This window comes from Pseudomonas edaphica (genome assembly GCF_965277385.1).
Taxonomy (GTDB): domain Bacteria; phylum Pseudomonadota; class Gammaproteobacteria; order Pseudomonadales; family Pseudomonadaceae; genus Aquipseudomonas; species Aquipseudomonas edaphica.
The window spans coordinates 169,223-225,838 of record NZ_OZ255725.1 but is presented as its reverse complement, the minus strand read 5'-3'; the positions used below and the strand labels follow the sequence as shown (position 1 = coordinate 225,838).

At 61.1% G+C, this 56,616-nt stretch carries 53 protein-coding genes and 1 pseudogene (2 of these 54 only partly in view); 12 read left to right on the top strand and 42 right to left on the bottom strand.

Annotated elements, in window-relative coordinates; genetic code table 11:
• On the bottom strand, positions 1–400 hold the 5' portion of the coding sequence (locus ACQY47_RS01095; RefSeq protein WP_428554816.1) for an MFS transporter. It extends 788 nt beyond the left edge of the window; 400 of the gene's 1,188 nt are visible here — the first part of the coding sequence; it begins with the start codon at positions 398–400; its stop codon lies beyond the left edge, outside the window.
• Positions 400–1,422 carry an alpha/beta hydrolase gene (locus ACQY47_RS01090; RefSeq protein WP_099549642.1) on the bottom strand — a complete coding sequence of 341 codons (1,023 nt, stop codon included), beginning with the start codon at positions 1,420–1,422 and terminating at the stop codon, positions 400–402. The genes ACQY47_RS01095 and ACQY47_RS01090 overlap by 1 nt, the downstream gene beginning before the upstream one ends.
• Positions 1,423–1,588: 166 nt before the next feature.
• On the opposite strand from ACQY47_RS01090, the gene ACQY47_RS01085 reads away from it, so the two are divergent.
• Positions 1,589–2,506 (top strand): AraC family transcriptional regulator, encoded by a 918-nt coding sequence (locus ACQY47_RS01085; protein WP_428554813.1) that lies wholly within the window; start codon positions 1,589–1,591, stop codon positions 2,504–2,506.
• Here the strand turns inward: ACQY47_RS01085 and ACQY47_RS01080 are convergent.
• Both ACQY47_RS01080 and proP read right to left on the bottom strand, forming a co-directional pair.
• Entirely contained in the window at positions 2,481–2,987 is a 507-nt protein-coding gene (locus tag ACQY47_RS01080) for a GAF domain-containing protein (RefSeq protein ID WP_017138954.1), read from the bottom strand. The two genes, ACQY47_RS01085 and ACQY47_RS01080, sit on opposite strands and share 26 nt — an antisense overlap.
• A 52-nt stretch (positions 2,988–3,039) precedes the next feature.
• The gene (gene proP, locus ACQY47_RS01075) at positions 3,040–4,542 is read right to left on the bottom strand and encodes a glycine betaine/L-proline transporter ProP (protein WP_017138953.1); all 1,503 of its coding nucleotides are present in this window, start codon (positions 4,540–4,542) and stop codon (positions 3,040–3,042) included.
• 153 nt (positions 4,543–4,695) lie between these two features.
• On the opposite strand from proP, the gene ACQY47_RS01070 reads away from it, so the two are divergent.
• Entirely contained in the window at positions 4,696–5,226 is a 531-nt protein-coding gene (locus ACQY47_RS01070) for a GNAT family N-acetyltransferase (RefSeq protein WP_017138952.1), read from the top strand.
• Between the two features lie 143 nt (positions 5,227–5,369).
• A complete protein-coding gene (locus tag ACQY47_RS01065) occupies positions 5,370–6,773 on the top strand; it encodes an MFS transporter (RefSeq protein WP_099549644.1) in 1,404 nt (467 codons plus the stop codon).
• A 137-nt stretch (positions 6,774–6,910) separates the two neighbouring features.
• Here the strand turns inward: ACQY47_RS01065 and ACQY47_RS01060 are convergent, their stop codons facing one another.
• The 3 genes from ACQY47_RS01060 to ACQY47_RS01050 form a co-directional block, all read right to left on the bottom strand.
• On the bottom strand, positions 6,911–8,203 hold the full coding sequence (locus tag ACQY47_RS01060; protein ID WP_428554806.1) for a PQQ-dependent sugar dehydrogenase: 1,293 nt from the start codon (positions 8,201–8,203) through the stop codon (positions 6,911–6,913).
• Positions 8,200–8,625, bottom strand: coding sequence for a DUF2231 domain-containing protein (locus ACQY47_RS01055; protein ID WP_138451243.1), 426 nt, complete (start codon positions 8,623–8,625; stop codon positions 8,200–8,202). The genes ACQY47_RS01060 and ACQY47_RS01055 overlap by 4 nt, the downstream gene beginning before the upstream one ends.
• Before the next feature lie 126 nt (positions 8,626–8,751).
• Positions 8,752–9,264 (bottom strand): N-acetyltransferase family protein, encoded by a 513-nt coding sequence (locus ACQY47_RS01050; RefSeq protein ID WP_428557405.1) that lies wholly within the window; start codon positions 9,262–9,264, stop codon positions 8,752–8,754.
• Between the two features lie 123 nt (positions 9,265–9,387).
• Between ACQY47_RS01050 and ACQY47_RS01045 the strand changes: the two genes are divergently transcribed.
• Both ACQY47_RS01045 and ACQY47_RS01040 read left to right on the top strand, forming a co-directional pair.
• Complete coding sequence (locus ACQY47_RS01045) at positions 9,388–9,867, top strand: AAA family ATPase (protein WP_428554803.1); 480 nt, start codon at positions 9,388–9,390, stop codon at positions 9,865–9,867.
• Positions 9,864–10,625 (top strand): nucleotidyltransferase domain-containing protein, encoded by a 762-nt coding sequence (locus tag ACQY47_RS01040; RefSeq protein ID WP_428554800.1) that lies wholly within the window; start codon positions 9,864–9,866, stop codon positions 10,623–10,625. The genes ACQY47_RS01045 and ACQY47_RS01040 overlap by 4 nt, the downstream gene beginning before the upstream one ends.
• 58 nt (positions 10,626–10,683) lie before the next feature.
• Here ACQY47_RS01040 and ACQY47_RS01035 read toward each other — a convergent pair whose 3' ends face one another.
• From ACQY47_RS01035 to ACQY47_RS01025, 3 genes and pseudogenes are all read right to left on the bottom strand, one after another.
• Positions 10,684–11,451 (bottom strand): methyl-accepting chemotaxis protein, encoded by a 768-nt coding sequence (locus tag ACQY47_RS01035; RefSeq protein WP_371919082.1) that lies wholly within the window; start codon positions 11,449–11,451, stop codon positions 10,684–10,686.
• 87 nt (positions 11,452–11,538) lie between these two features.
• Positions 11,539–12,543: pseudogene (locus ACQY47_RS01030) on the bottom strand (cache domain-containing protein); the annotation flags it as partial.
• A 221-nt stretch (positions 12,544–12,764) separates the two neighbouring features.
• Positions 12,765–13,409 carry an aspartate/glutamate racemase family protein gene (locus tag ACQY47_RS01025; protein ID WP_428554797.1) on the bottom strand — a complete coding sequence of 215 codons (645 nt, stop codon included), beginning with the start codon at positions 13,407–13,409 and terminating at the stop codon, positions 12,765–12,767.
• Positions 13,410–13,494: 85 nt separating this feature from the next.
• Here ACQY47_RS01025 and ACQY47_RS01020 point away from each other — a divergent pair, with 85 nt between their 5' ends.
• Genes ACQY47_RS01020 through ACQY47_RS01010 form a run of 3 tightly spaced genes read left to right on the top strand, consistent with a single transcriptional unit; the run spans position 13,495 to position 14,811 of the window.
• Entirely contained in the window at positions 13,495–13,941 is a 447-nt protein-coding gene (locus ACQY47_RS01020; RefSeq protein WP_138451237.1) for an HIT family protein, read from the top strand.
• Positions 13,938–14,369: a bleomycin resistance protein gene (locus tag ACQY47_RS01015; protein ID WP_236461523.1), complete on the top strand. Its 432-nt coding sequence runs from the start codon at positions 13,938–13,940 to the stop codon at positions 14,367–14,369. The genes ACQY47_RS01020 and ACQY47_RS01015 overlap by 4 nt, the downstream gene beginning before the upstream one ends.
• The gene (locus ACQY47_RS01010; RefSeq protein ID WP_428554792.1) at positions 14,362–14,811 is read left to right on the top strand and encodes an NUDIX hydrolase; all 450 of its coding nucleotides are present in this window, start codon (positions 14,362–14,364) and stop codon (positions 14,809–14,811) included. Before ACQY47_RS01015 ends, ACQY47_RS01010 begins: the two co-directional genes overlap by 8 nt.
• Here ACQY47_RS01010 and ACQY47_RS01005 read toward each other — a convergent pair.
• Entirely contained in the window at positions 14,808–15,368 is a 561-nt protein-coding gene (locus ACQY47_RS01005; protein ID WP_428554790.1) for a cysteine hydrolase family protein, read from the bottom strand. The genes ACQY47_RS01010 and ACQY47_RS01005 overlap by 4 nt on opposite strands.
• Before the next feature lie 266 nt (positions 15,369–15,634).
• Positions 15,635–16,267, bottom strand: a complete 633-nt coding sequence (locus tag ACQY47_RS01000) for a TetR family transcriptional regulator (protein WP_428554787.1) — start codon at positions 16,265–16,267, stop codon at positions 15,635–15,637.
• A gap of 111 nt (positions 16,268–16,378) precedes the next feature.
• Here ACQY47_RS01000 and ACQY47_RS00995 point away from each other — a divergent pair, with 111 nt between their 5' ends.
• Positions 16,379–17,035: an O-methyltransferase gene (locus tag ACQY47_RS00995; RefSeq protein ID WP_428554784.1), complete on the top strand. Its 657-nt coding sequence runs from the start codon at positions 16,379–16,381 to the stop codon at positions 17,033–17,035.
• Between the two features lie 3 nt (positions 17,036–17,038).
• Here ACQY47_RS00995 and ACQY47_RS00990 read toward each other — a convergent pair whose 3' ends face one another.
• Positions 17,039–17,659, bottom strand: coding sequence for a LysE family translocator (locus ACQY47_RS00990; RefSeq protein WP_017138939.1), 621 nt, complete (start codon positions 17,657–17,659; stop codon positions 17,039–17,041).
• Positions 17,660–17,793: 134 nt separating this feature from the next.
• Between ACQY47_RS00990 and ACQY47_RS00985 the strand changes: the two genes are divergently transcribed.
• The gene (locus tag ACQY47_RS00985; RefSeq protein WP_099549648.1) at positions 17,794–19,992 is read left to right on the top strand and encodes an OsmC domain/YcaO domain-containing protein; all 2,199 of its coding nucleotides are present in this window, start codon (positions 17,794–17,796) and stop codon (positions 19,990–19,992) included.
• Positions 19,993–20,112: 120 nt separating this feature from the next.
• Here ACQY47_RS00985 and ACQY47_RS00980 read toward each other — a convergent pair whose 3' ends face one another.
• The 7 genes from ACQY47_RS00980 to ACQY47_RS00950 all read right to left on the bottom strand — a co-directional run bounded on the left by ACQY47_RS00980 (position 20,113) and on the right by ACQY47_RS00950 (position 26,654).
• Entirely contained in the window at positions 20,113–21,279 is a 1,167-nt protein-coding gene (locus ACQY47_RS00980; RefSeq protein ID WP_099549649.1) for a cystathionine gamma-synthase, read from the bottom strand.
• On the bottom strand, positions 21,276–22,652 hold the full coding sequence (locus ACQY47_RS00975; RefSeq protein WP_017138937.1) for a pyridoxal-phosphate dependent enzyme: 1,377 nt from the start codon (positions 22,650–22,652) through the stop codon (positions 21,276–21,278). Before ACQY47_RS00975 ends, ACQY47_RS00980 begins: the two co-directional genes overlap by 4 nt.
• Positions 22,653–22,791: 139 nt before the next feature.
• A complete protein-coding gene (dapA, locus tag ACQY47_RS00970) occupies positions 22,792–23,643 on the bottom strand; it encodes a 4-hydroxy-tetrahydrodipicolinate synthase (RefSeq protein WP_428554779.1) in 852 nt (283 codons plus the stop codon).
• 284 nt (positions 23,644–23,927) lie between these two features.
• On the bottom strand, positions 23,928–24,902 hold the full coding sequence (locus ACQY47_RS00965; RefSeq protein ID WP_428554776.1) for an alpha/beta hydrolase: 975 nt from the start codon (positions 24,900–24,902) through the stop codon (positions 23,928–23,930).
• A 163-nt stretch (positions 24,903–25,065) separates the two neighbouring features.
• A complete protein-coding gene (locus tag ACQY47_RS00960; protein ID WP_428554773.1) occupies positions 25,066–25,545 on the bottom strand; it encodes a VOC family protein in 480 nt (159 codons plus the stop codon).
• Positions 25,546–25,592: 47 nt separating this feature from the next.
• Positions 25,593–25,994, bottom strand: coding sequence for an ester cyclase (locus ACQY47_RS00955; RefSeq protein WP_428554770.1), 402 nt, complete (start codon positions 25,992–25,994; stop codon positions 25,593–25,595).
• Between the two features lie 39 nt (positions 25,995–26,033).
• Positions 26,034–26,654 (bottom strand): LysE family translocator, encoded by a 621-nt coding sequence (locus ACQY47_RS00950; RefSeq protein ID WP_395599765.1) that lies wholly within the window; start codon positions 26,652–26,654, stop codon positions 26,034–26,036.
• A 250-nt stretch (positions 26,655–26,904) separates the two neighbouring features.
• Here ACQY47_RS00950 and ACQY47_RS00945 point away from each other — a divergent pair, with 250 nt between their 5' ends.
• The gene (locus ACQY47_RS00945) at positions 26,905–27,393 is read left to right on the top strand and encodes a DUF2867 domain-containing protein (RefSeq protein WP_428554766.1); all 489 of its coding nucleotides are present in this window, start codon (positions 26,905–26,907) and stop codon (positions 27,391–27,393) included.
• Between the two features lie 245 nt (positions 27,394–27,638).
• Positions 27,639–28,619 (top strand): ketopantoate reductase family protein, encoded by a 981-nt coding sequence (locus tag ACQY47_RS00940; protein ID WP_428554763.1) that lies wholly within the window; start codon positions 27,639–27,641, stop codon positions 28,617–28,619.
• A gap of 24 nt (positions 28,620–28,643) precedes the next feature.
• Here the strand turns inward: ACQY47_RS00940 and ACQY47_RS00935 are convergent, their stop codons facing one another.
• From ACQY47_RS00935 to ACQY47_RS00830, 22 genes are all read right to left on the bottom strand, one after another.
• Positions 28,644–29,348, bottom strand: coding sequence for a methyl-accepting chemotaxis protein (locus ACQY47_RS00935; RefSeq protein WP_428557404.1), 705 nt, complete (start codon positions 29,346–29,348; stop codon positions 28,644–28,646).
• Between the two features lie 937 nt (positions 29,349–30,285).
• On the bottom strand, positions 30,286–31,305 hold the full coding sequence (locus ACQY47_RS00930) for an alpha/beta fold hydrolase (protein ID WP_428554760.1): 1,020 nt from the start codon (positions 31,303–31,305) through the stop codon (positions 30,286–30,288).
• 139 nt (positions 31,306–31,444) lie between these two features.
• Entirely contained in the window at positions 31,445–33,994 is a 2,550-nt protein-coding gene (locus ACQY47_RS00925; protein WP_428554757.1) for an autotransporter outer membrane beta-barrel domain-containing protein, read from the bottom strand.
• Between the two features lie 244 nt (positions 33,995–34,238).
• Entirely contained in the window at positions 34,239–35,000 is a 762-nt protein-coding gene (locus ACQY47_RS00920) for a PIG-L deacetylase family protein (RefSeq protein WP_428554754.1), read from the bottom strand.
• 177 nt (positions 35,001–35,177) lie between these two features.
• Complete coding sequence (locus ACQY47_RS00915) at positions 35,178–35,837, bottom strand: glycosyltransferase (protein WP_099549661.1); 660 nt, start codon at positions 35,835–35,837, stop codon at positions 35,178–35,180.
• Entirely contained in the window at positions 35,834–36,433 is a 600-nt protein-coding gene (locus ACQY47_RS00910) for an SAM-dependent methyltransferase (RefSeq protein ID WP_177033199.1), read from the bottom strand. Before ACQY47_RS00910 ends, ACQY47_RS00915 begins: the two co-directional genes overlap by 4 nt.
• Entirely contained in the window at positions 36,430–37,188 is a 759-nt protein-coding gene (locus ACQY47_RS00905; RefSeq protein WP_428554749.1) for a PIG-L deacetylase family protein, read from the bottom strand. Before ACQY47_RS00905 ends, ACQY47_RS00910 begins: the two co-directional genes overlap by 4 nt.
• Positions 37,185–38,183, bottom strand: coding sequence for an acyl-CoA dehydrogenase family protein (locus tag ACQY47_RS00900; protein WP_428554746.1), 999 nt, complete (start codon positions 38,181–38,183; stop codon positions 37,185–37,187). Before ACQY47_RS00900 ends, ACQY47_RS00905 begins: the two co-directional genes overlap by 4 nt.
• Before the next feature lies 1 nt (position 38,184).
• Positions 38,185–40,344, bottom strand: coding sequence for a glycogen debranching protein GlgX (gene glgX, locus ACQY47_RS00895; RefSeq protein ID WP_428554743.1), 2,160 nt, complete (start codon positions 40,342–40,344; stop codon positions 38,185–38,187).
• 123 nt (positions 40,345–40,467) lie between these two features.
• The gene (locus ACQY47_RS00890) at positions 40,468–40,737 is read right to left on the bottom strand and encodes a DUF2934 domain-containing protein (RefSeq protein WP_017138916.1); all 270 of its coding nucleotides are present in this window, start codon (positions 40,735–40,737) and stop codon (positions 40,468–40,470) included.
• Positions 40,738–40,761: 24 nt separating this feature from the next.
• Positions 40,762–43,518 carry a malto-oligosyltrehalose synthase gene (locus ACQY47_RS00885; RefSeq protein ID WP_428554739.1) on the bottom strand — a complete coding sequence of 919 codons (2,757 nt, stop codon included), beginning with the start codon at positions 43,516–43,518 and terminating at the stop codon, positions 40,762–40,764.
• Positions 43,515–45,599 (bottom strand): 4-alpha-glucanotransferase, encoded by a 2,085-nt coding sequence (malQ, locus tag ACQY47_RS00880; protein ID WP_099549667.1) that lies wholly within the window; start codon positions 45,597–45,599, stop codon positions 43,515–43,517. Before malQ ends, ACQY47_RS00885 begins: the two co-directional genes overlap by 4 nt.
• On the bottom strand, positions 45,596–47,341 hold the full coding sequence (treZ, locus tag ACQY47_RS00875; protein ID WP_428554735.1) for a malto-oligosyltrehalose trehalohydrolase: 1,746 nt from the start codon (positions 47,339–47,341) through the stop codon (positions 45,596–45,598). The genes malQ and treZ overlap by 4 nt, the downstream gene beginning before the upstream one ends.
• Before the next feature lie 39 nt (positions 47,342–47,380).
• Complete coding sequence (glgA, locus tag ACQY47_RS00870) at positions 47,381–48,937, bottom strand: glycogen synthase GlgA (protein ID WP_169986213.1); 1,557 nt, start codon at positions 48,935–48,937, stop codon at positions 47,381–47,383.
• Between the two features lie 657 nt (positions 48,938–49,594).
• A complete protein-coding gene (locus ACQY47_RS00865; protein ID WP_428554731.1) occupies positions 49,595–50,545 on the bottom strand; it encodes a D-2-hydroxyacid dehydrogenase family protein in 951 nt (316 codons plus the stop codon).
• A gap of 26 nt (positions 50,546–50,571) precedes the next feature.
• Positions 50,572–51,588 (bottom strand): alpha/beta fold hydrolase, encoded by a 1,017-nt coding sequence (locus ACQY47_RS00860; protein WP_428554728.1) that lies wholly within the window; start codon positions 51,586–51,588, stop codon positions 50,572–50,574.
• A gap of 44 nt (positions 51,589–51,632) precedes the next feature.
• Positions 51,633–52,076: a YqaA family protein gene (locus ACQY47_RS00855; RefSeq protein ID WP_428554725.1), complete on the bottom strand. Its 444-nt coding sequence runs from the start codon at positions 52,074–52,076 to the stop codon at positions 51,633–51,635.
• A gap of 3 nt (positions 52,077–52,079) precedes the next feature.
• Positions 52,080–52,526: a DUF411 domain-containing protein gene (locus ACQY47_RS00850; protein ID WP_428554722.1), complete on the bottom strand. Its 447-nt coding sequence runs from the start codon at positions 52,524–52,526 to the stop codon at positions 52,080–52,082.
• A 112-nt stretch (positions 52,527–52,638) separates the two neighbouring features.
• Positions 52,639–53,097, bottom strand: coding sequence for an SRPBCC family protein (locus ACQY47_RS00845; protein WP_017138908.1), 459 nt, complete (start codon positions 53,095–53,097; stop codon positions 52,639–52,641).
• Positions 53,098–53,187: 90 nt separating this feature from the next.
• Positions 53,188–55,182, bottom strand: coding sequence for a methyl-accepting chemotaxis protein (locus tag ACQY47_RS00840; RefSeq protein ID WP_017138907.1), 1,995 nt, complete (start codon positions 55,180–55,182; stop codon positions 53,188–53,190).
• Between the two features lie 174 nt (positions 55,183–55,356).
• The gene (locus ACQY47_RS00835) at positions 55,357–56,253 is read right to left on the bottom strand and encodes a calcium-binding protein (protein WP_428554719.1); all 897 of its coding nucleotides are present in this window, start codon (positions 56,251–56,253) and stop codon (positions 55,357–55,359) included.
• A gap of 183 nt (positions 56,254–56,436) precedes the next feature.
• A protein-coding gene (locus ACQY47_RS00830) for a M91 family zinc metallopeptidase (RefSeq protein WP_428554716.1) crosses the window boundary here: on the bottom strand, positions 56,437–56,616 show its end. The gene runs 1,356 nt beyond the window's last position; only the last 180 of its 1,536 coding nucleotides appear in the window; its start codon lies beyond the right edge, outside the window; its stop codon occupies positions 56,437–56,439.

Sequence of the window (56,616 nt, the reverse complement as noted above, 5' to 3'; positions counted from 1 at the left end):
GTACTTGGGCCGTGGGCACCAGGCGCATGGCGGTCGCCGCCGACAGCGACCAGAAACCGCCGATGGCCACGCCGATCAGCGCGCGACCGAGCATGAACGTCAGGTAGTTCGGCGCCAGCGCCACCACGGTACCAGACAGGATCATCAGGACGGTCAACGCCAACAGCAGACGCTTGCGCTCAACCCGCGCAGCGACGGCAGCGATGACCAGGCTGGTGAGCAAGGCGAACAGACCGGACACCGAGATGCCTTGGCCGGCCTGGCCTTCGGAAATCTGCAGGTCGGCGGCCAACGGCGTCAGCAGGCTTACCGGCATGAACTCAGAGGCCACCAGTGCGAACGCCGCCAACGACATCGCAAACACCGCGGCCCAGCTATGCATCTGTGATTTATCGGACATTATTTCAAGTGGCCTTTGAAGAAAGTGGCGAGTCTGTCGAAAGGGATCAGATCGACCCGGTCGTAAAGATCGACATGGCCTGCGCCCGGGATAATCAGCAGTTCCTTGGGCTCGGCCGCGCGTTGGTAGGCGTCTTCACTGAATTCACGTGAGTGCGCGTCGGCGCCGGCGATCAATAACAGCGGGCGAGGGGATAGCGTCTCGATATCGTTGAAGGGGTAGAAGTTCAGGAACTTCACGTTACTGGTCAGGGTCGGCCGCGTGGTGGTTTGCGGCGAGCCGCCGACGGGTGTGAATTCGCCGCGCGCCGTACGGTAGAAATCGTAAAACTCATCACCCACCGCATCGCCGGTGAGGGTGGCTGGCGTGCCGCCGGTGTAGACGGTCTCGCCGCCCTGGAATTCCACATAGCGCTGGTTGGCGGCCTGGCGCAGCAGTTGCTGACGTTGCGCCAGCGTCACGCTATGTTTGAGGCCATTGCGGTTGGCCGCACCCATGTCGTACATGCTCACGGTAGCGATTGCCTTAAAGCGTGGGTCAATCTTCGCGGCGGCAATGGCGAAGCTGCCACTGCCGCAAATACCGATCACACCGATGCGCTCGCGATCAACTTGCGGGCGGGTACCGAGGAAATCCACGGCAGCGCTGAAGTCCTCGACGTAGAGGTCGGGCAGCACCGCATTGCGTGGTGAGCCTGCGCTATCGCCCCAGAATGACAAGTCCAGAGACAAGGTGACGAAGCCTTGTTCGGCCATTTTGGTGGCGTAGAGGTCTGCGCTCTGCTCTTTGACGGCGCCCATCGGGTGCCCAACCACAAGGGCTGGGTTTTTTGCGCCGGGGGCGAGGTTTTTCGGCATGAACAAATGGCCCGCCACCGCCATGCCGTATTGGTTGTTGAAGGTGACGTTTTGCACCGTCACTTTGTCGCTTTTGTAGAAGTTGTCAGCACCGTTGGACATATCGGCTCCCAATGAAGAAAAAGACGTCAGCAGCACGCTCAGGGCGAGCAAAAGGCTTTTCATGGCGTGATCCCGGATAAGGTTGGTCCGCGCATTTTCCCGGCATGGACCGGCGTTCTGTAGTGCGTTCCAGTGGATTACTTGCCTGATCCTCTGAGTCTTGTGGGTTGTCGGTGACACTTGCTTGGTGTGCGCGGTACAGTTCGGTCACGCGTTAAAAGAGCCTTTTATGACGATTAATCCATTGCCCCTGGAAGCCTTGATCCAGGCGATCAACGCGCAGGTCACGGCGCCCGGCGATTACCCCATGCCAGTCCCGGGCCTGGGCTTTTATCGGCGTGAGCAGCCGGCAGCGCCGGTGGTGTGCATGGTCGAGCCGTGCGTCGTGCTGGTCGCCCAGGGTGAAAAACAACTGTGGGTCGGCGGTGAAGGCTACCCCTATGACCCGACGCGGTTTCTGCTGACGTCTTTGGATATCCCGGCCAACTCCGAAGTGCTGGTTGCCAGCCCGACCCGGCCCTGCCTGGGCCTGACCTACAAACTGGACCTGCGCATCCTCGCCGAGCTGATCGCCCAGAGTGAGTTGCCGCCCACTCGGGAGCGGGCAGTGATGAAAGGGGTGGGAATCGGCACGGTCACCGAAGGCATGCTGGCAGCGTTCGCACGCTTGGTCGCTTTGCTGGACGAACCCGAGGCGATCCCGGTACTCGCGCCGTTGATTCAGCGTGAAATCCACTACCGGCTGTTAAACACCGACCAGGCCGGGCGCCTGCGCAGGATCTGCGCCGTTGACGGGCAGGGCTATCGGATCGCCAAGGCGATCGATTGGCTGAAGCTCAACTACACCGCACCGTTGCGGGTGGAGGAGTTGGCGGCGCGGGTGCAGATGAGCGCTGCCACTTTTCATCATCACTTTCGTCACCTGACCGCGATGAGCCCTTTGCAGTATCAGAAATGGCTGCGCTTGAATGAAGCGCGGCGCTTGATGCTCAACGAACATCAAGACGTGTCCAGTGCGGCGTTCAAGGTGGGTTATGAAAGCCCGTCACAGTTCAGTCGCGAGTACAGCCGGCTGTTCGGTGTGCCACCCAAGCGCGATATGGCCGCCTTGCGCGGCAAGCTCACTGATCAACCGAGCTCAAGTTAGCGAAAAAAATACAGCCGATCAGCCGCGCAAACAGGCTCAGGGTTTCCGGCAGGTTGGGGTCTTCAAACAGCATCGCGCGCGAATCCAGCGCGCACAATGCGCCGAACAGGCGCCCATCAGGCAGGAAGATCGGCGCACCGGCGTAGCTTTCGATGGCGAACTGCTTGACCACCGGGCGCGCGGCGAAGCGGCCGTTGTGGCTGATCTGCGGGATGAACAGGGTCTGCGGGTTAATGCAGAACTCACTGCACAGTGTGGTTTCGAGGTCGAGCACGTCGTCGACATGAATGCCCATGTCGGCCGTGTCGTGCACCGAGCAGACGACCCACTCAAGGTCAGTGAATTTGGCGATGCCGGCAAAGCGCATGCCGGTCAAGCGGGTAACCAGTTGCAGGATGCTGGTGGTGGCTTCTATTTCGGCGATGGCAGCGCGTTCGTCGGCGCTGAGTAGCGAGTGTGCTGCGGTGACGCTTGGAACCATGCTTAGGCACTCCAAAGGCATGGCGGCAGGGGCCGCCACACCAGGTCAGTAGTCAGTTGATGCGTGGGTGCTGCTGCACCAGGTTCTGGCGCTTGGCTTCCAGTTCGGCAATCTGAGTGTCGATGTCTTCGATCTTCTGCTCGATATTGTCGTGGTGCTCTTGCAGTATTTCCTTGGCTTCTGCCATGTCCGAGGCCGCAGGCGCGGCGCCGCGCAGTGGCTTGTTGGCGGTTTCCTTCATGGTCAGGCCCGTGATCAAGCCGACCACGGCAAACACCATCAGGTAGTAGGCGGGCATGAACAGGTCGTTGGTGCTTTCCACCAGCCACGCCACGGCGGTGGGGGTGACACCGGCGATCAATACCGAGACGTTGAACGCACTGGCCAGCGCGCTGTAGCGCAGGTGCGTGGGGAACATCGCCGGCAGGGTCGAGGCCATCACGCCGATAAAGAAGTTGAGGACCACCGCCAGGATCAGCAGGCCGGCGAAGATCAGGCCGATCTTGCCGCTGGTGATCAGCATGAACGCCGGAATGGACAGGAACAGCAGGCCCACGCTGCCGGCGATGATGAAGGGTTTTCGGCCGATCTTGTCACTCACAAAACCAATGAACGGTTGCACGAACAGCATGCCGACCATGATCGCGATGATGATCAGTACGCCGCTGTTTTCTTTGTAATGCAGGTTGTGCGACAGGTAGCTGGGCATATACGTGAGCAGCATGTAGTACGTCACGTTGGTGGCCGCGACGATACCGATGCAGGTCAGCAGGCTGCGCCAATGCTGGGTCGCGACTTCCTTGAACGAGACTTTGGGGCCGTGGGTCAGGCCCTGGCGGTCGCCTTGTTCGAGCTTGTCCATGTGCTGCTGGAAGGCCGGGGTTTCTTCCAGCGCGTGACGCAGGTACAGGCCGATGATGCCCAGGGGCAGGGCGAGGAAGAACGGCAGGCGCCAGCCCCAGGCCTCGAAGTCAGCTTCACCGAGGATCGTCGAGATCAGTACCACGACGCCGGCACCGAGCACAAAACCGGCGATGGAGCCGAAGTCCAGCCAGCTGCCAAGGAACCCGCGTTTACGGTCCGGTGCATATTCGGCGACAAAGATCGAGGCGCCGGTGTATTCACCGCCCACCGAGAAGCCCTGGGCCATTTTGCACAACAGCAGCAGGATCGGCGCCCAGATGCCTATCGAGGCGTAGCCGGGGATCAGGCCGATGGCGAAGGTGCTCAGGGACATGATCACGATGGTGGCGGCCAATACTTTCTGCCGCCCGTATTTGTCACCCAGGGCACCGAAGAACAGGCCGCCCAGCGGGCGAATCAGGAAGGGCACGGAGAAGGTACCCAAGGCAGCGATCATTTGTACGCTGGGCGAGGCGTCGGGGAAGAACACCTTGCCGAGCACATAGGCGACGAACCCGTAGACACCAAAGTCGAACCACTCCATGGCGTTACCCAGTGCGGCGGCGGTGATCGCCTTGCGCACCTTGGTATCGTCGACGATGGTGATGTCTTTCAAACCGATGGGTTTGACGCTTTTCTTACGTAATTTCATGCGGGTCACTCTAAAACTGAACAGGGGAGGTGCCATCGTTGCGATGGCACCGCTCTGTCAGTTCAGATACAAGCCGACATGAAATAATTCACCTCTATTTGCGTTTTTTTGCTGATGCGTTGAACTTCATGGCATCAACAAGGAATTATGCGCATGCCTGACACCCTCTCACGGCTGATCTACCGCAAGCCCGAAGCCAACGATGTGCAGCGATTGTTCGCGATCTTCGGTGACCCGCAGACAAATATGTTCAACCCTGCAGGGCCGATGGCCAGCCTGGAGCACGCCCAGCGTGTGCTCAACCATTGGCTCGAACAGTGGGCCGCCCAGGGTTATGGCTGGTGGGCGATCGCCCGTAAGGAGCAGCCTGGGCACCTCATTGGCTTTGGCGGCATAGCGCCGCTTAATTACCTGACCGAGCGGCGCATCAACCTGGGTTATCGCTTCGCCGTGGAGGCGTGGGGGCAGGGCTACGCCACCGAGCTGGGTCGGGATGCGCTGGCGCTGGCCTTCCAAACACTGAATCTGCCGGAGGTTTTCGGTCTGGTGCGACCCGATCATGCGGCTTCGATCCGTGTGTTGGAAAAGCTAGGCATGCAGCCCTACGGCCTGCTCGACGATGTACCGGGCAAGGCGCCTAGCCGGGTGTTTCGCGTTTGTCATCCTACAACCGCTTTGAACTGATTGTTTATACGCCCAAGTAATACCTGAAGAAACGGCAATCTTTCAGATTGACACCGCCAAGGCGCCCGGCTATAAAAGTCGCAGTTGTACGACGACATATGACGTTACATATGTCCTACCTAACAAAAATAAAAAGTGATGCCATGAATTTGAATGAGCCCATCAACGCCCACCGCGTCGGCCAGGCAGTCGGCAACTATCGCTGGACCATCTGCGCGATGTTGTTCTTTGCCACCACCGTCAATTACCTCGACCGCCAGGTGCTCAGCCTCTTGGCGCCGCAACTGTCGACGCAATTTGGCTGGAGCAACACCGATTACGCCAACATCGCTGCGGTGTTCCAGTTCGTTTATGCGATTGCCATGCTGTTTGCCGGGCGGTTTGTCGACAAGATCGGCACCAAGGCGGCCTATGTGGTGGCGATTGCCATCTGGTCCACCGGCGCGATCATGCATGCGTTCTCGGTGCCGATGGGCGCGGGGATTGCCTCGCTCAGCGCCGCCATCGGCCTGGCGGTGATTCCGGTATCGATTGCTGGCTTTATGCTCTCCCGCGCCGTGCTGGCGATTGGCGAGGCGGGCAACTTCCCCATCGCGATCAAGGCTACTGCGGAATATTTCCCGAAAAAAGAACGCTCCCTGGCCACCGGCATCTTCAACTCCGGCGCCAACGTGGGTGCAATCCTCGCGCCGATCTGTGTGCCGCTGATTGCCGGCATGTGGGGCTGGGAAGCCGCGTTTATCGTGATCGGCATGCTCGGGTTTGTGTGGGTGGCGGTGTGGTCGATGCTCTATGAGAAACCGGAGCAGCAAAAGCGCTTGTCCGCCGAAGAACTCGCCTACATTCGCAGTGACCAGACCGTACAGCCTTTCGCGCCTGAGCCTGTGGGGGCGACGCCGAAAAAAGTCTCGTGGTTCAAGCTGCTGACCTACCGCCAGACCTGGGCGTTCGCCTTCGGCAAGTTCATGACCGACGGCGTGTGGTGGTTTTTCCTGTTCTGGCTGCCCACGTACCTGTCGGCGCAATACAACATGAAAGGCGCGGATATCGTGATGCCGTTGGCCGTGCTGTACAGCATGACCATGGTCGGCAGTATCGGCGGCGGCTGGTTCCCCAGCTACTTTATGGCGCGCGGTGATGCCCCGTATGACGGCCGCATGAAAGCCATGCTGGTGATCGCGCTGTTCCCTCTGGTGGTGCTGTTGGCGCAACCGTTCGGTTACCTGAGCTTCTGGGTGCCGGTGTTGTTGATCGGCGTGGGCGCCTCGGCGCACCAGGCGTGGTCGTGCAACATTTTCACTACCGTGTCGGATATGTTCCCGCAAAAAACCGTGGCATCGGTGGTCGGCATCGGCGGTATGGCGGGCGGCCTGGGCGGTGTAGTGATGACCAAGATCGGTGGCTGGGTGTTCGACTACTACAAGTCCATCAACGACATTCACACCGGCTATATGATCATGTTTGCGATCTGTGCCCTGGCCTACCTCGTGGCGTGGAGCGTGATGAAAGCGCTGGTGCCGCGGCATAAGGAAATCACTGACCTGTAAACCCGTCCCCTGTGGCGAGGGAGCTTGCTCCCGTTGGACTGCGTAGCAGTCCCATGCTCTTGAAGCAAAGAGCAGGGGCCGCTTCGCAGCCCAGCGGGAGCAAGCTCCCTCGCCACAGTGGCAAGGTTCAACGGCGGTTACCGATTGCGCGTCACCCGCCAAACGGTGTTGGCCAAGTCGTCAGCAATGATCAGCGCCCCTTTGGGGTCGACCGTCACGCCCACCGGGCGGCCACGGGTCTTGCCGTCGTCGCCACGGAAACCGGTGGCGAAATCAATCGGTTCGCCAGCCGGCTTGCCGTTGCTGAACGGTACGAAGATCACCTTGTAGCCCACCGGGTTGTCGCGGTTCCAGCTGCCGTGTTCGCCGACAAACACGCCGTCGGCGAATTGTTCACCCATGGCCGGTATCGAAAAATCCACGCCGAGTGCCGCAACATGGGAGCCCAGGCTGTAATCCGGCTTGATCGCGGCCGCCACTTTCAGTGGGTTCTGCGGTTGCGCGCGGGGGTCGACGTTCTGGCCCCAGTAGCTGTAGGGCCAGCCGTAGAAGGCGCCTTCGCGCACTGAGGTGAGGTAGTCCGGCACCAGGTCGGGGCCGAGTTCATCGCGTTCGTTGACCACCGTCCACAATTGCCCCGAGCCCGGCTGAATGGTCAGTGCGGTCGGATTGCGCAGGCCGGTGGCATAGGGCTTGCGCGCGCCGGTGGCTGCGTCGATCTGCCAGACCATGGCGCGGTCGATTTCCACTTCCATGCCGCGCTCGGTGATGTTGCTGTTGGAGCCGATGCCCACATAGAGCTGGCGCCCGTCTTCGCTGACGGCCAGGGATTTGGTCCAGTGATGGTTGATCTGCGCCGGCAGGTCGGTGATTTTGGTCGGCGCGCCGCTGGCTTGGGTCTGGCCGTCGGTATAGTCGAAGCGCACCAGGGCATCCTGGTTGGCCACGTACAGCTTGCCGTCGGCGAAAGCCAGGCCATAGGGCGCGTTGAGGTTGTCGGCAAACACGGTCTTGAGCTCGTAGTTGCCGTCACCGTCGGCATCGCGCAGCAACGTGATGCGGTTGCCACCCTTGACCTTGGTGTTGCCCTGAGCCTTGATCACGCTGGCGATTACATCTTTGGGCTTGAGCTTGGCCGCACTGCCGCCACGGCCTTCGGCGACGAGGATATCGCCATTGGGCAGCACCAGGGTTTGCCGAGGAATGGCCAGGTCGGTGGCGATGGCCGTGACGCTGTAGCCTTGCGGCACCGTGGGTTTTTGCTCGCCCCAGGGTGTCGGCTCGGCAATCTTCATGCTCGGCAGCAGGCTGCTTTGTTGCTCGGGCAGTTTGGGATCGGGACCGCGTGCCTGGGTTTTGTCGCCGGCGTCGCCACACGCGCTCAGCAACAGCGCTGCGCTCAGTAAGGTCAGCGTATTGAGTGGGTTCATTTGGCAGCTCCCGAGCGCAGGTTGGTCAGGCCGACCCATGTGGCAACAATCGCCAGAACCGTCACGATCACCGACAGTACCAGGCCAACAGGCATCATGGCGTAGGCGTCCTTGGCATGTTGGAAGGCGTTGACCAGCCCGAGTCCCCAGGTGATCAGTAACAGCAGGAAGTACGCGGCGGGGCGTCCGCCTTTATGCTCGGCGCGCACCAGGTTGACCAGCGCGAACAACAATGCAAAGCCACAAAACACCAAGGCACCGGCGATCAGCCAGGACGCGAAGTTGGCCCATTGGATCTGATAGGTCTGGCCGTAGGCGATGTCACTGAGCAACGCACCGAGAAACAGCGGCACGGTGCCGGCCAACAGGGTCGAGTGCAGCGGGCCAGGCCTGACGAGTGGGTAGGCGGGAAGGGTGGTCATGGGGTCGCGGCTCCTTGTTTTATCCAACGCCCCGGGTCGGGGCAGCGCATAGGGAAGGAGCGTAGAGCCTGGCGGATAGTTCAGCGCAATTCGTGTCGAAATATTATTTCAGGGTTTGACAGCGCCTCAACGGGTCCACACATAGCGCACCTCTTCCAGCGTCACGCCACCGCGCACCAGCGTGCGACGGCTACCCGGGTCTTCAGTGCCGCCAAAGCGTGTATAGAAACGTACGGCTCTTTGGTTGGCGGCTAAAACCCATAAGGAAATGCGTTTATAACCCTGTTCAACCAAACGTTGGAAACCCGCCTGCCACAATTGCTCGCCGATGCCGTGACCCCAGTAGTCCGCCAACACGTAGATAGCCATGACCTCTCCCGATGCGACCTCAGGCGTGTCCGTATCCCGGCAAAGGCCCAGCGACAGCCAGCCGATAACGTTGCCATCCACTTCGGCGACTAATACGCCAGCGTCTTGACTTTCAATCAAGCGCGCCCAGTTAGCCTCTTTCTGCGGCAGTGTTGTGCTCAGCGAGGCCAGAAAATCTGCTGGCATCAGGTCTACATAAGCCTGTTGCCAACTGCTCACATGCACCTGAGCGATGTGCTTGGCGTCCTTGGGCAATGCATCACGAATCATAACCATCCCTTGTCGTTAATTTGTCGAAACCAGGGTGCCCATTCACTGTTACAGAATAGGTTCTCATTATGCAGAGCCCTGAAAACTGGCATGCTTCAGGGCCTGACAAAAGGAACCGTGTCCATGCCAACCCTGCACCTGCTGTGCGGCAAGATCGCCTCCGGCAAATCCACCCTGGCCAACACTTTGGCCGCTGAACACGCCGCCATCCTGTTGAGCGAAGACCATTGGCTCGCCACACTTTACCCCGGCGAAGTCCTCTCGATTGCCGATTACGTGAGCTGCGCCCAGCGTATTCGGGGTGTGCTCGGGCCGTTGGTGATCAACGTGCTGCGATCGGGCATCAACGTGGTGTTGGACTTCCCGGCCAATACGCTGGCTAATCGCGAGTGGCTGCTGAGCTTGGCCCAGGCTGCGCAAGTGCCGCACTGCCTGCACTATCTGGAGCTGGATGACGCCACCTGCCGCAGCCGTTTACAGGCGCGCAATGCCCAGGGCGAGCATGATTTCGCCGCCACCGACGCCGAGTTTGACCTGATCACCCGCCATTTCTGTGTGCCGAGTGAGGCGGAAGGCCTGGTGATCGAGGTGCATCACCCATGAGTACGGTGACCGGTGTGGATGCCCAGGGCTGTGTGCTGACGCTGGGCAATGCCGCCTTCCAGCCTGAGTTTGAGCCGCTGCTGGCGGATGTCATCGCCAGCCTCTCCCAGTCCGGGCTGGACGGCATTTATGTGTATGGCAGTGTCGCCAGGGGCGAAGCCAGTCCGGGTGAGTCAGACCTGGACCTTAGCCTGATTCTGCTCGAACCGCCGGATGCACAGGTATTGGCACACTTGGAAACGCTGCGCCAGGCGCTGGAGCAACGCCACCCGGAGGTCACCAAGATTGACTTCGATATCGGCCACCGCGCCGAAGTGCTGGCGCCCGAAAACGCAAATAAATGGGGTTTCTGGCTCAAGCATCATTGCCGTTGTGTGTGGGGCGAGGATCTTTCGCTGCGCTTTGAACGCTTCCAGCCTTCGCGCGAAATCGCCCTGGCGTTGAATGGTGATTTTGAATCCGTGTTGAGCGGCTATCTCAACCTCATCCATCAGGCCAATACCCCAACCGAGCGCCTGCGGCTGCAACGCGAAGCGGCTCGCAAGCTGATTCGAGCGACCAACATATTGCGCGGCCCCGACGCGCCCTGGCCGTACACCCTCGAAGAGCACGTTGCCTTGTTCGTACAGCATCACCCCGCGATGCGCATCCAGATCGCGTATTTCCTGTTCGAGGCGCGCAACCCGAGTGCCGGGGGCGAGCCCTTCAGCGTGCGACTGCAAACCTTTATCGAGTGGATGGTTTCACAGCAGGTATAGACAGCAGGTATAGATAGGTAATTTGGCACTCAGGCTCACTTTACCTACGCTGCGCACATCAGGATTTAAAACGCCCGACCAAGCCATTCAGCTCCTGCGACAGGCTCGATAACCGCCCCGAATCATCCTGCGCAGCATTGGCCAGGCTCTCCACCAACCTTGCCTCGTCATAGATCTGCTGGATATGGCGGTTGATCTCTTCGGCCACGCTGTGTTGTTCCTCGGCGGCGGCGGAAATCTGCAGGTTCTGGTCGCGGATCTCGTTTACCGACAACTGGATGCCCTCGAAACTGTCCCGCGCGTTTTCGATGGACGACACGCTGGCGCGGGACAGGTCCAGGCAACTGCTCATCTTCTGGGTGACTTCTTCGGTCTTGCTGCCGAGGGTGCCGAGCAACTGCTCGATCTCGCCGGTGGAGTCGGAGGTGCGCTTGGCCAGCGCGCGCACTTCGTCGGCCACCACTGCAAAACCACGGCCCTGATCACCGGCGCGGGCGGCTTCGATGGCGGCGTTGAGGGCCAGCAGGTTGGTCTGCTCGGCGATGGCGCGAATGGTGCCGAGGATCTGGTTGATGCTGCGGCTGCCGGCTTCCAGCTCGACCATGGCCTGGGATGACTCGGTCAGGCGGCGGCCCAGGCGGTTGACGTTATCGGTGGTGACTTCGATCTGCTGTTTGCCTTCGGCCACACGGCGATGGCCGTTCTCGGCCGACTCCGCCGCGCCGCTGCACGAGCGTGCGACTTCGTTGGCGGTGGCGACCATTTCATTGAACGCGGTAGACACCAATTCCACCGCCTCACGCTGGCGCCCGGCGGCTTCGTTCATGTTGTGTGCCACTTCACTGTTGACCCGTGACGCGTCCTGAAGATTGGTGGAGGCCGCGCCAATATGCTGGATCAGTTGACGGATTGCGGCGAGGAATTTATTGAACCAGCCCGCCAGCTCGGCAGTTTCATCCTTGCCCTGTACTTGCAGCTCATGGCGCAAATCGCCTTCACCCTGGGCGATGGACTGCAAGCCGGTGCTGACCTGGCCGATCGGTTTGACGATCACCTTGGAAAACGCCGCGGCGATCAGCCCGAAGATCAGCACCAGCACGGCCACGATAGCCGTGGTCAGGTAAGTCATGCGCGTCGCCGCTGCCATGACTTCGTTGTATTCGATCAGCCCCACATACCGCCAGCCCAGGCCCGGCGAGGTCCACACGTTGGCCATGTAGCGCACGCCGTCGATGACCACCTCGGTTGAGCCCTGGGGCGTCTCGGCCAAGTACGCATACGGCGCGCCGAGGTCCTTGAGCGGCTTGAAGTTGTGCGCGGCGTTGCGCGGGTCGACCAGCACCACGCCGTCTTCGATCAACATCACGTAGCCGCTTTCACCCAGCTTGATGCTTTTGAGCAATTCGGTGAGGTTCTTCAGCGACACGCTGACCACGAACACGCCCTTGGCCTTGCCGCTGCTGTCGAGCAGCGCACGTGCGGTGCCCACCAGCGCCACATCATCCTTGTCATAATAGTAAGCGGGTGTGCGCACGGTCTTGTTGGGGCTGGCCATGGCAGCCTTGTACCAGGGGCGGGTGCGCGGGTCGTATTTGGCCAGTTGTGGGTCATCGGGCCATTTGGCGTAGGTGCCGTCTTCGAGGCCAATGGACAGAATCGCAGCGGAAGGGTGGGTGGCGCCAAAACGGGCAAACTGGTCGATTACCTGCTGCGCCTGGGCGGGCATTGGCTGGCTCGCGGCGTTTGCAGGCTGATAATCCTTTAGGGTGTTCACTGAAGTGTATACAGGATCAGCAGACATTTGATCGACGTTCTGCAAGGTGCCGTCGAAGAATTGCCGGATATTGCCATCGATCTGACGTATTTCGCGGGTGCTGCCATCAATAAACTGATCGACTGCCTGAGTCCGCGTGTTCATGACGGAGATAACTGCAACCAGGCTAACCGGGATAAAGGCGACAGAGACGAACGCGAGGACGAGCTTGTTTTTTATTTTCATCGAGACGACCACCGGGCGAAGAGGCGATTTGATATCACTGACTGTCTCGGCCCGAGGGTTATAAAGCTTTAGCTTTATTTTGTGTACAACAACAATTGATTTTGTCCTGAGAAATTAACCTGCCGGAAGGCGCACTTGGATTAACCCTTGATTGCCTTCAAGGCCGCCTTCAGGCCGGCGGTCGCGCTGGTCAGCGGTGTTGGCCCTGCCGTCACGAGAACAGCGGCCCCGCCCATGGAGGCCTGAGCCAGCGCAATCACGGATGCGCCATCGATATAGGCCTGATCGGCCGCCTTGGCGATGGTCGACAGGTAGCCATCAATATCGCCCGCCTTGAACAGCGCCCAGGCGCCTGGAACCAGCTGCACGTCAACGGTTGCGTCTGAGTGCAACGCTGCGCGGTGGAACAGGCTCGAGGTGGGGGCGAGGGTGGTTTCGACGGCGCATAACACCACAACCTTGCCGCCTGCTTGAACGGCTGTGAGAGCGAGGGCTTGGTCCGTCCTGAGGATGGATGACTGGGTACACTCGTCAAGCTCATCAACCGATGGCCCCAACGTCGAGCAGGTGAGTACCACGACGTCAGCGTGTTGAGCGAGTGAAAGTAATGCGTTGGCGGTTGAGGCCGCAATTTCAGGCGTGAGATTACCCATTTCTTCCGCCGCAGCCAGAAGGTCGGTACGCACTTCGTGCTGCAAAACGGCGGGTGCGATCCCCAGTGCTTGTGCGGCTGCGTCAAAGACTGCAATGTTGCTGGCTGCGGTATGAAGACAGGTGATTCGCATAGGGGGTCGCCAGGTTGGAAGTACTGAGCCCCACAGTGTTATCACAGTTAAGATGCCGTCGACATCTTCTCATTAAGGACAATGCATGCCACTGATCACGGAACGTGTAGCGCTGGCCCGCAACGGCGCCAACGATAAGGTTATTTGCCGCATGGCCTCAGGCTGGGCGGTGATGGGCGATGTGCAGTTCTTGCCGGGCTATTGTTTGTTGTTGCCCGACCCGGTGGTTGCCAGCCTCAATGATCTGGATGCCGAGGCGCGTGCAATCTACCTGCTCGATATGGCGCGCCTTGGCGATGCCGTGCTGGCGGCTACCGGTGCCCTGCGCATGAACTACGAGATTCTGGGCAACTCGGAACCGGAGTTGCATTGCCATATTTTCCCGCGTTACGCCTCGGAGCCGGAGGACAAACGCAAGATGCCGGTGTGGTTCTACGACTGGAAAACCGCCATACCTTACGCTGAAGATCAACACGGTGAGTTGCGCAATACGATCGCGCAGTTACTCAAATCCGCCATGGAAGCTGGATGATGCATAGAAATAATCTGGTCCCGGAATTGATGGTGACCGACCTGAACCGCAGCCTTGAGTTCTGGGTCGGTTGTCTGGGGTTCACGGTGGCTTATCAGCGCCTGGAAGACGGCTTCGCGTATCTTGACCTGGACGGAGCCCAGGTGATGCTTGAACAAGTCGACCCACTCGCCAGTCAATGGCTCACGGGGGCGTTGGAACGGCCATTCGGGCGCGGCATGAACCTGCAAATTGATGTCGTGGCGGTACATCCGGTTATTCAACGGCTGGAGAGGGCGGCCTATCCCGTGTTCAAGGCCTGCAAAGACGTGTGGTACCGGGCAGGCGAGGTCGAGGTTGGGCAGCGCGAGTTTCTGGTACAGGACCCGGATGGTTATCTGGTAAGACTGGTAGAGCGGCTTGGTGAAAGGAAGAGAGACAATGCGTGAGCGCAAGGCGGCACGCCTTTTGGTGATCAGCCCGGCTCGAAAAGTGCTGCTGTTCCGGTTCGTCCACAAGGACGGGGCACTGGCCGGCAGGAATTACTGGGCGACGCCCGGCGGCGGTGTTGAAGCCGGGGAAACCTTTCACACCGCTGCGATCCGTGAGCTGCGCGAAGAGACCGGCATTGTGGTCAGTGACGTACAAGCGCCGGTAGCAGATCGCCGATTTGAGCTGATGCTACCCAGTGGTGAAACGGTGTTGGCCATTGAGCAGTACTTTGTTGTGCAGGCGCAAAACGAGCACCTGTCGCGAGACGAATGGACAGTGCAAGAAACCCAGGTCATGGCGGATCACCATTGGTGGTCCACCGAGGCGCTGCATTCAACGGCAGACACGGTATGGCCAGAAGGGCTTATCGACATGCTCGCGCAGGCAGGCGTTTTTTAAAGCATGGCCAGGATATCGGCAGTGGCTGTGACCCTGGCGTAATCCATCGCCAGGTTGCTGAGCGACAGTGCATGCACATCCTCGGCAGGCCAGAGGCGGCCCGATAAATCGGCTTGATCAAAGGTGTAGCAGGCGTCCGCCGCCACTGTTACCTCAAAACCCAGGTTGCCGCCGGAGCGCGCCGTAGACTCGACAGAGTTGTTGGTGATCACCCCAACGATCACCAATTGCCGGATCCCACGCACATGCAGCCAACGCTCCAGGCCGCTGGCGGCGAACGCATCCGGGACGTTTTTTTCCACCACATGCTCATGCTTGAGCGGTGCCAGTGCCGGCTGGAACTCACAGCCCGGTTGGCCCGGCCAAAACACCGAGCCTTCGCTGCGGGACATGTGCCGCACATGCACCACGGGGCGATTGGACTGCCGCCATGCCTGTAGCAGGTGCTGTATCTGCACCTCGGCGTCGGGGTTATTGCGGCGCCCCAGCGTGGGGTCATTCATGCCTTGCTGCATGTCGATGATCAACAACGCGGCGTTTGTGGCTAGCGGTTCCATGGCACATCCTTTAGCTGGATCAGGCGCGAAACATAGCAGCGATTGGGCGTGCTTAAACAGGTCTATTGTTCGAAGCTCATTTGCACGATGCACATCGATCCAAAGTGGGAGCTGGCTTGCCTGCGATAGCGGTCTATCAGTGCATAAATCTGTTACTGACCCACCGCCATCGCAGGCAAGCCAGCTCCCACAGTCGCCGATACTCCCATCGAGCGCTGGTGCCTTCAATCACCGTGTGAACCTTCCGCTACGGCGTTGTTAAACAATCAAGGCCGATTGAGTGTATTCACATAAGCACTGAACATAGCGGCCATGCCATCGGCATACACCTCGATTTCGGCAGCGGTTCGCGGGCTGAAGGAAAAGTCCTTGCCCACGCAACCCAGCGTGCTCCGGATCAGGTCGCACGCCAGTGCGCGGGTTGCGTCGGGCACCTCGGGCAGCAACTCGTGCATGAATGTCTCAAAGGCTTGCCGGCCGGCTGCGCGCACCTGCACCGCTTCCGGCGCATCGCGGTACAGCGGCGCCGCGTCGTGGAGCGCTCCGCGCATCAGCGCCTCCTCGCACTCGGAATGGATAAATGCATGCACCAAGGTACGCAGGCGGGTCAGCGGCGCTACGGCGGTTTTTTCGAGGATGTCGCGCAGCATCTGGGTGGTCTGCTGCCATTCATCACTTTGCAACCGAAACAGGATCGCGGCCTTGTTGGGAAAGTATTGATACACCGAGCCGACACTCACGCCGGCTTTTTCCGCGACCCGCGCGGTGGTGAAACGCGTGGCGCCTTCCTTGGCCAAAACCTGAATAGCGGCTTCGAGAATCGCCGCCACCAGCTCGGTGGAGCGAGCCTGTTGTGGCTGTTTGCGCGAGGCAATACGGGCAGTCTGGCGGGTGGTCATTTGGGGCTCCGAGCGCTGGGCGAACGCGAATAGCGAAGGCGAGGAATCACTTGCATACTTTTAATGCGACGAATTAGTCGCATCTTAGTCCCCCTCCGACGGAAATCAATCATGACCACCCTGACTACCGCGCCTCTTGCAGCCTTGATCGAACGCCTCTACAAGCAAGCCGATGCGGCGACCAGCCCGCTCATCGACACTGTGTCGCCGCAGGAACGCAACCGGCTGATGCACAGCAAAACCGAATACCTGGAGCTTTACACGATGCTCAAGGACTTGTGGCTGCCCGTCTCGCGTGACACCGGCAACCTGCTCTACATGCTGGCCCGCAGCAGCCATGCAAAAGCTATTGTCGAGTTCGGCACCTCGTTCGGGTTGTCCACCTTGTTCCTGGCTGCCGCACTGCGCGACAACGGCGGCGGCGTGTTGATCGGCAGCGAATTCGAACCGTCAAAGATTGCCCTGGCGCGCGAACATTTCATCGAAGGTGGCGTCAGCGACCTGATCGAGGTACGTGAAGGCGACGCGCTGGTCTCATTGGCTGCAAACCTGCCGCAAACGGTCGACCTGCTGCTGCTCGATGGCGCCAAGTCGCTGTATGGCGATGTGTTGAACCTGGTAGAGAAGCACCTGCGGCCGGGCGCGCTGGTGGTGGCTGACAACACCAACTACTGCCCTGAATACCTGGCGCACGTGCGCGAACCAGGGAACGGCTATCTGTCGGTGCCGTTTGCCGATGATATCGAACTGTCGATCCGCCTCGGCTAAGGTTCAGCGCTTGCTCAATGCCAAGCGCGCGGCGAACAACACGAAGATCATGCCGGTGGTGCGGTCCATCCACCGGATCACCTTTTCCCTGCGCAGGAAACCGGACAGCGGCCGGGTGGCGCCAATCAGCAGCAGTGACCACAGCAGGCCCAGCAGCACATGAATGCTGACCAGGCCAAAGGTCCAGGCAATCAGCGGCTGGCCTTGGGGGATGAATTGCGGCAGGAAGGACACGTAGAAGATGCCCACTTTGGGGTTCAGCACATTGCCCAACATGCCCTTGAGGAACCAGTTGCCGCCCGGTTTGCCCTCGGCTTTGGCGGGTGACAGTGAGCGGCGTGGGCGCACCAACATGTTCAGGCCCAGCCACGCGAGATAAGCCGCGCCGCAATATTTGAGCAGGTTGTACGCCAGCTCCGACACTGCAATCAAAGCGCCCAGGCCAAAGGCCACGGCCGCGCCCCACAGCAAGCAACCGGCGTTGATGCCGAAGGTGGCGTGCAGCGCCTGGCGTTTGCCTTCGACTGTGGCGGTGCGCAGCACCAGCGCGGTATCCAGCCCCGGCGTGAGCGTGAGCAGGGTGGCGGCGAAGGTAAAGGCGAGGAGGTTATCGGTAATGGACATGGGCCGATGGCTCAAAGTGTGGTGGGTGGACGTTAGCACCGATCGGCAGCCGATTCGCAAAACCCTGAGACTTCCCGGCGAAAATCTTCATAATGGCGGCCAATTTGTTTAGCTCGTTATTCTGGTGTGCCCGCATGGAAATTAAGGTCAACTTTCTCGACAACCTTCGGCTTGAAGCCAAGTTCGATGACTTCACGGTGATTGCCGACCAGCCGATTCGCTACAAAGGCGACGGTTCGGCCCCGGGTCCGTTCGATTACTTCCTGGCTTCGTCGGCGTTGTGCGCGGCGTACTTTGTGAAGCTGTACTGCGCAACACGCAATATTCCCACCGAGAATATTCGCCTGTCACAGAACAACATCGTTGATCCGGAAAACCGCTACAACCAGATCTTCAAGATCCAGGTCGAGTTGCCAGCGGACATCTCCGACAAGGACCGCCAGGGCATCCTGCGTTCCATCGACCGCTGCACCGTGAAGAAAGTCGTGCAGGCCGGGCCGGAATTTGTGATCGAGGAAGTGGAAAACCTCGACGCGGATGCGCAGGCATTGTTGATGCCCAATTCCACCTCCGAGGCGGGCACCTACATCGCCGGCAAGGACCTGCCGCTGGAGCAGACCATCGCCAACATGTCCGGCATTCTCGCCGGCCTGGGCATGAAGATTGAAATCGCCTCGTGGCGCAATATCGTGCCCAACGTGTGGTCGTTGCATATCCGCGACGCACACTCGCCGATGTGTTTCACCAACGGCAAGGGCGCAACGAAGGAAGGCGCATTGGCGTCTGCCCTGGGCGAGTTTATCGAACGGCTGAACTGCAACTTCTTCTACAACGACCAGTTCTGGGGTGAGGAGCTGGCCAACGCGCCGTTCGTGCATTACCCGGACGAACGCTGGTTCCAGCCTGGGCCCAAGGACGAGCTGCCGAGTGAAATCCTCGATGCCTACTGCCTGAAGGTCTACAACCGTGAGGGCGAGCTGCGTGGCTCGCACCTGTTCGACACAAACTCGGGCAATGAAGAACGCGGGATTGTTGCGCTGCCGTTCGTGCGCCAGTCCGACGGTGAAGTGGTGTATTTCCCGTCCAACCTGATCGAAAATCTTTACCTCAGCAACGGCATGAGCGCAGGCAATACCTTGGCTGAAGCCCAGGTGCAGTGCCTGTCGGAGATTTTCGAGCGTGCGGTGAAGCGTGAAATCATCGAAGGTGAGTTCGCCTTGCCGGATGTGCCCGCAGAAGTGTTGGCCAAGTACCCCGGGATTGTCGCGGGGATCGAAGGCCTGGAGGCCCAGGGCTTCCCGGTGCTGGTCAAGGACGCGTCGCTGGGCGGCGAGTTCCCGGTGATGTGCGTCACCCTGATGAACCCGCGTACCGGCGGCGTATTCGCCTCGTTCGGCGCGCACCCGAGTATGGAAGTGGCGCTGGAACGCAGCCTCACCGAACTGCTCCAGGGCCGCAGTTTTGAAGGTTTGAATGACCTGCCGCAGCCGACCTTTGAAGGTCAGGCGGTGACCGAGCCGAACAACTTTGTCGAGCATTTTATTGACTCAAGCGGCGTGGTGTCGTGGCGCTTCTTCAGTGCGCAGTCGGACTATGAGTTCGTCGAGTGGGACTTCTCGGGCGAAGGTGAAAATTCCAACGCCGAAGAAGCCGCCACCCTGTTCGGCATTCTCGAAGGCATGGGCAAAGAGTCCTATATGGCGGTGTACGAACACCTCGGCGCCACGGCTTGCCGGATCCTGGTGCCGGACTACTCGGAAATCTACCCGGTAGACGACCTTATCTGGGACAACACCAACAAGGCGCTGTTTTTCCGTGCCGATATCCTCAACCTGCACAGCCTTGACGAGGAGGCGCTGCAGGCGTTGGTCGAGCGTCTGATCGAAAGCGAGCTGGACGATTACACCGACATCACCACCTTGATCGGCATTGAGTTCGACGACAACACGGCGTGGGGCCAGTTGACCATCCTGGAGTTGAAACTGCTGATCTTCCTGGCCTTGCAGCAATATGAGGAGGCCAAGGAGTGCGTGGAGATGTTCCTGCAATACAACGACAACACCGCTGAACGCGGCCTGTTCTACCAGGCCGTGAACGCAGTGTTGGAGATGCAGTTGGACGACGACCTGGACCTCGCCGATTACGAGGCCAACTTCCGCCGAATGTTCGGTAACGAGCGGATGGATGCGGTGATTGGTTCGGTGGACGGCTGTGTGCGGTTTTATGGCTTGACCCCGACCAGCATGAAGCTGGAAGGCCTGGATCGGCATTTGCGCTTGATCGAGAGCTATAAAAAACTGCACTCGGCGCGGGCCAACGTCACTTCAGCCTGACACAATCCCCCTTGTGAAAGCTGGCTTGTGTGGGAGCTGGCTTGCCTGCGATAGCATCACCGCGGTGCAACTGATACACCGAGGTGTCTGTATCGCAGGCAAGCCAGCTCCCACAGGCGTCTAGATCAGGGCCAGCGCCTGAGCCAGATCGGCTCTCAAATCTTCCACATCCTCAACCCCCACCGACAACCGCACCAACCCATCGCCGATCCCCAACTGCGCCCGCGTCGCCGCAGGAATGCTTGCATGGGTCATGATCGCCGGGTGTTCGATCAGGCTTTCCACGCCGCCGAGGCTTTCGGCCAGGGCGAAAATCTTCACGTTTTCCAGAAAACGTGTGGCACCCGCCAGGTCACTGTTCAAATCCACCGAAATCATCCCGCCAAACCCACGCATCTGCTTGCGCGCCAGTGCGTGCTGCGGGTGCGAGGCCAGGCCTGGGTAGTACACCCGCGACACTTGCGGCTGCTGTTCCAGCCAGGTGGCCAGGTCCAGGGCGTTGCTGCAATGGCGCTCCATGCGCAGTGCCAGGGTTTTTACCCCGCGCAGGGTCAGGAAGGCATCGAACGGGCCGGCAATCGCGCCGACCGAGTTTTGCAAAAAGCCCAGGCGCTCGGCGAGTTCCGGGTTGTGGCCGACGATGGCGATACCGCCGATCACGTCGGAGTGGCCGTTGAGGTATTTGGTGGTGGAGTGCACCACGATGTCGAAGCCCAGCTCCAGTGGGCGCTGGATCCATGGGCTGGCGAAGGTGTTATCGGCCACGCAGATGATGCCGCGATCGCGACAGATGCGCGCAATGGCGCTGAGGTCGGTGAGGCTCAGCAGCGGGTTGCTCGGGGTCTCGACCCAGACCATGCGTGTGTCGCTCTGCAGTGAGGCTTCAAAGGCCGACAGGTCGCTTAAATCGACAAAGCTGAAACGGTGCCCGGCACTGCGTTGACGCACCTTGTCGAACAGCCGGAACGTACCGCCATACAGGTCGTTGCCGGAGACAATATGCGCACCGGCATCCAGCAGTTCCAGCACAGTGGAAATCGCCGCCAACCCCGAAGCAAACGCAAACGCCGCACTGCCGCCCTCCAGGTCGGCCACGCAGCGCTCCAGGGCAAACCGCGTGGGGTTGTGGGAGCGCCCGTAATCAAACCCCTTGTGCACGCCGGGGCTGTCCTGCAAATAGGTGGAGTTGGCGTAGATCGGCGGCATCAGCGCGCCCGTGGTTGGGTCGGGGGATTGCCCGGCGTGGATCACACGGGTGGCAAACGCGCTTTTATCGGGCAGGCTCATGCAAGGGATCTCCGTAGGTGGTTAAGCAGGTCGACGCGGGTGATCAGGCCATGGAAGCCGGATGTGTCGGCAATAATCGCGACCAGGCCGCGATCCAGTTCCGCCTGCAATTGGGCCAGGCTGGCGCTGGGGGCCAGGGTTTGCAAGGTTTTGCTCATGGCGTCTGCCACCACCATGGAAAAGTGTGTGGCGTCCTGATGCAGGCCCAGCAGGATGTCGGATTCGTCGATGACGCCGACCAATTCACGGCCGTCCACCAACACCGGCAGTTGCGAGACATCCGCCAGGCGCATGCGCTGGAAGGCGGTGAGCAAGCTGTCATCGGGGCTCACGCTGATCACCCGGCCGTCTTCGAAGCGCCGCGCGATCAGGTCGCGCAGGTCGCCGTAGTGTTTGTATTGCAACAGGCCCGCGTCGTTCATCCATTGGTCGTTGTAGACCTTGGACAAGTAGCGCGTACCGGTGTCGCAGACGAAGGTGACCACACGTTTTGGCTCGGTTTGTTCGCGGCAGTAACGCAGTGCGGCGGCAAGCAGGGTGCCGGTGGATGAGCCGCCGAGGATACCTTCGGCCTTGAGTAACTGACGGGCGTGGTCGAAGCTTTCTTCATCGCTGATGGAGTAGGCATGGCGCACACTGGAGAGGTCGGCAATCGAGGGGATAAAGTCTTCGCCGATGCCTTCCACGGCCCAGGAGCCGGGCGTTTCCATTTTCCCGCTGCGGCTGTATTCGGCCATCACCGAGCCCACGGGGTCGGCCAGCACCATTTCCAGTTCGGGCTGCACGCGTTTGAAGAAGCGCGTAAGCCCGGTGAGGGTGCCGGCCGAGCCGACACCGACCACAATCGCGTCCAGATCATGCTGGGTTTGCGCCCAGATTTCCGGGGCGGTGCTGGTTTCGTGGGCCAGCGGGTTGGCGGGGTTGTTGAACTGGTCGGCGAAGAATGAACCGGGAATGTCTTTGGCCAGGCGCGCGGCCACATCCTGGTAGTACTCGGGATGGCCCTTGCCGACATCGGAACGGGTGATGTGTACTTCGGCGCCCATGGCCTTGAGGTGCAAGACCTTTTCAGTCGACATCTTGTCGGGCACCACCAGCACCACACGGTAGCCTTTGGCCCGGCCGACCAGCGCCAGGCCCAGGCCGGTGTTGCCGGCGGTGGCTTCGATAATGGTGCCGCCCGGTTGCAGGCGGCCGTCACGTTCGGCGGCGTCGATCATGGCCAGGCCGATACGGTCCTTGATCGAGCCACCGGGGTTTTGCGATTCCAACTTGAGAAACAGCGTGCAAGGGCCAGTATCGAAACGGCTGACCTTGACCAGCGGCGTGTTGCCGATCAGTTCGAGCACGGCGGGACGTGGGAGGCTGGGCATGAATTCACCTTGGTTGCGAGCAGACAGAGGTGGAGCAGCAAAGTAAAGGCGTGCCTTGGAACATAGGCCGGGATCGCGCCGGTCGCAACCGGGCGGTCCGTTGGATGTCTTTTTTTGGCGCATGAACCCGACAGGGCGTTTACAGCAGCGCGCCCAACGCCTGTTGTACGCGCGCACTGGCAGCTTGCATCGGCGCGCGCAGTTCGCTGCCGATCAAGCCCTGCAACGCCAACCCAGCCTTCACCGGTGCCGGGTTGGGCTCCATGAACATCGTGTTGATCAGTGGCAATAACGTGAAAAACGTCGCCCTGGCCTCGGCCAATTGGTTATCGCGCACTTGCTGGCACAGCGCCACAAAGGCCTCGGTATGCAGATGCGCCGAGGCCGCAATCGCGCCACTGGCGCCCAGGCACAGCGCGTTAAAAATCTGGACGTCTTCGCCGCACAACACATTCACGTCACCACTGGCCAGCAACGCCAGGGTATTGGCCAGGTTGCCGCCACAATCTTTGATCGCGCTGATTCGCGGGTGTTTGACGATGCTCAACAACGTGGCCTGCTCAAAGGTCACGCCGGTGCGGTAGGGAATGTCGTAGAGCACAATCGGCACGCTGGAGGCATCCGCCACCGTGCGGAAAAACGCCTCAAGGCCAGCCTGGGAAGGGCGGATATAGCTGGGCGCGGGCACCAGCAGACCGGCTACCGGGCGCTGGAGAATTTCGCTTTGAAAGTGCAGCAGTTCTATCTGGTTGTTGCCTGCCAGCCCCATCACCACCTGCTGCGCGGGCACCCATTGCAGCACGGCATCGAGCACGGCGAGCTGCTCCTGACGGCTCAACGACGCGGCTTCGCCCGTGGTGGTGCAGACCATGATCCCGGCGACGTGTTTTTCCAGCAGGTGACTGACCAGCCGGTGCAGGCCGATAAAGTCGATGGCGCCATCCTGAAACGGCGTGACTATGGGAACCCAGATACCTTGAAACGATGACATGCACTTTCTCCTGATGGTTGACCGCTAAAGTCACCGTCAGAAGGGCAGAGGGATTGTGCAGAAGGAGGAGGGGGCCGCCGCGCTCAATGTCCTGTCAGCTCATCTGACGGGACAGCGCGCCCCGGTCACATGAGCGACTGTTTCTTCGATTTAAGGGCGTGCGCCACGCAACCTTGCGCCTTGGCAATCAAGCCAATGGCACAAAGGTTAACGAAAGACGTTGCTGACATGCGCTGGCACACCCTGAATAAGATCTCCATCTTCAGGGGATGTGACTGAATATGTCAACTCCGCCGAAGGTGCTCGCGCACAAATGCGGCGACCTCGGCTGCCAGTTCCGCATCTTCCGGTGCGCCCATGAAGCCCCCATGGGGCATGGCCTCGAACACATGCAGCAGCGCCGGCACCTGCGCCTGGCGCAAGGCGCGGTGCATGCGCACGGTGTTGGACAGGAACAGATCCCGTGTACCGCTTTGCAGGAAGGTCGGCGGGAAGCCGGCCAAATCACCAAACAGGGGCGACAGGTACTGGTGGGACAAATCCGCGCCATTGGCATACAGCAGATTGGTGCTCATCAGCGGCATGGGCAGAACCACGTCGACGCCTCGGTTGACGTGGAAACTGTCGCCGGATTCGGTCAGGTCGACCTCCGGCGAGAGCAGCACCAGCGCCGCTGGCATTGGTAACCCTTCGTCACGGGCGCGCAAGACCATTGCCGCCGCCAGGTTACCGCCTGCCGAACGGCCGCCAATCACGATGTGCTCAGGCGCATGGTGCTTGAGTACATGGCGGTAGGTGGCCACGCAGTCATCGAGCGCCGCCGGGTACGGGTGATCAGGCGGCATGCGGTAATCAATGCCGTAGCACATCAGGTTGTGCAGGTCGGCCTGCTTGCCGGCGGCAATACGGCAGTTTTCGCCGCCACCGAACACCAGTGCGCCGCCGTGCAGATCGATGTAGGCAAAGGGCGTGTGGCCCGGCGGTGTGGCCACGTGCACGGTGGCGCTTTCTACTGTGATGGTGTGCAGGCTGGCGCGCAGGGCGTCCGCCTGCCCGACATTGGCGCTGGTGTAGTTCTGGTCGACGACGGCTTGCAGCTGGCGCCAGCCATCGTGGTCGTGCGGCGCGGGCATGCTGTGCAGTGCGTTCAACGGCACGCCATCAGCCCCGACCAGGCGCTGGAGTGTCGCCTGGGCTGGGGCGCTGATCGAGCTTGGGACCGGGATGGTGCGCGGTTCAAGTTTTACGCCATGGTTCATGGGCCTGAGACTCGTGTTCGACGACTGAGGCCGCAAGAATGCCAGACTGCGGGCGGGTGTGGGAGCGGGCTTGCTCGCGAAAAGCGGTGGGTCAGTCAATATCTGCCTGTCTGAAAGATTGCATTCGCGAGCAAGCCCGCTTCCACACGGGTCTGTGTTGCGTTCAACGCCCAGCTATCGCAGCTTCGATGGCGGCCACGTCGATCCTGGTCATGGTCATCATCGCATCGAACGCACGCTTGGCGATGGCCGGGTCGGCATGCGTCACCGCCGCAGACAAGACGCGCGGGGTGATCTGCCAGGACACGCCCCATTTGTCCTTGCACCAGCCGCAAGCGCTGGCCTGGCCGCCGTTGTCGATAATGGCATTCCAATAGCGGTCGGTTTCGGCCTGGTCGTCCGTCGCCACCTGAAACGAAAACGCCTCGCTGTGCGGGAACGCCGGGCCACCATTCAGGCCCAGGCAGGGAATGCCCAGCACGCTGAAGTCGACGGTTAACACATCGCCTTGCTTGCCCGCCGGAAAGTCGCCGGGGGCGTGATGCACGGCCGTCACAGCGCTGTTCGGGAACGTCCGGGCGTAGAAAGTGGCCGCCTCCAGGGCGGTGCCGTTGTACCAGAGGCAGAGGGTGTTTTTGTTCATCTTGGGTCTCCACGGGGTGGTTGGGTGTAGAGAGTCTAGACGGTCGATCAAGGTTTATCGGGTGTCAGCTGTTGGGCTATCGCGGCTTTGTCGATGACCGACCAGACCTGCGCAATTTTCCCGTCGCGGCACTCGTAGAACACGTTTTCATCGAAGCTCACCGTCCTGCCATTGATCGGCAGCCCGAAGAACTCGCCTCTGGGGCTGACGTTGAAATTCAACCGGCTGGCGATGGTAGGCGGGTCGGCTACCAGCAGTTGGATGCGAAACACCAGGTCCGGGATCTCACGAAAGTCGCGTTCCAGCATCGCGCGGTAGCCTGCCAGGCCGACGGCGGTGGCGTTGTAGGTCACCTGCGGGTGGACGAAGTGGCCCAGGTGCTCCCAGTCCTGGCGGTTGAGGCAGTCGATGTAGCCTTGGTAAAAGTCGGCGAGTTCGATTCGGGTCATGTCGCGTTTTCCCTGTTCGTTGAGTGCGCAGGCTTGTCCTCACGCCCTGCGCGCCATCAACAACACCGCCGCCGCCGCCGATAACAGCCCGGCGCAGCAGCGATTGAATAAGCGCTTGCCGCTGGGTTCGGCAAACCAGCGGCGCATGTGCGTGCCCATGTAGGCGTAGGCGCTGATCGCTATCCATTCTAAACCCAGGAACATCCCACCCAGCAGCGCGAATTGGGGGGTGATCGGTTGGCCGGGTACCACGAATTGCGGGAGGAACGCGGTGAAGATCAGGATGGCTTTCGGGTTGCCGGCTGCCACCAGGAACTCCTGACGTGCCAAGGCCCACAATCCCACCTTGTCTGTCGCTGATTCAGCTTCTTTCTGCGGGTTAGCCCGCCAAAGCTGAAATGCCAGATAAAACAGATACGCCGCACCGAGAATCTTGATCCCGTAGAACAGCAGCTCCGAAGTCTGCAGCACCACCGCCAAGCCGGCAGAGGCGAGGGCAATCATGCCGGCAAAGGCCAGCAAACGGCCAATACCCGCAAGGCAAGAAGTGCGATAGCCATAGCGCGTGGAGTTGCTCACGGACAGCAGGTTGTTGGGGCCGGGCGCCATGTTCAGGGCGAAGCAGGCGGGCAAGAATAGGGCGAGGGTGGCGAGGTCCATGGCGGCTCTGGGTGGGGGCGGATGGAAGCGTTGAGGATAAATGCAGTTGAGGCGCTTGAGCAATTAGCACGTGAACCCCAACGCGCGTGGGGCACAATCAAGAAGGCAGCCCGTGAGGTCAGGTTTATCTTGGCTTACCACGATACCCAGCCTGTCCCGCGCTTTACTTGAGTTGCGGTGCAAAATAACCTGCGCCCTTCAGGCATCGCCCTGTTTCATCACAAACCGCGTTTTTCAGGGAGAAAATCAGTTGGTTACCACGAACATTGTTCACACGCTGGGTGCACCGACAGCGCTTGATTACTACGACCGCAGGTCGGTTGTGTTGCCCGTTGATATCACTGCACTGGCGGCGTGGAACATCATGACCGCCGAACCTGGGATGTTCATGCGGTTGGCCTTTCGAATCCGCGACCGGATTTCTTCGTTGTTCGGTGTGAAACGCATCGGTGGGTTCTCGGGCTCGCCGCGAATCAGCGTACAAGCGGGCGAGCGACTGGATTTTTTCCTGGTAGAACACAGCGCCCCGGACGTGTTGGTGCTGACCGAGCGCGACCGGCACCTGGATGTGATGATTTGTCTGTCGATCACTGATCGGGTGTTTACGATTACCTCATCGGTGCTTACCCATAACACCTTTGGGCGTCTGTACATGTTGCCGGTGGGGCCGGCGCACAAGCTGATCGTCAACAGCAACCTGAGGCGACTGAAACGCACGCTGGATGCGCTGCAAAAGTAACCTGTGGCGAGCAGGCTTGCCCTGCGTTGGGCTGCGTAGCAGCCCCTGCCTTGCTAACTGACTAACCGCGTTGCCTGAAGTGGGGCGGCTTCGCCACCCAGCGCGGGGCAAGCCCGCTCGCCACAGAGGCTATGTTTGCCTTGGCTGATGGGTGTGAGCCAAGTGCGGCTGCTTTTTCAATGAGACGGGCTTGTTCCGGCCTGTTTAGCCAGTATTCTGTTCCACTCCCTCAGTGAGGTTTACCCATGCGCGTCACGGTCGTAGGTGCTGGAGCAATCGGTGGTTTCCTGGCGTGCAAATTGTTCGCCGCCGGCCACGACGTCAGCGTGATCGCGCGTGGCGAAACACTCGCCGCCATTGGCGAGCATGGGCTGAAGCTGCACACGGGCGATGAGGTGTTGGTTGCCCCGCTGAAAGCGACCTGCGCACCTGAAGAGCTTGGCATTCAGGAGATGGTCATATTTGCCGTCAAGGCGCCGGCAATGCCCAGTGTGGTGGAACAGGCCAAGGCGCTGATTGGCCCGCAAACCCTGGTTATTCCTGCACTCAACGGCTTGCCCTGGTGGTATTTCCTGCAGTCGGCAGGCGCTTTGGCGGGTATGCGTCTTGAGGCTGTCGACCCCGGTGGCGTGATAGAAAAGGCTGTGCCCGTTGCAGCCGTTGTCGGTTGCGTTGTATTTGCCTCATGTACCGTGCTGAGCCCCGGTGTGATCAAGCACATGTCCGGAAGCCGAATGGTGTTCGGTGAGCCGGCCGGTGGTAATAGCGCGCGCGTAGATGCAACCACCGAGGCTTTTCGTAAGGCAGGTTTTGATGCCCACGCCCACGCCAATGTGCACGAAGAAATATGGTTGAAGCTGCTGGGCAATGCCTGCTTCAACCCGGTCAGCCTGTTGGTGGGCTGCGCAACCGATGAGTTGATCGACGACCCATTCCTGCACGCACTGTTCATCGGCATGATGGATGAGTTGCTGGATTTGGGACGCACACTGGGCATCGCGCCTCAGATTGATTCCGCGCAACGCATTGCGATCACCCGCAAGCTCGGCAAGGTGAAAACCTCGATGCTGCAAGACGTTGAGGGGCACAAACCGGTGGAGATCGAGGCCATCCTTGGCACGCTTGTTTCAGTGGCTGATCGCATCGGGGCACCGATACCTCGCACGCGCACCGTGTATGCCTTGGCGCGCATGCGGGCTAAAAACCTGGGGATTTTGCCAGGCTGAGCCATCCTCACGTTGAGGCGTTTTTCAGGGGTGAAACCTGCGCCCCAACGCATCCAGCCTTACCGCAATCGGCGGCAACTGCTCACTGCTGCGCGCGAGGGTTTCCACATCATCCGCGGTGTTTTGTGCAATGTTCTGCACGGACTGCAGGCGCCCGACGATCTCCAGGTTGGCCGAGGTTTGTTCGCGGGTGGTCATCACGATTCGCCCGTTCAGCTCGTCGATATGCGCGATGTCGGCGCCCACGGCCTGCAACATGTCCACCGCCAGTTGGCTGTCCTCCACACAACGCGCTACACCTGCCTGGCTGTCGTGCATTGCCTCGACGGCCTGGCGGCTGCCGTGTTGCAGGCCTTCGATGATCTGTTTGATTTCCTGGGTGGAGACGGCGGTGCGTTGCGCCAGGCTGCGGACCTCATCGGCGACCACCGCAAAACCCCGGCCTTGCTCGCCGGCGCGGGCGGCTTCGATGGCGGCGTTGAGCGCCAGCAGGTTGGTCTGGTTGGCGATGCTGTTGATCACTTCGAGTACCGAGCCAATCTGCTCGGCCTGGGTGGCCAGGCCTTGTACAGTGTGGTTGGTGCCGTCGATGCGTGAGGCCAGTTGGGTGATTTCATGTTGGGCACGGCCGACGCTTTGCTGGCCGCGCACGATCTGTTCGCGGGCCTGGCCTGCGTATTCCACCGCGTGTTCGACGTGCTGGGTGATATGGGCCGTGGCGTCTTCCATGCGCTGCATGGAGCCGGTCATCTGGTTGATTTCCGTCAACTGATGGCGTGCGCCGGTTTCCAGGGTGCCGCTGGCGCTGGCCAATGCCTGGCCGAGTTGGCCGAGACCGTGGGAGTCACGGGTCACGCCATCGATCAGGTGGGTGATCTGCTGCAGGAAGTGGTCGAAACGCTTGGCCAGGGACACGTGCACCTTGCCTTCACCCTGGGCGGTTTCAACGGTGAGCTGGGAGGTCACGGCGAGCATTTTTTCCAGCATCTCCTGGCTTTCGACCGCCTCGGCCTGGCTATGAATGGCGAGGTAGAGCAGGGCGACCGTCTCCATCACAACGTAGAAGGCGTGCACGAACACCATGTTCCAGCCGCCATGATGGTCCATCACAAATACCGGGAAACCTTGATGCTGCAACGCGTGAAACACCACGTGGTGGACGGCGATGGTCAGCGCCGCGACGAGGATCGGCAGCCAGTCGCGGTAAAACGTCAGCACCGCCAGCAGCGCGAAGATACCGAAGTGCGCTTCGATCAAGCCCTGCGCCTGGTTAATCTGCAGCGCCGCCATGACCATCAGGCCGGCGCCCAGCAAACAACGCATCACACGGGTGCCACCGAGGGCGCGATAGAGCAGGGTGAGCACCGCGCTGGCGCCGCCGCCGACGATCACCGCTTGCAGCCAGGTGTCGTGCCAGAAGGCCAGGCCCAGGGAGAATAGAAACATCAGCCAGATCAACGCCAGCATGATGCGGTCGGCTTTGCGGTAGTGCTCCAGGAAGCGGGCGCGTTCGGGCATTCACTCTTACTCCATGTGGTCGAGCCAGGAACAAAGCATGCGGCGTGCCATGACGGCTCGCAAAAGGAACGCCAAAGGGCGGCGCCAGAAGCGTATCGGCATTCCTTTGGGCGACTTTAGGCACGGCTGCCAAGCAGTTCATGTCGCTTCACAGGCGATCGGCGTCCACTATGGCCTTGGCAAACGCCGCCGGCGCTTCTTGCGGCAGGTTATGGCCGATGCCGCCGCTCACCAGACGAAACTGGTACTTGCCGGTAAAGCGTTTGGCGTAGTCCTCAGGTAACGGGTGCGGCGCACCGTTGGCGTCGCCTTCAAGCGTGATAGTCGGCACGCCAATGCTCGGCGACTGCGCGAGTGTTTGCTCCAGGGCAGCGTATTGCGCTTCGCCCTGTACCAGGCCCAGGCGCCAGCGGTAGTTGAAGACGGTGATGGCCACGTGATCGGGGTTGTCCAGGCCTTTGGCGCTGCGTTCGAAGGTGGCCTCGTCAAAGGCCCACTTCGGCGAGGCGGTCTGCCAGATCAGCTTGGCGAAATCGTGGGTGCTTTTCTGGTAGCCGGCGGCGCCGCGTTCGGTGGCGAAGTAGAACTGGTACCACCACTGCAACTCAGCTTTGGGTGGCAGCGGGTTCTTACCGGCGGCCTGGTTGCCGATCAGGTAGCCACTGACTGACACCAATGCCTTGACCCGTTCCGGCCACAGCGCCGAGACGATATCTGCTGAGCGCGCGCCCCAGTCGTAACCGCCCAGCACCGCTTGATTGATCTTCAGCGCATCCATGAAATCGATCACGTCCCGAGCCAGCGCCGCCGGTTCACCGTTACGCAAGGTTTTATCCGACAGAAAACGCGTGTCGCCATAACCCCGCGCATAGGGGACCAACACGCGGTAGCCCTTGGCGGCCAACAGCGGTGCGACGTTGGCGTAGCTGTCGATATCGTAGGGCCAGCCATGCAACAGGATCACCACTTGGCCATTGGCCGGGCCGACCTCGGCGTAGGCCACATCCAGCAGGCCGGCCTTGATGTGCTTGAGCGTCCCGAACGCTGATTGATGCTGCGGTGCCGGGGTTTGCGGTTCGGGCATCTCGGCATGGGCCATGCCCATGGCCGCGAATGGCAACAGGGCGAAAGCCAGGAAAAGTGGGTGGCGTTTCAACTGAGCGTGCATGGCGAGCCTCCTGGGGCTTGATGTGTGCCGGGTGCTCAGTTGAACGTCGTGCTGTATCGGCTGTGTTTCAGCAAGTGCCATGGGTTAAACGTTGTGTATCGCAACGGGCCCTGGATACAGTGCGATACACATACGCGGATCAGAAATCCATTCGAAGCCCCAGCGTGCCTTGGCGGCCGTTGAGGGCATTGCTGTCCAGGCTGCGGTTAAAGCCCAGTTGGCCGTACAGGCTGATGCCTTGGGCAACGGTCAAGGTGGCGCCGACGTTGAGGTCCAGCGTGGTCGACTTTTGCTCGGTGTTTATGTCGGTAGCATCATCGAACCTTACGGTGTTGGTGCCGGCGCGGGCATGCCAGACGTTGGCACGCACGTATGGCTGCAGGGGCATACCACTCACCTCATAGCTGCCACGCAAGCGGGCACCCAGGCGGGTGGTGACATGCGTGTCAGCGTCGTAGGAGACGGCGGAGATTCGGTCGTTCTGGCTGTCCAGCCGCGTGCGGTCGACGATGAGCTGGGCTTGTGGCTCCAGTTCCCATTGGGCACTCACAGTAAAAGGCCAGCCCGCTTCGGCGGACGCCAATGCATTGCTGCCTTTGGTTTTCATCTTGATGCCCCGGTCGGACTCGTTGTTGCCGGTGAAGCGGGTGCCCATTACCACCAGGTCCAGATAGGCGCGGTTGGCGCCGATCAGTGTCCAGTAGGCGCCCAGGCTGTCGCCGCGCAAGGTCAGGCGGCCTGCGTCCTTGTCTTGGAAGCCACCGTTGAAACCCTTGACGTCGCCTTGCAGGCGGCTGTGGCCCACAAAGAAGCCAAGCCGGTGAGTCTGGCCGCTGTCCGTGGTGGTGGCGTACAGGTCGCTGCCCACCTGGAAGGCCGACACTGAGCTGTCCAACGTCGGGCTGACCGTGCCGGCAAAGCTCTGGCGACTGTTGCCGCCGAACACGCGGGCCCAGCCCGTTGGAAACACCCCAGTCCGTTGCTGCAAGCTCTGATCGCCCTGGCGCTCGTGGTAAGTGCCCAGCATGCCTTGGACGATGTGCTCGGCGGCCTCAAAGAGCACCGAATACGCCGGCACTTCGGCGCGGTAGAGGGGGATAGCGGCGCTGCCCGAGCTTGGCGGCAGTGCCGGTGTGCCAGGCGCAGGGGCGGGCGCGGTTATCACCGCACCCGGCGCGGGGATGGCAGGCACGGTGGAGCGCAGGTAGTAATTTTGCTCGGTACCCGCGGTCACGCCGCCTTTAAACAAGTGATAGTCAAACGCACCGGCAGACGCGGGGCCTGCCAGCGAGAAAGCACCGACGCCGCTGGTGGCGCCCTGGGTTGCCTGCACCACCTCAATGCCATCCTGCACGGTCAGCGCACCTGTACCGCCCAGGTTCGTGACGTTGATCGCCGTAGTGCCCCGAAGGGTGCCTTGACTGACCACCAGTTTGTCGCTGGGTGAATTATCGGCGCCCAGCATCGTTTGCAGCGCGAGTTGGCCACCCGTGCCCGTGTAATTGCCGTTGACGGTCAAACTGTCGGCGGCGCTGGAACTGCCGGTGGTCATGTCGATCAGGCCAGCGTTGTTCAAGGTTGCCAATTGCCCGGACGTGAAGGGCGCGAGAGTGCCCGTTGTGACGATCAATCTGCTCGTTGCATCGATGCTCATTGCGCCGGTACCGGTATCGCTGCCTCCCAATACGAATGTGCCACCCAGTGTCAGGGCTGACCCATTGATCATAGACACCTGCTCCCAGCCGGTGTAGCGGCTCGGGACGCTGGTTTGCGTTGCGTCAAAGGTGAGGGTGTCGTTACCCACGCCGCCGTCCAGTTGGGGGGTGGCGGCCAGCAAGGTTTCGCGGAGGTTTTTCAGCAGGGCAGAATCATCATCGGCACCCATGAGAATTGCCCCGTTGATTGTTCCCCCGTCGGTCCAAATGAACTGATCGGCGCCGAAGCTCGTGAGGATTTGGCCGTTGACCCTGCCACCGCTGACCTGGATCAAATCCACGCCGGCGCTGGTGCTGATGTTGCCGCCGATGGTGCTGGTGCCCGAGACGAGAATGGTGTCCCTGCCAAGCCCTGTGACAAGGTTGTCGACGATGGTGCCGCCGCGCATATCGAAGACGTTGTTATCGAGTTTCATGTCGACCCGGCCGATGGTGCCGCCGGTCATCAATGCTTGATCGCCGTCTTCAAAGGCGCCCTTGATGGTGCCACCACTCATAACGAATGTGTCATGGCCGTCGCCTTGGGCCAGTGACTCGACAGTGCCATCGCGCATGACAAAACTGTCAATGCCCCCGCCCTGGATGATCGCCCCCGCGTGCCCACCGTTGATCTGCACCAGATCCACACCATCGCCCTGGGTAATGGACCCCGTGACCGCGCCCAGCGTCAGACGAAACGTATTCGCACCGTCGCCCTGGTGCAGCATCCCATTGATTGCCGCTGTCGCACCGTTGATGTCAACCAGATCGTTGCCGGCCCCCAAGGTGACATCACCGTTGAGGGAGCCGCTGCCGCTGAGGTTCAGCGTGTTGTTGCCGGCGGTGTCGGTAAAGCCCGGCGCGGCGCCGCTGTTGCAGGTCGAGGTGTCATTGCCGGCGGTAATGTTGATCGTGCAGGCGCCAAGCGACGGCAGCGGCCACACCGCCATCAACGTGATACCCAGGTAAGTCAGAAAAACTGGCAGTGTGTGCATGACGGCTCCTTGTCCGAAGGAAGTTCCCGCACCTGAGCAATCAGGTGCGGTTCAAGCCATGGGAAGGTAGAGCACGATACGGAGCAGGCACGACGGGTTGCCTGTTCTACGAAAACACCGGCGAATGCAAGGGGTTGGCATGGCTTTCTCGACTGCACATCAAGTTGTGCAGGCTTTTTGCACCTTAGTCGCAGAGTGAGCCGGGTGCTACTGTGAGAACTGACAGGTACAGGCGAGTGCTGGCCTAGGCAAACACGATCTCATAGGGCTCACGCATCCGCTCCAGCAACTCCTGGGCAAGCATGGGCGCCAGGCCGATCTCCGGGTCGCCGACCAATTGGCTGGCATACGCATGGGCGGCGTGAAGCTTGCGCGCAACGCTCCAGCTGTCCAGGCGCACCTTGCGCGCGCGATGCCAGGGGATCACCGAGCCTTCACGCAGCGCCCAATGCCAGGCCCATATCGGCAGTTCATACAGGCGCGCGCCGGTGAGCTGGCAGGCTTTGGCGCTGGCTCGGCCGACGGCGTCATGGTCGTCCTTGCCGTCGTGGCGCCAAGTGGTAAACACCACGTCGCCCGGTTGCAGATAGCGCGCAATGAACTGGCTCATGGGCTGTTCGCGGGCGGCCAGGGCGTCGTCGCAAAAGCCGCCGCGAATCCACTTAAGGCTGTGCAGCGGCATCCCCAGGCGCCGCAGCGCTTCAGCGCTTTCCTGCGGGCGGATCACACTCAGCCGGCTTGCCGGCCAGGCATTCGAGCCTGGGTGGCTGGCGCTGCCATCGGTGATCGAGATCAGTTGCAGTGGGTGGTCGAGGGTGCTGAGCAGTTGCAATAATCCGCCACACGCCAACACCTCATCGCCGGGGTGAGGCGCGATGACCACCACGCGCGCACCGCGTGGCACCAGGGAAGAGGGCTTGATAAAGGGGATTTGCGCCAACTGTGGCGCACTGTTCCAGATTTGCGCAGGGCCGCGACGGCCCTCGCTTAATGAGGCAGATTTCATCGGTGTCACGTCCTTGTCGAATGATGCCGGGTCGTACCCCGTTGACGGGACGACGCTCTTGTACTCAGCACAGGCTCCGCTGCGATGAACTGCGGCCATCCAACCCTGGATGACCAGCAAGGCGATTTCAGCATAGTCAAGGATTCGGCGTTTTTACATCGTGCAGGGTCGAAATATTCAGGTGGCCTGCATCAAACTCTTCAAGTAATCACCAAAACCGCCTTGGGCACGGCAGTCCAGGCGTGCGCTGGTAATTACCTGTGGCGTATGACTCCAGGCGATTGAAGCGCCGCAGCGCTCCAGGTTGCGCACCAGTTGCACATCTTCGTGGCAGGCCAACGGTTCGAATCCGCCGGACTGCACATACGCCCCGGCACTCACGCCCAGGTTGGCACCGTGAATATGGCGATGGCCGTCGCGAGCCTCATAGGCTTGGGTGTAGCGGATTTGGGCTGCCACGCCGAAGCCTTCGCTCCAGTCGTCCACCGTCACTGTGCCGCACACAGCATCGGCGCCCAAGGCCAGTTGCGCCACCAACCAGTCGGGGGCGACACGGCTGTCGGCGTCGGTGCACGAAATCCAGCGTGCGCCCTGGTTTAACAAGTGCCGCGCACCCACTCCGCGCACCTGCCCGACGTTACGTGCCTGCACGTGTAAACACTGCACCGGATACGCCTGGGCAATCGCCGCACTGCCATCGCTGCAGCTGTCGAGCACGGCCAGGATCTGCACAGGCTCACCCAGCAAATCAGGGTGGCTGGCGGCAATCATCGCGGCTTTGAGGCACTCGCCCAACAGCGCTTCTTCGTTATGCACCGGGATTAGAATGCCGATCATCGCAAGCCCTCATGGGTGGCGACTGAGGTGCCGTCACGGCTCCACAGGTCGAGTAGAAAGTCACTGTCGTGATGCTGGACGAGGTGGGCCATGCCCAGGCGTTGCGCGAGCATTTCGTGCACCTGTTCGGCCGTTTGCGGGCAGCCATCAATGCGCGGGCGCCAGTGGCAGGCGAGCAGTTGGCCGTTGTCGGTCAGCGCATTCAGGGCACAGTCGATCAAGCGCTGTAAATCCTCGGCATCGAGGTAGTAGCAGAGTTCGCTCAACACAATCAGTTCGAACTGGCCGGGCGGCCATTCCTCAGGCAAACGGCTTTGATGAACCTGGGCGTGGCTGAACCCCCGCAATCGGGTTTGCGCCAGCGTTACGGCAGCGGCGGCCGTGTCGCAACACACCAGGCGCTCGCAGCGCGGCGCCAATTCGGCACTCAGCTCGCCGTTGGCGCAGCCGGGTTCAAAAATCGAGCGATAGCGGGGCCGTGTCAGCACCGCCAGGGTGAGTGCGCGTTTACGCTGTTCGTACCAGCGCTGGCGAAAGGCCCAAGGGTCGTCATTACCGGCGAACAGTTGATCAAAATAGGGTGTGGCCACACTCATACAAACACCACTTCAAAAGGTTGCAGCAAACGCTCCACCACATAGGGTGCCAGCACCGGTGCCAGACCCACTTGCGGGTCGCCTTCAAGTTGGCTGGCAAAGGCGTGAATGGCATGCCGTTTGCGCGCCACCGCTTCAGGTGTCAGCGCGATTTTGCGTGCACGTTGCCATGGCACCTGGCTGTCTTCGGGCGTTGCCCAATGCCAGGTCCAAACGGGCAGTTCGTACAGGGTTGCACCTACCGCCTGCGCCGCTTTGGCGCTGGCGCGGCCAACGGCTTCATGGTCGCAATGCCCGTCTTCGCGCCAGGTGGTGAACACCACATCGGTGGGCTTGAGATACCGCTCTATGAACGCGCTCAACTCATCTTCACGGGCCGCCACCTGGCTGTCGGCAAAGCCTGCGCGCAGCCACTGCAAACTGTGCATTGGCAGGCCGAGACGGTGCAGGGCCTGGGCCGACTCCTGCGGGCGCACGATGCTCAAGCGCTCGACCGGCCAACGCCTGGAGCCTGGGTGGCTGGCGCTGCCGTCGGTGACGGAAATCAGTTGGATCTGCCGGTCGAGCAAGACCAGGCCTTGCAGCAGGCCGCCGCAGCCCAGCACTTCGTCGTCCGGGTGCGGAGCAATAATAACGGCGCGATGCCCCGCGGGCACCAACTGCTCGACACTGATTTGCGGCAATTGGGCCATATGGGCTGAACCCTGCCATTGATGCAACGGCGTGCCCTGGCCAACGATCGGGTTGAGTTTCATAACAGCCACCTACCTGTGGGGTCGTCCGCAACCAGCTTTCCCAGCGCCGCCAGGTCACGCTCGGCGTGGCTTTGACGTACATATACGGGTAAGTCCGCCATCAATTGGGCGAAATGCGGATCTTTGCAGTAAGGCCCGGCACCCACCGCGCGCCCGACGTGATGAATGACCTGCTCGACGGTATCCTCGACGCACGCCCGTGCCTGTTGGGCCAGTTGCCGCGCATTGGCGCGAGGGTGGCGGTCAATCTGCTCAGCACCGTCGCGCAGTACACAGGCGGCGCTGTTGAGCACGCTGTCGACCGCGCCCAAGTGCGCCAGCGCATGCTGTTCGGGACGCTGGCTGCAATGCACACGCAGCACCTCAGCCAGACGTTGCGCACCGCCATACCAGCACGCGGCGATACCGACGCCGCCGTGCCAGAAGCCAGGCCGTGACAGGTAGTCGCCCGGCTCGCCAACTGCGATGCCGCGGGCCTCATCAAAGATGATTTCGACACTGCCGGTGGCCGCCATGCCCACGGCTTTCCAGCCTTCGTGGGTGACGGTGACGCCGGGCTGGTCCATCTCGACCGCCACCAACTGTTGGCGGTCGTTTTCGTCCCAGGCGGTCAGCAAGCCATGGCTGACCACCGCTGCACCGGAACACCAGGCTTTACGCCCATCGACGATCAAGCGCTGGCCGTCGCGGCGTACGCGTACCTTGGCCGTCGGCGGTTCGGCGGCCCACATGCCCCAAACACTGCCCACGGGCGGCAAGGGGCTGTCGAGCTCGGCGATGATCGCCAGGGCGTCGGTGTGACCCTCGAACAGCTTGCACAGGCGCAGGTCATGACCTGCCACCTGCGCCAACCGGCTGAAGCGTTCCAACGTCTGGCCGCTGCCAGGTAATGGCAGTTGGTCCAGGCCTTCTTCCTGAAGCGCCTTCAGTGCAACGCCCAGCGCCTGCGTGTCGGCGTAGCTGCGGTTGCCTTGAAGGAATCCATGCAGAGCCATCTCACACCTCGTCGTCGCGTTGCAATTCGAACAGCAGCAGTGAGCGTCCGGTCACCGCGTACTCGTGCTCGAAGTCAAAACGCTCCTGACCGCGCACTGCGGGGGCGTTGGTATCGAGCATGCAGGTCCAGAACTCACCCTGGGGCACCGGCGGCAGGCGGAAATTCACCATGTCGTGGTGGGCATTGACCACCAGCAACAGGGTCGCATCACCCCCAGCGCGACGAATCCCGGTTTCCTGGGCGCGGCCATCCATCAGCATGCCCAGGCAGCGGCCATGGCTGTCTTGCCACTGTTCGGTGCTCATCTCGTTGCCATCCGGCGCCAGCCAGGTGACGTCTTTTACGCCGAGGTCTTCGTTGTAGTCGCCCACCAGGAAACGCCCACGGCGCAGAATCGGGTAGGCCAGGCGCAATTTGATCAGGCGTTTGACGAACTTGAGCAGTGCCTTGCCGTCGTCGTCCAGGTCCCAGTTGACCCAGCCGATCTCGCTGTCCTGGCAATAGGCATTGTTGTTGCCGTGCTGGGTGCGCGCGAACTCGTCACCGGCCACGATCATCGGTGTGCCTTGGGCCAGCAGCAGCGTGGCGAAGAAATTGCGCATCTGGCGCAGGCGCAGGGCGTTGATTTCCGGGTCTTCGGTGGGGCCTTCGACGCCGTGGTTCCAGGACAGGTTGTTGTTGCTGCCGTCCTGGTTGTTTTCGTCGTTGGCCTCGTTGTGCTTGTCGTTGTACGACACCAGATCGTGCAGGGTGAAACCATCGTGGGCAGTGATGAAGTTCACCGAGCTGTAGGGCCTGCGCCCACGGTGGTTGAACATCTCGCCCGAGGCGGTCATGCGCCCGGCAAAGTCCGCCAACTGGCCGTCATCGCCTTTCCAGAAGGCGCGCACGGTGTCGCGGAAGCGGTCGTTCCATTCCACCCAGCCGGGTGGGAAGTTGCCCACTTGGTAGCCGCCCGGGCCACAGTCCCAGGGTTCGGCAATCATTTTCAGCTGGCGCAGCACCGGGTCCTGGCGGCAGGCCACAAGGAAGCTGTGGCGCTCGTCGAAACCGTCGCGGTAGCGCCCCAGAATGGTCGCCAGGTCAAAGCGGAAGCCGTCCACGTGCATTTCGGTGGCCCAGTAGCGCAGGGAGTCGGTGACCATTTGCAGCACGCAGGGGTGGCTCAAGTCCAGGGTATTGCCGGTGCCGGAATCGTTGATGTAGAAGCGCTTGTCGTCGGGCATCAGCCGGTAGTACGAGGCGTTGTCGATGCCGCGCATCGACAGGGTAGGGCCGCGCTCGTTGCCCTCGGCGGTATGGTTGTAGACCACATCAAGGATCACCTCGAGCTTCTGCTCATGCAGGTGCGCGACCATCTCCTTGAACTCGGCGATCTTGCCGCTGGCCAGGTAACGCGGGTCAGGCGCAAAGAACGCGATGCTGTTGTAGCCCCAATAGTTGGTCATGCCTTTTTGCAGCAGGTGCTGGTCGTTGACGAAGGCATGCACCGGCAGCAGTTCGACGGATGACACGCCGAGCTGGCGAATATGTTTGAGCACGTCATCTTCCATCAGCCCGGCACAGGTGCCGCGCACCGACTCGCCCACTGACGGGTGACGCATGCTGATGCCACGCAGATGGGTTTCGTAGATGATCGTGCGGTCCCACGGCACCCGTACCGGCTGGTCGTTGCCCCAGGTGTGCGCAGGGTCGATGACCTTGCACTTGGGCACAAAGGGCGCGCTGTCGCGCTCGTCAAAACTGAGGTCGTCGTCCGGGTGGCCGATGGTGTAGCCGAACAGTGCCTCGGACCATTTGAGTTCACCCACCAGCTGTTTGGCATACGGGTCGATCAGCAATTTGTTGTGGTTGAAGCGGTGACCATTGGCCGGGTCATACGCACCGTACACGCGGTAGCCGTAAATCAGCCCGGGGTGGGCGTCGGGCAGGTAGCCGTGGAAGGTTTCGTCGGTGTATTCGGGCAGTTCGATACGTTCAAGCTCGACCTCGCCGGTATCATCGAACAGGCACAGCTCGACCTTGGTGGCATTGGCTGAGAACAGCGCAAAGTTGACACCCAGGCCATCCCAGGTGGCGCCTAGAGGGAAGGGCAAACCTTCACGAATCCGCGACGGCTCGTTTTCCAGCGTGGCTGGGTTGTTATCGGGTTTGCTCATTAAATTGCTCCTGCAAGGGTCTTTTTCGGGCCAAGCGCTACCGTGCCGACGGTTGCTCAGCTGGCGCACTGAAAAGTAAAAAGGGCCTCCTGGCGACAGTGTCGGCAGGAGGCGCGTGGGCTGTTAAGGCTTGGGCTTTTTCGGCGCCGCAGGCTTTTTGGCCGCTGGCGGTGCGGGCTTGCTGGCCGCCGGGGCCGGCGGCTTGGCTTTTGGCGCAGGCTTGGGAGCGGTCTTGGGTTTGGCCGCAGCTTTGGGTTTGCTTGGGGTCAGCGCTTCGGCTTCGGCTAATTTACGCGCCATCTCCCAGTGGCGTGCATCTTCACCGTGGGGCTTGCCTTCGGATTCCCAGATCTGATGCGCCAACTCGCGTATGCGTTTGTCTTCAGTACTCATTACAATACTCCTCACAGAAAATTTTCAGCTTTCTTGATCATCGGGATTGATAAAGACATTGACCGGGAAATCCCCCAGGGCAGCGCTGATCAACAGCTCCTTGTTTGGTGTGACTGCGCCTGTATGAAAAAGTCCCTTCCAGTTTTGTGTTGTGGTGGCGAACGGTAATTTCACCCGCGTATCGCCCCAAACCTGCGCATTGATATGGGGTTGTTCACCGTTTTCCAGCAGGCGATGGGGCCAGCGTGGCACCACCACCAGCAGGTGTTTGCCTTGATACGTGCGGCAAAATGCGACGACGTGATCGGCGTGTTTGCCTACCACTTCCAGCGGCGTGTAGCTGCCGCGTTGGAAGCGTTCGGCGTTGGCCTTGCGCACGGCCAGCACCTGGGCAATCAGCGCCTGTTTGATACGCCCGTCGCGCCAATGGGACAACAGCTCGCCGACGTCCGGCGGTGTGTTCAACGCCTGCTGCCGTGCGTTGAAGTCCACCGGGCGGCGGTTGTCCGGGTCTACCAGGCTGAAGTCCCAGAACTCATCGCCGTGGTACAAATCCGGTACACCCGGCACGGTGATACGAAGCAAGGATTGCGCCAGGCCGTTCAGTGCGCCCGCCGGGGCGATGGCCTGGGCGGCGCTGCCGATGGCCTTGCGTAACGGGGTGCCGGCATCGCTGAGCAACAGGCGTGACAGGAAGGCATCGACCGCCTGTTCATAGGCTTCGTTGGGCGCGCTCCAACTGCTTTGCAACTTGGCTTCGCGCAGGGCTTTTTGCTGCCATTGCCACAGGCGTTGCTGGTAACCCTGCATGTCCGGGTTGCTATCCAGCGGCCAACTGCCGAGCAGCACTTGGTAAAGGATCAGTTCATCGCCCGCCGACGGGCTGTGTGCATCGTCGCGCAACGGTGCGGCGAGGCGGCGCCAATGCTCGACTTGTTCGACGTACCACGGTGCGCATTCACTCAGTACCGCCAGGCGCGCTCGCGTGTCTTCGCCGCGCTTGTGGTCGTGAGTGGCGGTGGCCAGCAGGTTGTCGGGGAAGGTCTGCAAACGCTGCTGGTTAGTCGCGTGAAAATCCGCCAGCGGTGCACTGAACTGTTCGGTGCTGAAGCCCACATCGTTACGCGACAGCAGCACCGCCGAGCGGTAGAAGGCGGTGTCTTCCACGGCCTTGGCCGCCGCCGGCGACGTGAGCTGCTGGAAGCGCACGCAGGCATGCTTGAGCATCTTGCGTTCACGCCCGACCGGGCGGTTGCGCCACGGCTGGCCGCCCAGCCATTTTTTCAGGTGGTCGAGCACCGGCCAGTCGCCTTCGCCCAAGGTGCTGCGAGCACCGGCCAAGGCTTGCAGGAAAAACACATCATCGTGCGCACTGCGCCCACGGGCACTGATATAAGTGCGGTACACCGGGAAGTGCACGATCAGCTCCTGCAAGGCACGGCGGATTGCGCCCAGGGTCAGGTCGCGGGTCATCACGTCGTCGCGGGCCACTTGCAGCAGGGCCTGGGCCACACTCTCGAAGTCACCGGCCAGGGAACCGTTGAGAATCTGCTGGCGGGCCAGCCAGGCTTCTTCGATAAAGGCAGCAGGCCGTTCACTGTGGCGCGTCCACAGCTCCGCCAACGGCGCAAAGCCCGTCGGGTCGTGTTGCAACAGCGACAGCTGGTTCATGAATTCATAGCCGGTGGTGCCGTCTACCTGCCAGTCTTCGCGCAGGGTTTCGCCTTCACCGAGGATTTTTTCTACGAAGATCGGCAAATGCCGGTTGGGCGAAAGGGAATCCACGCGCCTGCGCAACTTGCGGCAATACCCGCGTGGGTCAGCCAACCCGTCGATATGGTCGATGCGCAAGCCGTCCACCAGCCCTTGGCTGATCAGTTCGAAAATCTTGCCGTGGGTGGCTTCGAACACGGCGCTGCGTTCTACGCGCAGGCCGCCGAGTTCGTTGACGTCGAAGAAGCGCCGCCAGTTGATATCGTCCGCTGCGGTGCGCCAACTGGCCAGCCGATAAACCTGTTGTTCCAGCAAGGCGTGCAAGTGATTGAAGCCGTCCGGCTGGCGCCCGTCAAATTCGGCCAGCCGGCGTTCGATGGCGTGCAGCACCGAGGCTTCGGTGGCCCGTTCGGCCAGCACGTGTTTGAGCCAGCCGGCTTCGGTGTAGGCGTCATCCTGGTAGGCAAGGGCGCTGAAACGCTCGGCCAGGGGCTTCAACAATTCATCGCCGCCCAGAATCATGGCGTAGTCACGCGGGCAAATCGGGAAGCGGTGCTCGTAATGCTCGACGTAAAAACCGCCCTGCACGGCATCGAACTTGAGCGCCAGGTTGCCGCTTTGCAGCGCTTCACCGTAGTCGCTGCCCAGAAACGGCATCAGTAACTGACCCTTGAGCAGCGGGTCCGGCGAGTGCCACTGGATATCGAAAAACTCACTGTAGGGACTCAGGCGGCCCCATTCCAAGAGGTCCAGCCACCACGGGTTGTCTGCACCGCCGACGGCCATATGGTTGGAGACAATATCGAGGATCAGCCCCATCCCATGCTCACGCAGTGCCGCAACCAGCCTGTGCAAGGCCGGCTCGCCGCCAAGCTCGGGGTTGACGCGGGTCGGGTCAACCACATCGTAGCCGTGCATGGAACCGGCGCGGGCGGCCAGCAGCGGCGAGGCATACAGGTGGCTGATGCCCAGTTGGGCGAAGTAGGGCACCAGGGGCACGGCATCATCCAGGGTGAAGCCTTTGTGAAATTGCAGGCGCTGGGTCGCGCGCAGGGGTAATGCGTTCATCGGTCACGCTCATGGGCCTGGTTGCGCGCCACGGCCAGCAGCTCTAGGCGGCGGGCGGCGCTGTCGTTGTCGAGCAGGCTGGCGGCCTCACCCGGCAGGCGGCGGCGCCAATTGGGGTGGGTGTCGGTGGTGCCGGGCAGGTTGGCTTGTTCCTCGATGCCCAGCGCGTCTTCCAGCGGCAACAGCACCAACGGCGCGCGGGTGTGGCCCAGGTAGCGCACGCTGGCGTCGAGCATATGGTCGGTGTCATTGCGGATTTCATCGACGAAGTTCTGCGGGTCCTGGCTCAAGGCCTGGCGCAGCGCCTGGCGTTCGCGCAGGCGGTGCTCGCTCCATTGCTCCACGGTGGGCGCATCGATCAGGCCCAGCTGGATATTCCATTCGATATCGCGGCTGTGCCACCAGCCGTTGAGGGTTGGCAAGTCGTGGGTGCTGGTGGTAGCCAGGGCGTTGTCCGGCCAGTCGAGGATCGGCTTGAAGTGGCCGTCGTGGTTTTGTTCAAAGAGTAAGACGCGCATGCCCAGGATCGAGCGGCCGCTGAGTTTTTCGCGCAGGCCATCGGGCACGGTGCCCAGGTCTTCACCGAGCACGATGGCCTGGTGGCGGTGGGATTCCAGCGCCAGCAGGCGCAGCAGGTCATCCACCGGGTAGTACAAATACGCGCCTTCGCGCGGCGTAGCGTCCATGGGGATGACCCACAGGCGTTGCAGGCCCATCACATGGTCAATGCGCAGGCCGCCGGCGTGGGCGAAGTTGGCCCGCAGCATCTCGATAAAGGCGCGAAAACCATTTCGCTTGAGGCCTTCGGGGGAAAACGCCGAGATGCCCCAGCCTTGACCCGCGCGGTTGAGAATGTCCGGTGGCGCGCCGACGGTAAGGTTGGCGAGTAGCTCGTCCTGCCGGCTCCACGCCTGGCTGCCGCCGCCATCGGCACCGACCGCCAGGTCTGCGATCAGGCCGATGCCCATGCCGCTGCCACGCGCGGCTTGTTGCGCGCGCTCCAGGCTGCGTGCGATCAGCCATTGGCAGAAGGCAAAATAGCCGATCTCATTCGTATGGTCGGCGGCAAATTGCGTCAGCGCCGGGCTCTGAGGCGAGCGCCATGCTTCGGGCCAGTGGCGCCAGTCGAGGTCTTCACCGGCGGCGGCACGCAAGGCTTGCACGGCTTCAAAGCGACAGTGGTTCTCCAGGGCTTCGCCGCCGGCCTGGCGAAAGCTCAGGAAGTCGGCGTGTTGCGGGTGCTGGCCGTGGCGGAAATCTTCATACAAGGCACGCAACAGGCGCTGCTTGGCGCGGGCGGCGGTGGGCCAGTCGATCAAGGTGAGCTGTTCCAGGGCGTGCAGCTCATCCGTAAGGTCCAGTGCCTCGATGGCGTTGCGCACTTCGCGCTCGCCAAGGATGCAGGCGGGCGAGGCATACAGGCTGTTGAGGAACAGGCGGCTGGAAGGTGAGTAGGGGCTGTAGCGCTCGGTGTCGGCGCTGAACATCGCATGCATCGGGCTGATGGCCAAGGCATCGGCGCCGCGTTCGGCGGCGCTGCGGGCCAGGTGCTCCAATGCCAGGGTGTCACCGAAGCCGCCGTCACCCAGGCGGCGCAGTGCATACAGCTGCGCACTCAGGCCCCAGGCGCGGGCCGGTTGGCTGTCGACCGCTTCAGCGACGCTGTAGCAATGGGTAGGGGCCACGGCCAGGGTGAAGGTTTGGTCGTCGATATGCACCTGGTGATAACCCAGCGCGATTACGCCGGGCAGTTCGGCATTGCCGTCCAGGCGCAATTCCAGGGTTTCGCCCTGTTCCAGGCTGACGCGGCACGGTGTGTCCGGGGCGAAGTAATGCGCGAGGTCCAGACCCACGCCGGTGTCCACGGTCATCAGCGGTGGCAGGTGCTTGTCTTGTTGCACCCGTTCCATTTCGAGCAGGCTGGCATTGATCTCGGCGTCAGTATCGGCCGGGTGGCCCAGGCCTTTGAGGACGGCACGCAAGGCGGCGGGTTCGACATGTTGCGGGCGGCCGTTTGCGTCGATCCAATCGACGGCCAGGCCCGCGCGGCTGGCGAGTATTTCCAGGTTCGCTTCGCTCAAGGGTGATCTCCAACAGGGGATAAGGCGACGCGTGCGCTGAACGGCGCCAGTTGCGCGCCTTCATGGGCAGACGTCTCGAATAGCAGGTGCGGCGGCGCCGGGTGATCCAGCGGCGTGGCACCCAGGTTCAGGTCAATCTGCAACAGGCTGCCGTTGCCCAGGCGCCAGCGCGCGGTGACGGCGCCGTCGGCCAGTACCTGCGCGCCCAGGGCCACGCTGCCGGGCAAGTGCGGCACGATGTGCCGATGGCGCAGGCTCAGCAACTGACGGTAAAGCTGCGCGTGTTCGTTCTCGGTGAAGCGGGGCGCCGACTGTAGGAAAGTCGGCAGCGCATTCGGGTCGGGGATCTGTTCGCGCCGCTCAGGGTCTTTAAACGCGGCGAAATCGGCAAATTCGTTGCGTCGGCCTTCGCGCACGGCTTCGGCCAGCTCACCGTGATGATCGGTGAAAAACAGGAACGGCTGCTCGGCGTTGACTTCATCGCCCATAAACATCAGCGGAATCATCGGCGACATCAGCAGTAAGGTGGTGGCCGCCTTCAACGCCTGGGGCGAGCACAGTTGGTGCAGGCGCTCGCCCAAGGCGCGGTTGCCGACCTGGTCGTGGTTTTGCAAAAACGCCACGAAGGCGCTGGGTGGCAGATCACCACTGGGTTCGCCGCGCGCATGGCCGTGACGGGTGGTGTGGCCTTGGTAGATAAAACCTTCGCCCAGGCAGCGCGCGAGCTTCTCGGTGGGGTCTTGTGCGAAGTCGCTGTAATACGCATCCGTTTCGCCCGTGAGCAGTACGTGCAGTACGTTATGGAAGTCGTCATTCCACTGCGCATCAAAGTCGTGCTTGAGCAGGCGGGCCTGGTTGAGTTCGTTTTCCAGCACCAGCCACACGTGCCGGCCGGTGTCCACCTGCTGACGTACCCGTTGCGCAAGTTCCTTGAGGAAACCGGGGTTGTCGATGGCGTGGACCGCGTCCAGGCGCAGGCCGTCGAAGCGGTACTCGAGCAACCACATCAGTGCGTTGTCGAGGAAAAAGTCGCGCACCTCACAGCGATCAAAATCAATCCCGGCGCCCCACGGCGTGTGCACGTCTTCTTCAAAGAAGCCTTGGGCGTACTGGCCCAGGTAATTGCCATCGGGGCCGAAGTGGTTGTAGACCACATCCAGGATCACCGCCAAACCGTGTTCGTGGGCACTGTCGATCAGGGCCTTGAGTTGTTCGGGGGAGCCATAGGAGGCTTGCGGGGCGTAGGGCAGAACCCCGTCGTAGCCCCAATTGCGCTCGCCGGGAAATTGCGCCAGCGGCATCAGTTCAATGGCGGTCACGCCCAGTTCGGCCAGGCGTGGCAGGTGCTTTTGCACGCCGGCATAGCCACCCAGTGCGCCCACATGCAGTTCGTAGATCACCGCCTCATGCCAAGGGCGCCCTTGCCACTGGCTGTGTCGCCATTCGTAGGCGAGGGGGTCGACGACCACGCTCCAGCCGTGCACGTCGAGTGCCTGGGCCCGGGATGCCGGGTCCGGCACGTCCTGTTCGCCATCAATGTTGTAGCGGTAACAAGTGCCCGCCGGGCACTCGGTTTCTACCTCGAACCAGCCATCTGCCTGGGGCAGCATGGCGATGGACTTGCCGTCTTGCAATTCAACGCTGACATAAAACGCGTCTGGCGCCCACAAGGCAAAACGCGTGTGTTGCGCGTCCAGCATGATTGCGCCGTGGGGCCAGGTTTCCAGAGTCCGTGACGGCATCTATGAAGACCTCCCTTTTTTGAAACAACAACCAAAAAATTACTTCGTGGGTTTCCCCAGGGCCTTGGCCACCAGTTGCTCGTAAAGCTCGGCGTAGGGTTCCACCGCCTGGCACCAGTTGAACGGTTGGGTCATGGAGCGGCTGCGCATGGCGTTAAGCAGGCCTTTATTGGCAAACACCCTGAACGCGCGGCTCAGTGCTTCTTTATAGCTCTCGACAGTGGACTCATTGAACAGGAAGCCGGTGACGCCATTTTCGATGGTGTCCGCCAAGCCGCCGGTATTGCGCGCCACCGGCAGCGAGCCGAAACGCTGGGCGTACATCTGGCTCAAGCCACACGGCTCATAGCGCGAGGGCATCAGCAGGAAATCGCTGCCGGCGAACATGCGCCGTGCATCGGTTTCGTTGAAGCCGATGCGCACCCCGACCTGGCCAGGAAAGCGCAGGGCGAGTTCGCGCATGGCGTGTTCTTCCTCCGGCTCGCCACGGCCGATGATGGCGATCTGGCCACCGTTCTCGACAATAAAGCTGCTGACCGCTTCGGTCAGGTCCAGGCCTTTTTGGTACACCAGCCGTGATACCACCGCGAACAGCGGGCCGCTGGACTCGTGCAGGCCGAACAGTTCGCGCACATGGGCGGCGTTCACCGCCTTGCCTTCCCAGTCGCCAATATTGAAGTTATGGGTCAGATGCGTGTCGGTGGAGGTTTCCCAGCTCTCGTCGATGCCATTGGGAATCCCGCTGAGCAGGCCTTGCTGGGTCTTGCTGGCGAGGAAGCCGTCGAGGCCACAGCCGAATTCCGGGGTGGTGATTTCCTGGGCGTAGGTCGCACTCACGGTGGTGATATGGCTGGAATACGCCATGCCCGCCTTGAGGAACGACATCTTGCCGTAGAACTCCATGCCTTCCTGTTGCAGGGCATGGGGTGGAATGCCCAATTCCGGGGTCGACGCCAGGCTGACCACCCCCTGGTAGGCGAGGTTATGAATGGTGAACAGCGTGGGGGTGCGCGACCCACGCCAGTGCATATAAGCCGGCGCCAGGCCAGCCGGCCAGTCATGGGCGTGCACCAGGTCCGGGCACCAGTGGATCTGCGCCAGGTTGGCGGCCATGTCGGCGGCGGCCAGGCCCAGGCGAGCGAAACGGATATGGTTGTCCGGCCAGTCGCGGCCATTGTTGGCGCCGTAGGGCGTGCCTTCACGCTCGTAGAGCTCGGGGCAGATCAGCACATAGATGACCAGGCCATCCTTGAGGTCCATGCGCCCGATCTTGCACGGCGGCAGCGCTGCGTGCCCGCCCAGCTCGCCAATGATATGGATCGGGTTGTCACTTTCCATTACCTGCGGATAGCCCGGGATCAACACGCGCACATCATGCAGGTGCGCCATGGCGCGGGGCAGGGCAGCGGAGACGTCGCCCAGGCCGCCGGTTTTCACCAGGTCGGCGAATTCGGACGTCACAAACAGGACTTTCTTACGATTAGGGTTCTGACTCACGATCGGCCGCACAGTGTTGGGCAGGTCGGCCAACGAAGTCGGTCCCCCTGCCGGCTGACTAAAACGCTCTCCCTGAGTATCGACTGCAGCACTGATCATAGTTCTCTCCTACATGTTTGGTCGGCTGATGGCCCGCTGCCATCGGCTCCGATTGGCCACATCCTGCGGCCAGGCGCACAAGCACAGTACAAGCTGGCAAGGCGTATGCCAGTTGCACCCATTGCGAAAAAAGAGTGGATGGACGGGCGTTCGGCTGAAGCGCCTGCGCTCGTCTCCCTTAAAAACTTGACCTGCGGCAGAGTTGTAAAGTTTCGATTTTTTGCGGGGTTTTTGTTTTGAAACGGACCCATCGGTCATCAGTCTAGGACAGATCCCAGAGACTGTACGGTTTCTAGGGGGTTTTTGTAGGACAAAAAACTTGTAACGATATGCACCGTTCGGAACTTGCGGTGATTCTGGGAGAACGGCGGGTAATTGAAGTGAAAAGAGCTGTTGTGGCCAGCAGGCTTGTTGTGGCGAGCAGGCTTGCCCTGCGTTGGAGCGCGCAGCGCTCCCAAATTGCTCAATCGGTGCATCAGATAGACGGGGTGTGCTCATTATGGGGCTGCTGCGCAGCCCAACGCAGGGCAAGCCTGCTCGCCACAACAAGCCTGCATGCCACAACAAGCTTGCATGCCACAACAAGCCTGCATGCCACAACAAGCTTGCATGCCACAACAAGCCTGCATGGCAAGACAAGCTTGCTTGCGATACCGCTTATAGGCTGCGAATCGGCGTCCCGCTGGCCCAGGCCTGAATGTCCTCGATCATCTGCTGATAAAACTGCCGATAATTCTGTTCACTCACATACCCGACGTGGGGTGTGGCCAACACATTCGGCAAGCGCCGGAAGGGATGATCAGCCGGTAGTGGCTCTTCGCTATACACATCCAATGCGGCCCCCGCCAGTCGCCCGGCCGATAACGCCTCGATCAGCGCCTGCTCATTCACAATCGGCCCACGTGAGGTATTGACCAGGCGCGCACTCGGTTTCATCCAACCCAGCGCCTGCGTATCCACCAGGCCGCGACTGCGCTCACTGAGTACCAGATGCACGCTCAGAATATCCGCCTGTTCGAACAACTCACGCTTGCTGACCCAGCTCACACCCGCCTCTGCGGCCCGCTCCGGCGTAAGGTTCTCGCTCCAGGCAATCACGCGCATGCCAAATGCCTGGCCAAACTGCGCAACCTTCTGGCCGATGCTGCCCAGTCCGAGAACCCCCAGGGTTTTGCCATACAGATCGCCACCCAGCCCGACCTGCCAACCGCCGGCGCGCAGTGAGTTGGCTTCGGCCAGCAGGTTGCGGGTCGAGGCCATGATCAGCGCCCAGGTTAACTCCGGCGCCGCCTGCTTGTAGCTGTCGGTGCCGCACACCTGGATGCCCAGGGCTTTAGCGGCGGCTATGTCGATAGCCGCGTTGCGCATGCCGCCGGTCACCAGCAGTTTCAGCTTGGGCAGGCCTTGTAACAGGGCCTGATCGAAGGTCGAGCGCTCGCGCATCAGGCAAATCACGTCGAACCCCTGCAAACGTTCAACCATCGTGGCGGTATCGGCGGGGTAATCGTGCAGAAAATGCACCTGGCCCACCGCCGCCAATGCCGACCAATCCACCACACCACTGGCCACATTCTGCCAATCATCAATGACTGCGATCTGTACCGACATTCAGGAGTGCCTCGAAAAAGGTTGAATTAAAGGGTGTTTAACCCCTGTAACAGTGCCTTATGAAACTGCGCCGGTTCTTCCATCTGCGGTGCGTGGCCCAGGCCCGGGAACTCCACCAGGGTCGCATGGGGGATCAGCTTGGCCACCTGCTTGCCCAGCACGTCGTAGTGACCGAGCCTGGCCTTGACCGCCGGCGGCGCGATATCGCTGCCAATGGCGGTGGTGTCGGACGTGCCGATCAACAGCAGCGTGGGCATCTGCAAATCCTTGAACTCGTAGTACACCGGCTGGGTGAAGATCATGTCGTAAATCAGCGCCGAGTTCCATGCGACCTGGGTATGGCCCGGGCCATTATTGAGGCCGGCAAGCATGTCGACCCAACGTTCGTATTCCGGCTTCCAGCGCCCGACGTAGTAAGTGTTGAGTTCATACTGGCGAATGCCGTCGGCGCTGAGTTTCAACTCGCGCTCATACCACTGGTCGACGCTGCGATACGGTACGCCCAAGGCTTTCCAGTCTTCCAGGCCGATGGGATTGACCATTGCCAACTGCTCGGTTTGTTGCGGATACAGCAGTGCATAACGGGTGGCGAGCATGCCGCCGGTGGAATGGCCGATGAGGGTGGCCTTCTGAATGCCGAGTTTCTCCAACAGTTGGTGGGTGTTGATCGCCAGTTGCTGGAAGCTGTACTGGTAGTGGTCCGGTTTGCTGGAGGTGCAAAACCCGATCTGGTCCGGCGCGATCACACGGTAACCCGCTTCGCTCAAGGCCTTGATCGAATCTTCCCAAGTGGCGCCGCAAAAGTTCTTGCCGTGCATCAACACCACGCTGCGGCCATTGGCACGGCCCTTGGCGGGCACGTCCATATAACCCATTTGCAGGGTTTTGCCTTGGGACTGGAAACTGAAATGTTCGACCGGGTAAGGGTATTGAAAGCCTTGCAGCTCGGGGCCATAGGCAGTGGCAAGGGGGGCAGCGGCGAGGGCGGGAGCGGCGCTCGCCGTGAGCAGGCCGGTGATGCAAAAGGCGCGGATTAGCGACATGAACAGGGCTCCGGAAGGAATGCCCGGATGCTGTTGCGAGGGGATTAAGTGGGGATTAACACCCAGTGCAGGGTCAGCGCCGCCAGCACGCTATAACGCAGGCTCTTGGCCAGCGTGACCAACAGCAAAAACCGCCACAGCGGTTCGCGCATTACCCCAGCGACCAAGGTCAGCGGGTCACCGATGATCGGCACCCAACTGAGCAATAACGTCCAGTGCCCCCAGCGTTCGTAATGGCGACTGGCCTTGTCGAGCTGCTTTGCGCTGACCGGAAACCAGCGGCGATCCTTGAAGTGTTCAACCCAGCGGCCCAGCCACCAATTGACCACCGACCCCAGGACATTGCCCACCGTCGCAATACCCAGCAGCAGCCACAGGCCATAGTGGCCGCTGAGCAATAAGCCAACCAACACGGCTTCCGATTGCAGTGGTAACAAGGTTGCTGCGCCAAAGGCGGCAAAAAACAGCCCCAGGTAACCGGCGAGCATTAATCAGTGGGCCGGGTAGTCAGCCACCACCACATCCTGACCGTCGCGCGTCAGGCCGATGACCTGGTAGGTCTCGCGGCGGTCACCCATTTCCATACCGGGCGAGCCCATGGGCATGCCGGGCGCGGCAATGCCTAGCAGATCATCACGTTTGCGCAGTGCCAGCACCTGCTCGGCGGGCACATGGCCTTCGACGAACTTGCCGTCGATCACGGCGGTATGGCACGAGCCCAGGCGCGGCGCTACGCCCAGGCGCTGCTTGACGGCGCTCATATCGGCTTCGACATGGTCATTAACCTTGAAACCGTTGGTTTCAAGGTGACTGATCCATTTTTTGCAGCAACCGCAGTTGGCGTCGCGGTGCACGTCGATTGGGATCAGGTCGGCCGCCTGGGCCAGTGTGGTGGTGAACAGGGCGCAAAGTAGGGCCAGTCGCAGGGGGTTTTTCATGTGGGGCTCGTGGGCAAGAGGACGGCGTCGGGATTTTGCGGCGATCATGACGACGTCATCGCAGGCAAGCCAGCTCCCACAGGGTGAGCGGGGTGCCAGTAATGTTTCTAAATTATACGAAAGCCGCGTTTTCAAGGCGGTGCTTGAGTTGGTCCAGCGCAATGGTCGACAGGTCGATCATGCGCGCGTGCAAGGTGGCCAATTGCAATTCGGTCTCGTAGGTGAGCACCCGTTTGAACAGCGTGCCGCCACGGTGGGGTTGTAGGAAGTAGTGAATCGAACCGTCTACCGCGAGGGAGGTGAACACGGTCTTGAATTCACTGGGGCGGCGGGCGATTTGTACGCGATAGCTCATGGGGACGCGCACGCCCAGCAGGTCGATGATTTCGGTAAAGCGCGTGCCGGCCGGCAGTGAGCCGGTGGTGCCGGTGTCGGCACTCAGGGAGGTGGGGTGCCACTCGTGCCAGCGATCCGGCTGGGTCACATAGTCGTAGATGACCTCGATTGGCGCCTGGATAAAGCGTTCCTGACTGATCCGCTCCAAGCGGGCCGAATGCTCAGCTGCATGCATGACACACCTCCTGTGTGGCGAGAGTTTGTCCTGAGAGCTGTCAGAATAGTCCCACTCCCGCGCATTGCACGGGAGTGTCTCAGTCTTTTATCAGCGCACCTTGAAGCGGCCCATCAATGCAATGACCCGGCCATTGGCATCCAACAGGCTCTGAGTGTTGGTTTGGGTGGCGTGGCCACTTTCTACCAACTCATCGACCATCTGTCGGATCTGCACCATGCTGCGGTTGATCTCCTCGGTCACTGCGCTTTGCTGCTCGGCCGCCGTGGCGATCTGGGTGCTGAGGTTATTGATATGGCTGACGGAACCGGCCATCTCATCCAGCCCGGTGTTCACCCGCGCCGTGGCATCCGCCGCCGACTGGCAACTGGCCTGGGTGTTTTCCATGGCCGCCACCGACGAACTCACGCCGGTGGTCAGGCGTGCGAGCATTTCGTTGATCTGCGAGGTGCTGGCCTGGGTGCGTGCCGCCAGCGCCCGTACTTCATCGGCCACCACCGCAAAACCACGGCCTTGCTCGCCAGCCCGCGCTGCTTCAATGGCTGCGTTAAGCGCCAGCAGGTTGGTCTGGCCGGCAATCGCGCCGATCACACCGAGGGTTTCGGTGATGCGTGCCGCGTCCTGGCGCATGGCCTCCACGGTGTGGGTGGCGCTGGCGACTTCGCCGATCAAGGCGCTGACACTGGTGGACGCTTCGCCCACCACCACGCGGGAGCGGTCGGCATGCTCGTTGGCGCGCTGGGTGAACGAGGCGGTTTCCGCCGCGTTTTGCGCGACGGTGTCGGCAGTCGAGCTCATTTGCGTGATGGCGGTGACGGTCTGGTCGGTCTCCGAGGCGTGGCGCACCAGGATCTGGTTGGTGTGGGCCGATGTCTGCTGCAGTTGCGCCAGGCTCGACGACATGGCGCCCGTGGCCTGGGTCACTTCACCAATCATGTTCTGCAGGTAGACGATAAAGTGGTTGACCGAATGGCCGATGGCGCCCAGTTCGTCTTCGGCGCGAATGGTGATGCGCCGCGTCAGATCGGCGTCGCCGGCTGACAAGGCATCGATATTGGTCTTCAACGACTTCATGCGCTGCACCAGTTGGCGGATCGCAAAAGCGGCCAGCAGCACCAGCAGCAACACCATGGGGATTTGTATCAGGGCCAGGCTGCCGAGCACGTCATCGCGTTGGGCGGTGATCAACGAGGTCGGCAGGGCGGTGGCGAGGAACCACGGCGTGCCCTCGATCGGGCGCAGGTAGAAGGTGCTGGCCACGCCTTGGTTGTCGAACTCGTTACGCACAAGCCCTTGGTCACGATGGGCCAGGGCTTTACTCACTTGGGCGGCAAACGCCGAGGTGCTGGCCAGTTCGCTGATGTTCTTCAACACCACCGGGCCGCTGATGCGCGAACTGTTGCTGATGATCTTGCCGTCGCCTTCAACGATCAGCATCTGACCGCCGATGTCTTTTTCCTTGCTGGCCACCAGCTCATTGAAGAACCCCAGGGTTACGTCAATGGTGGCCACGCCATAGGCTGCGCCATCGCGCTGAATGGCCATGGCACAATTGGTGCGTGGCTCCTGGCTGGCGTCGTCCTTGTAGGCGGCGGCCCAGGCGCACTGGCCGCGCGGCGAGGCGAGGCCGCCTTTGTACCAGCTCTGGTCGTAGTAGTTGGGCGCAGCGTCGCTGTTCCAGAACGTGTTGACCGCCAGTTTGCCCGACGCATCACGGTGCCAGAAGGTGCTGAACTTGTTGCGCCCTGGGGCGCGCTGGTTGGGCAGTGGCCAGATACCGCCGCCGAAGACTTTCAGCTCGCCATACTGGTCCACCAGGCCGGGCAGCACCTTGTCGATGGCATCGCTGTCGAGCAGGGGAATGGTTTGGGTGATGCTGCGTTGTTGGGCTTGAACCTTGTTCAGTTCGCCCTGGATGCGCTCAGCCACTTCGGCGACGCGGTTGAGCACCACCTGTTCTTCGGTATGGCGCAGCGTGGGGGCCACCAACTGGCCGATACCGACGACGGTCAACACCAATATCAGCAGGACGAACAGCACCAGAAACAAGGTGTAGCGGGTTTGGATGGAGCGCAGAGGGGGCATGGGATCGTCCTTACGAAGCGTTATTATCGACGCGGCTTTGTTAGAGCTTCGTAGGGCTATCGGCTTGGGGAGAAGGAGCTTTAGGTACGATGGTGCAAAGTTGTTGGGTGAGCGGCGACCTTGCTGGCGTTTGCTGCAAGGTCACCGAATGGAGCCGCGGTTAGCCGAACAACTCTATTCGTCAGCCTTACCCGGCTTCACCTCAGTGAAAGTTGAACCTTGGGTGCGGTCGAACTGATCATTGGCTCCGGCGACAATGCTGTCCTGGCTCGAGTTATGCAAAATGCGGTCGTTACCCTCGCCGGTGAAAAAGTGCGTGCGGTCATAGCCCCACAAGCGGTCATCACCGTTGCCGCCATGCAGATAATTGTCTCCGCTACCGGCCATGAGTGTGTCGTTGCCATCGCCACCGTCCAGCTTGCTCCATTTGTGCGCATCGCTGAACCCGGCCTCGAGAACATCGTCACCCTCGTCGCCGATTAGGACGCTATTGCCGGTACCACCGTAGAGCCTGTCATCTCCTTCGTTACCTTCTGCATAGCCAAAGTTACTGCCCAGCCGCAGGGTGTCGTTACCGCGTTGCCCGCTAAGGCCGGTAACGCCTCCGCCGGCCTGGAGTGTGTCGTTGCCATCGCCACCCTCAATGAACACGTAATGCTTGACGTCATCATCGATGATAACGCTGTCATCACCGCCATTTGTTTTGATGAACAGACTGTTGTTCAAGCTTTGTTGTGGCGGGATATCCACCACATACGACTGGCCATTCACGATGAACTGCAATTTGTCCCCTGGCCAACTGCGTACGCGGAGGGTGTCGGCGTCGTTGCCGGTTTCCACCAGCAGTCGATTGGCAACAATCTTCGGTTTATCAGGGTACGCCGTGCTCCAGGTGATTTCCCGGCTGAAGGTCACATCGCCCTTTTTGAGCAGTTCATGTGTTCTAACGTCTCGTGCGCCTGGCGCCAGGTCAGACGGTGGGTCATAGGGGGAGCGTGTGGGTGTGACCGGCTCGACGCGGGGTACAAGGTGACCCGGGGTTGTTGGGGCGTAAGCGTAGGGAACGAGCATAGTGATGTCCTTCGATGACCAGAGTAGAAACCTGACAGAATTTCAGGGCTTCTCTTTACGTGGACGATCGAGGCGCAAGCGTTCCTGGCAATCGCGCAGAGCTTGCGTCTGGATATTTCGCTCGCCCTTTGATGGTTTCAAGCGTCACCTGGCTTGTGCGAAGTGACGCTCGAACGTAAAGGGTCAGACCAGGTAGCTCTTGCGTAAAGGCCGGCCCATCTCACGGTGCATGCCGTTTTCCGTGAAGTGTTCGGGGTTGATGGTGGTGGGCGGGGTAGAGGGGTCGTTGTCAAAGTCAAAAGGCTGTGCGGTGCTGCCCGGTAAACCTACGACCTGAAACTCAACGTTTTTGACTGCGCGTGT

Coding starts and splice junctions, on each gene's coding strand:
- ACQY47_RS01090 (WP_099549642.1), bottom strand. CDS start 1,422: ATGAAAAGCCTTTTGCTCGCCCTGAGCGTGCTGCTGACGTCTTTTTCT.
- ACQY47_RS01085 (WP_428554813.1), top strand. CDS start 1,589: ATGACGATTAATCCATTGCCCCTGGAAGCCTTGATCCAGGCGATCAAC.
- ACQY47_RS01080 (WP_017138954.1), bottom strand. CDS start 2,987: ATGGTTCCAAGCGTCACCGCAGCACACTCGCTACTCAGCGCCGACGAA.
- proP (WP_017138953.1), bottom strand. CDS start 4,542: ATGAAATTACGTAAGAAAAGCGTCAAACCCATCGGTTTGAAAGACATC.
- ACQY47_RS01070 (WP_017138952.1), top strand. CDS start 4,696: ATGCCTGACACCCTCTCACGGCTGATCTACCGCAAGCCCGAAGCCAAC.
- ACQY47_RS01065 (WP_099549644.1), top strand. CDS start 5,370: ATGAATTTGAATGAGCCCATCAACGCCCACCGCGTCGGCCAGGCAGTC.
- ACQY47_RS01060 (WP_428554806.1), bottom strand. CDS start 8,203: ATGAACCCACTCAATACGCTGACCTTACTGAGCGCAGCGCTGTTGCTG.
- ACQY47_RS01055 (WP_138451243.1), bottom strand. CDS start 8,625: ATGACCACCCTTCCCGCCTACCCACTCGTCAGGCCTGGCCCGCTGCAC.
- ACQY47_RS01050 (WP_428557405.1), bottom strand. CDS start 9,264: ATGATTCGTGATGCATTGCCCAAGGACGCCAAGCACATCGCTCAGGTG.
- ACQY47_RS01045 (WP_428554803.1), top strand. CDS start 9,388: ATGCCAACCCTGCACCTGCTGTGCGGCAAGATCGCCTCCGGCAAATCC.
- ACQY47_RS01040 (WP_428554800.1), top strand. CDS start 9,864: ATGAGTACGGTGACCGGTGTGGATGCCCAGGGCTGTGTGCTGACGCTG.
- ACQY47_RS01035 (WP_371919082.1), bottom strand. CDS start 11,451: ATGAACGAAGCCGCCGGGCGCCAGCGTGAGGCGGTGGAATTGGTGTCT.
- ACQY47_RS01025 (WP_428554797.1), bottom strand. CDS start 13,409: ATGCGAATCACCTGTCTTCATACCGCAGCCAGCAACATTGCAGTCTTT.
- ACQY47_RS01020 (WP_138451237.1), top strand. CDS start 13,495: ATGCCACTGATCACGGAACGTGTAGCGCTGGCCCGCAACGGCGCCAAC.
- ACQY47_RS01015 (WP_236461523.1), top strand. CDS start 13,938: ATGATGCATAGAAATAATCTGGTCCCGGAATTGATGGTGACCGACCTG.
- ACQY47_RS01010 (WP_428554792.1), top strand. CDS start 14,362: ATGCGTGAGCGCAAGGCGGCACGCCTTTTGGTGATCAGCCCGGCTCGA.
- ACQY47_RS01005 (WP_428554790.1), bottom strand. CDS start 15,368: ATGGAACCGCTAGCCACAAACGCCGCGTTGTTGATCATCGACATGCAG.
- ACQY47_RS01000 (WP_428554787.1), bottom strand. CDS start 16,267: ATGACCACCCGCCAGACTGCCCGTATTGCCTCGCGCAAACAGCCACAA.
- ACQY47_RS00995 (WP_428554784.1), top strand. CDS start 16,379: ATGACCACCCTGACTACCGCGCCTCTTGCAGCCTTGATCGAACGCCTC.
- ACQY47_RS00990 (WP_017138939.1), bottom strand. CDS start 17,659: ATGTCCATTACCGATAACCTCCTCGCCTTTACCTTCGCCGCCACCCTG.
- ACQY47_RS00985 (WP_099549648.1), top strand. CDS start 17,794: ATGGAAATTAAGGTCAACTTTCTCGACAACCTTCGGCTTGAAGCCAAG.
- ACQY47_RS00980 (WP_099549649.1), bottom strand. CDS start 21,279: ATGAGCCTGCCCGATAAAAGCGCGTTTGCCACCCGTGTGATCCACGCC.
- ACQY47_RS00975 (WP_017138937.1), bottom strand. CDS start 22,652: ATGCCCAGCCTCCCACGTCCCGCCGTGCTCGAACTGATCGGCAACACG.
- dapA (WP_428554779.1), bottom strand. CDS start 23,643: ATGTCATCGTTTCAAGGTATCTGGGTTCCCATAGTCACGCCGTTTCAG.
- ACQY47_RS00965 (WP_428554776.1), bottom strand. CDS start 24,902: ATGAACCATGGCGTAAAACTTGAACCGCGCACCATCCCGGTCCCAAGC.
- ACQY47_RS00960 (WP_428554773.1), bottom strand. CDS start 25,545: ATGAACAAAAACACCCTCTGCCTCTGGTACAACGGCACCGCCCTGGAG.
- ACQY47_RS00955 (WP_428554770.1), bottom strand. CDS start 25,994: ATGACCCGAATCGAACTCGCCGACTTTTACCAAGGCTACATCGACTGC.
- ACQY47_RS00950 (WP_395599765.1), bottom strand. CDS start 26,654: ATGGACCTCGCCACCCTCGCCCTATTCTTGCCCGCCTGCTTCGCCCTG.
- ACQY47_RS00940 (WP_428554763.1), top strand. CDS start 27,639: ATGCGCGTCACGGTCGTAGGTGCTGGAGCAATCGGTGGTTTCCTGGCG.
- ACQY47_RS00935 (WP_428557404.1), bottom strand. CDS start 29,348: ATGGAAGACGCCACGGCCCATATCACCCAGCACGTCGAACACGCGGTG.
- ACQY47_RS00930 (WP_428554760.1), bottom strand. CDS start 31,305: ATGCACGCTCAGTTGAAACGCCACCCACTTTTCCTGGCTTTCGCCCTG.
- ACQY47_RS00925 (WP_428554757.1), bottom strand. CDS start 33,994: ATGCACACACTGCCAGTTTTTCTGACTTACCTGGGTATCACGTTGATG.
- ACQY47_RS00920 (WP_428554754.1), bottom strand. CDS start 35,000: ATGAAATCTGCCTCATTAAGCGAGGGCCGTCGCGGCCCTGCGCAAATC.
- ACQY47_RS00915 (WP_099549661.1), bottom strand. CDS start 35,837: ATGATCGGCATTCTAATCCCGGTGCATAACGAAGAAGCGCTGTTGGGC.
- ACQY47_RS00910 (WP_177033199.1), bottom strand. CDS start 36,433: ATGAGTGTGGCCACACCCTATTTTGATCAACTGTTCGCCGGTAATGAC.
- ACQY47_RS00905 (WP_428554749.1), bottom strand. CDS start 37,188: ATGAAACTCAACCCGATCGTTGGCCAGGGCACGCCGTTGCATCAATGG.
- ACQY47_RS00900 (WP_428554746.1), bottom strand. CDS start 38,183: ATGGCTCTGCATGGATTCCTTCAAGGCAACCGCAGCTACGCCGACACG.
- glgX (WP_428554743.1), bottom strand. CDS start 40,344: ATGAGCAAACCCGATAACAACCCAGCCACGCTGGAAAACGAGCCGTCG.
- ACQY47_RS00890 (WP_017138916.1), bottom strand. CDS start 40,737: ATGAGTACTGAAGACAAACGCATACGCGAGTTGGCGCATCAGATCTGG.
- ACQY47_RS00885 (WP_428554739.1), bottom strand. CDS start 43,518: ATGAACGCATTACCCCTGCGCGCGACCCAGCGCCTGCAATTTCACAAA.
- treZ (WP_428554735.1), bottom strand. CDS start 47,341: ATGCCGTCACGGACTCTGGAAACCTGGCCCCACGGCGCAATCATGCTG.
- glgA (WP_169986213.1), bottom strand. CDS start 48,937: ATGATCAGTGCTGCAGTCGATACTCAGGGAGAGCGTTTTAGTCAGCCG.
- ACQY47_RS00865 (WP_428554731.1), bottom strand. CDS start 50,545: ATGTCGGTACAGATCGCAGTCATTGATGATTGGCAGAATGTGGCCAGT.
- ACQY47_RS00860 (WP_428554728.1), bottom strand. CDS start 51,588: ATGTCGCTAATCCGCGCCTTTTGCATCACCGGCCTGCTCACGGCGAGC.
- ACQY47_RS00855 (WP_428554725.1), bottom strand. CDS start 52,076: ATGCTCGCCGGTTACCTGGGGCTGTTTTTTGCCGCCTTTGGCGCAGCA.
- ACQY47_RS00850 (WP_428554722.1), bottom strand. CDS start 52,526: ATGAAAAACCCCCTGCGACTGGCCCTACTTTGCGCCCTGTTCACCACC.
- ACQY47_RS00845 (WP_017138908.1), bottom strand. CDS start 53,097: ATGCATGCAGCTGAGCATTCGGCCCGCTTGGAGCGGATCAGTCAGGAA.
- ACQY47_RS00840 (WP_017138907.1), bottom strand. CDS start 55,182: ATGCCCCCTCTGCGCTCCATCCAAACCCGCTACACCTTGTTTCTGGTG.
- ACQY47_RS00835 (WP_428554719.1), bottom strand. CDS start 56,253: ATGCTCGTTCCCTACGCTTACGCCCCAACAACCCCGGGTCACCTTGTA.